We start from the raw sequence: 57,671 nt of genomic DNA on the forward strand, positions 1-57,671 counted from the left end.
GCGAAGCGTCAACCCCCGCGCGCCGCTTAACCGCGACACGACGGGAGAATCTCGGCCTTCAGGCCGGAGAGGAGTTCACGAGAGCAGCGAGGCGGCGTGCCGCCCGGCGGCGGCGGAGGTGAGGAAGTAGGCGAGGTCCTCCTCCAGGCCGCGGCCCATCGTCGACAGCCGCACGGGTGACGCCTTCAGCGCCTCGTGCAGGCCGTCCACCGGCACCGTGACGATCTCGTGCCGGCCGGCGAGGGCCTCGGCCTGCGCGCGTACGGTCGCCCCGAACGCGCCGGGCAGGTCGGGCACGACGACCTGGGCGGGGACCAGCGCCACCCGGCCGTACGCGGTGATCGAGTGGTGCGACACCCCGACGTGCCGCTCGCGCAGGTCGCCCTCGCTCACCCTGAGCGCGGCCACGGGCCGCCCGGACAGCACGGCGGCGGCGTTCACCGCCTCGCCCGCGGAGACGCCGGAGAACCCCCAGCGGGTGCCGGTGCCGAGGTTGCCCGGGCCCTGCGCCACCACCGCGACGTCGGCGCCGAGCACGTGGCGGGCCGCGAGGAGACCGGTGTGCAGCGTGACCGCCTCGACGTCACCGCCGAACGACTGGCCGGTCGTCACGACCCCGCACAGCCACTCCACCTCCCGCAGCTTCGCGCACGACATGGAGAACCAGGCCGGCAACGCCCCGCCGTCCTGCATCACGTACGCCACCCTGATCCCCGGTGAGCCCGCGTACAGGCCGCACAGGATCGCCGGCAGCGCGGAGTGCAGGTCGGCGACCACGACCGGCATGCCGTCGACGGAGTCGGCCTCGCGCAGCGCCTCGTGGTGGGGGGAGCCCTGCTCGTCCGCGCCGAGCACGGTGGCCTGCAGGGGGGTGTAGCGTGCCTTCACAAGGTGGCCGGGGCCGGACGGATCTTGCGGCAAACGGTCCGGGACGGCCACCACCATGGCGTACCCTCCCGTACCGAGGCCCATGGCGAGGGCGGTCGTGTTGAGCAGGACGGTGTCGCCCACCTCAGGGCGTCCGACGAGCGGGGGATAGGCGAGTGCCCGGCACTCGCCTTCGGCGACGGCGACGTCGAGTTCCACCGCCCCCGGCCACTCGCGCCGAACCCGCACCACCTCGCCCTTGCGCCATCTGATCACGCCGGAAAGGGTAGCGTTTCCGACGGAAGGGAGGCCGGATGTCGCGGCGGAAGACCGAGCGGCTGCTCAATCTGGTGATCTGCCTGCTCGCGACGCGGCGGCCGCTGAGCGCGGAGCAGATCCGGCAGGCCGTGCCCGGGTACGACCCGGACAACGACGAGGCCTTCCAGCGCATGTTCGAGCGCGACAAGAACGAACTGCGCGAGATCGGCATCCCGATCGAGGTCCACAAGGACCCGTGGGAGGACGACCCCGGCTACCGGATCAGCCGCGAGTCCTACGAGCTGCCCGAGATCACGCTGGAGCCGGACGAGGCGGCCGTCATCGGCCTGGCCGCCCAGGTGTGGCAGCGGGCCAGCCTGGCGGAGGCCGCCAGCGGCGCCCTGCTGAAGCTCACGGCCGGAGGCGTGCACGCCGACCTCCCGGAGAGCCCCCTGGAGCTGCGGGTGGACACCCGCGACCCGGCGTTCCCCGCCCTGTGGGAGGCCGTGCGGGACCGGCGGGCCGTGACGTTCGACTACCGCTCGGCCGGCAGCGAGTCGGTGCTCCGGCGCACGGTCGAGCCGTGGGGCGTCGTCAGCCGGCGCGGCAGGTGGTATCTCGTCGGCCACGACCGCGACCGCGGCGCGCCCCGGGTCTTCCGCCTCAGCCGGATCACCGGGGCCGTCTCCACTCTCGGGCGGCCGGGCGCCTTCACCGTCCCCGAGGAGCTCGACCTGCGGTCGATGGTGGGCTACCAGGACCTGCCCACGGAGCGGGTCGCGCTGGTGCGCGTGCGCAAGGGGACCTGTCTCGGGCTGCGCCACGCCGCCCAGGCCGTACGGACCGGGCCGGAGGAGTGGGACGAGGCCGAGGTGACCTTCGCCGACCCCGAGCGCCTGGCGGGCTGGCTCGCGAGCCTCGGCCGCAACGCCGTCGTGGTCGAGCCGCCGGACGCCCGCGAGGCCGTGATCCGCCGTCTGAAGGGGGCCCTGCAGTGAGCTCGGACCGGCTGCCGCGGCTGCTCGCGCTCGTGCCGTACCTGATGTCGCACCCGGGCGCGCAGGTGCCCGAGGTGGCGCGCCTGTTCGGCCTGTCGGAGAAGCAGCTCGTCGACGACCTCCAGCTCGTCTGGATGTGCGGGCTGCCCGGCCACACCCCCGGCGATCTGATCGACGTCTCGTGGGACGGCGGCGAGATCCTCATCGACAACGCCGACGCGATCGCCCGCCCGCTGAAGCTCGGCGTGGACGAGGCGAGCGCCCTGCTCGTCGCGCTGCGCATGCTCGACGAGCTGCCCGAGTTCCAGGACCGCGACGTGCTCGGACGGGTCATCGCGAAGCTGGAGCAGGCGGCCGGCGAGGGCGCCGCCACGGTGAGCAGCCAGGTCCAGGTGGAGATCGGCGCGGCCCCGGACGCCCACGCGGTCATCACCGACGCCGCCCGGCGGGGCCGGAGGCTCTCGCTGCGCTACTACGTGCCGGGCCGCGACGAGATCACCCCCAGGGAGGTCGACCCGCTGCGGGTGGTGCTCGTGGACGGGCAGCACTACCTGGAGGGCTGGTGCTACCGCGCGGAGGCGATGCGGATGTTCCGCGTCGACCGGATCATGGACGTCGAGGTGCTCGACGTGGCCGCCGACCCACCCGCCGAGGCGGAGCCGATGGACGTCACCCGGGGCGTCTTCCGGCCGTCGGACGGCGACGAGGTGGTGGAGCTGGAGCTCACCCCCGCCGGGCGCTGGGTCGCCGAGTACTACCCGTGCGAGGAGGTCGCCGAGCTGGGGGAGGGCCGCCTGCGCGTATCGTTGCGGGGTCGTGACCAGTCCTGGCTCGTACGGCTCGCGCTCCGGCTGGGCGACAGCGGCCGGGTGGTGTCCCCGGCGTCCCTGGCCGATCGGGTGTCGGCCGCCGCCACGGAGGCGCTGGCCGCCTACGAGACGGCCGTCTGACCCCGGCACCCCGTCTGACCTGCGAGAGGACCGGCATGACCTGGATCTTCGCCCTCACCGGGGCGGCCGTGGCCGGGCTCGCCGTCCTCGCCTGGCCGGCCGCCCGGGTGTTCGCCGCGGCGCGGGCGCTGCGGGCCGAGGTCGACCTGGCCAGAAGCCGCGTCCGGGCCCGGGAGGAGTTGTTTTCCAAGATCAGCCCAACAGCCGATTCGGACAGCAGGTGAACTTCAGGCCGTTCTGCGCGTACGATCGGTGGAGTAGGTACGGCCCTCGCGGTAAGGACACGACATGCCCAACCTCGGACCCATGGAATGGATCCTGATCCTCCTGGTTCTGATCCTTCTTTTCGGCGCCAAGAAGCTCCCCGACACCGCGAAGGCTCTGGGGCAGTCGCTGCGCCTGTTCAAGAAGGAGACCAGCAAGCTGAGCGACGAGGAGGAGGCGAAGCAGGCCACGGTGCGGGCCGAGGCCCAGACCGTCGCCCCGCCGCCGGCGCAGATCCCGCCGGCCACCCCGTCGGTCGAGGAGCGGCTGCGCGCGCTGGAGGAGGAGAACCGGAAGCTGCGCGAGACGCAGCAGCCGGTGAGCTCGCAGAACGAGCCGCGCTCCAACTAGCCACCGCCGCACACCCCATCGATCCCAGGACGAGCTAGATGGCGCTGCTGAAACGGTCGACCCCCGTCACGTCCACGTCGGAGGACGGGCGGATGACGCTCATGGAGCATCTCCGCGAGCTGCGCAACCGGCTGGTCAAGGCCATCCTGGCGGTGGTCGTCGGAACCGCCGTCGGGTTCATCTACTTCGACCCGATCTGGAACTTCCTCAAGCAGCCGTACTGCCGCCTGCCGCAGGCCCACCAGTTCAACAAGGACCAGTGCATCCTTGTGGTGAACGGAGTCTTCGACTCGTTCTTCGTGAACCTCAAGGTCGCGGTGATGTTCGGCCTGGTGGTGTCGGCGGTGTTCTGGATCTACCAGCTCTGGGCCTTCGTGACCCCGGGCCTGTACCAGAACGAGCGCCGGTACACCGTGGCGTTCCTCGGCCTCTCCGTGCCGCTGTTCACGGCCGGAGCGGCCCTGGCCTACGTCACCATGGACAAGGGCCTGGCGCTGCTGCTCGGCTTCGCCCCCGACGGCACGCTGACCCTGGTGAGTATCAACGAGTACCTCAGCTTCGCGCTGGCGATGCTCATCATCTTCGGTATCTCCTTCCTGATGCCGCTGCTGCTGGTGTTCCTCAACGTCATCGGCGTCGTGCGCTATCGGATGGTGTCGAAGCACACCCGCATGGTCGTGTTCCTGATGTTCGTCTTCGCGGCCGTCGCGACGCCGAGCCAGGACCCCATCACCATGCTTGCCCTGGCACTCCCGATGATCGCGTTGTTCTTCGTCGCGATGGCGTTCATGTACTTCCACGACAAGAGGCGCGACGCCGCCGACGCGGCGCACGCACGTGCCATCGAAGAGGAGCTCGACGGGCCGTCCGCCACCGCGGACTCGGCCTCGGTCGACGCCCGGGACTGACCGAGGATTCCTCTGGTGCCGCCGCGTGGGCGGCGGTAGGTTCCGCCTGTGCGCGATGAGCTCGTCGTCCTGGTGAACCCCGCTGCCCGGGGCGGCCGTACGCTGCGCCTGCTCGCCCCGGTGCTGCGCCGGCTGCGCGCGGGAGGCCGGCCGGTCTCGGTGGTCGTCGGGACCTCGGCGGCCGACGCGCTCGACCGGGCCCGCGCCGCCGTCGCGGCCGGCCCCGCCGCACTCGTCGCCTTCGGCGGCGACGGCCTTGTCCACCTCGCCGTACAGGCCGTGGCCGGGACGTCCGTTCCGCTCGGCATCGTGCCCGCGGGCACCGGCAACGACATCGCCGCCGCCCTCGGCGTCCCCCGCCGGGACCTCCTCGCCGCGGCGGACGTCGTGACCCGCGGCGCGGCCAGGGGCGTGGACGCGGGAAGGACCGGTACGGGGGAGTGGTTCGCCGGGGTCCTCGCCTGCGGGTTCGACTCCCGCGTCAACGAACGGGCCAACGCCATGACGTGGCCGCCCGGAATGGCCAGGTATCTCGTCGCGCTCGCGCGGGAACTGCGCTCGTTCACGCCGATCCCGTTCCGGATCACCCTCGACGGCGAGACCGTCGAACGCGAGGCGATGCTCGTGGCGGTGGCCAACACCCGCTCGTACGGCGCCGGGATGCGGGTGTGCCCAGACGCCCGGCCCGACGACGGCCTGCTCGACGTGCTCGTGCTCGGAGCGATCCCCAAGGGGGAGTTCCTCCGCACGTTCCCCCGGGTCTACCGGGGCACCCACGCCGGCCACCCCGCGGTGACCCTGCGGCGGGCCCGCCGGGTGGAGATCGAGGCCCCGGACACCGTCGCGTACGCCGACGGCGAGCGGATCGGCCCGGCTCCCCTCACCTGCGCGGTCGAGCCCGCCGCCCTCCACGTCCTGACCCCCGAATCTACAACGTAAAGGCCAGCGGCCCTTGACGATGAAGCGGGAAGCGCAGCCCGGAATCCCGTTATCGGTAGGGTTGACGTATGAGTACGCCAGCGGAACGCTACGCCGCTTTCCGTGAGGGGCAGTCCGGTGCCGGGCCGGCTCTCGCCTCGTTCCGCGAACTTTACGACTTCGAGCTCGACGAGTTCCAGATCGACGCCTGCCAGGCGCTGGAGGCGGGGGACGGCGTGCTGGTGGCCGCGCCCACCGGGTCGGGCAAGACGGTGGTGGGGGAGTTCGCCGTCCATCTGGCCCTGGAGCAGGGCCGCAAGTGCTTCTACACCACGCCGATCAAGGCGTTGTCCAACCAGAAGTACAACGACCTGGTCCGGCGGTACGGCGCGCGCAAGGTCGGCCTCCTCACCGGTGACAACAGCGTCAACGGCGAGGCCCCGATCGTCGTGATGACCACCGAGGTCCTGCGCAACATGCTGTACGCGGGGTCGAACACGCTGACCGGTCTCGCGTACGTCGTGATGGACGAGGTGCACTACCTCGCCGACCGGTTCCGCGGCGCGGTCTGGGAGGAGGTCATCATCCACCTGCCGGAGTCGGTGCGGGTGGTGGCCCTGTCGGCGACGGTCAGCAACGCCGAGGAGTTCGGCGAGTGGCTGGGCGAGGTGCGCGGCGACACGACGGTCATCGTCGACGAGCACCGGCCGGTGCCGCTGTGGCAGCACATGCTGGTCGGCAACCGGATGTACGACCTGTTCGTCAACGAGGGCGACGGCGTCCTGCGGGTGAACCCGTCCCTGATGCGGATCTCCCGTGACGAGATGCGGCTGGCGCAGGCCCGGGGCAGGCGGGGCTATTCGCGGCCCGGCCGGGGCACGACCCCGAGCCGCTCCGACGTGATCGAGAAGCTCGACGCCGAGGGCCTGCTTCCGGCGATCACCTTCATCTTCTCCCGCAACGGCTGCGACGCCGCGGTCATGCAGTGTCTCTACTCCGGGCTGCGCCTCACCACCCAGACCGAGAGCCACGAGATCCGCCAGATCGTGGACGAGCGGACGGCCCACCTGCCCGACGAGGACCTCGCGGTGCTCGGCTACCTCGAATGGCGCGACTGCCTGGAGCGCGGCCTCGCGGCCCACCACGCGGGCATGCTCCCCGCGTTCAAGGAGGTCGTCGAGGAGCTGTTCACGAAGGGCCTGGTGAAGGCGGTTTTCGCGACCGAGACGCTGGCGCTCGGCATCAACATGCCGGCCAGGTCGGTGGTGATCGAGAAGCTGGACAAGTGGAACGGCGAGACCCACGCCGACCTCACTCCGGGGGAGTACACCCAGCTCACCGGCCGGGCCGGGCGGCGCGGCATCGACATCGAGGGCCACGCGGTGGTGGTCTGGCAGCCCGGGATGGACCCCCTCGCGGTCGCCGGTCTCGCGGGCACCCGCACCTATCCGCTGCGCTCCAGCTTCAAGCCGTCGTACAACATGGCGGTCAACCTCGTCGGGCAGGTCGGCCGGGAGCGGGCGCGGACGCTGCTCGAGGACTCCTTCGCCCAGTTCCAGGCCGACCGGGCCGTGGTCGGGCTGGCCCGGCAGCTCCGCAAGGCGGAGCACGCCCTGGAGGGCTACTCCGAGGCGATGACCTGCCATCTCGGCGACTTCCAGGAGTACGCGGCGATGCGCAGGCGGCTCTCGGACCGCGAGGCGGAGCTGTCGCGCCAGCGGGGCGCGGCCCGGCGGGCCCAGGCCGTGCAGTCCCTTGAGGAGCTCAAGCCCGGTGACGTCATCCGGGTGCCGGGCGGGCGGCGCGCGGGCATCGCGGTCGTGCTCGACCCGGGCACCAACGCCCGGGGCCACGAGGGGCCGGCGCCACTCGTGCTGACGATCGGCAAGCAGGTGAAGCGGCTGTCGGCGGCCGACTTCCCGGTGCCGGTGGAGCCCGTCGACAAGATCAGGATTCCCAAGGGCTTCAACCCCCGCTCGCCCAAGGAGCGGGCCAACCTCGTCTCGACCGTGCACGCGAAGCTGGGCGACCGCGACCTCGGCAAGCCGCCCCGGGCCCGCGACCACGCGGCGGAGGACGAGGAGATCCTCCAGCTGCGCCGCGAGCTGCGCCAGCACCCCTGTCACGGCTGCGACCAGCGGGAGGACCACGCCCGCTGGGCCGAGCGCTACTACAAGCTGCTCCGCGAGACCGAAGGGCTGCGCCGCCGGGTCGAGGGGCGCTCCCACGTCATCGCGCGGACCTTCGACCGGGTCTGCGGAGTGCTCGACCAGCTCGGCTACCTGGAGGGCGAGACCGTCACCCAGGAGGGCCGCAGGCTCGCCTCCCTCTACACCGAGCTCGACCTGCTCACCTCCGAGTGCCTGCGGTCGGGAGCGTGGGACCGGCTCGACCCCGCCGAGCTGGCCGCCTGCGTGTCGGCGCTGGTCTACGAGTCGCGGCAGTCCGACGACATGCGCAGCCCCAAGATCCCGGCCGGCGCGGCCCGGGACGCGCTCGCGGAGATGGTGCGCCTGTTCGGCGAACTGGAGGGCATCGAGCAGGACCACGGCCTGTCGTTCGTCCGCGAGCCCGACGTCGGCTTCGCCTGGGCGGCCTTCCGGTGGGCCAAGGGCCACAGCCTCGACGCCGTGCTGACCGACTGCGACCTCGCGGCGGGCGACTTCGTCCGCTGGATCAAGCAGCTGCTCGACCTGCTCGGGCAGATCAGGGAGGCCGCGCCCCGGGGTGGCAAGGTCGCGGAGAACGCCGGCAAGGCCGTCGACGCCATGCGCCGCGGAGTCGTCGCCTACTCCTCCGTGAGCTGATCGCCGCGCCGGGCCCGGCGCCGCCGCGTCACGCCACGCTGACAGTCTGCGGTACGGCCCCCGTGGTGGTCTGTGGGGTGGTCTGTGTGGCGGTCGCGGGGACGCGGCCGTACCAGCGGATGGCCCGCCGGTTCAGCCGGGTGGGCTCGCCCGCGAGCGTGAGGTCCGGCAGCCGGCGCAGGACCGCCGGAAGGGCGATCTGCGCCTCCAGCCGGGCCAGCGGGGCCCCGAAGCAGAAGTGCGGGCCCGCGCTGAAGGAGAGCGAGTGGTTGCCGGGCCGGTCGGGCCGGAATTCCTGGGGCGAGTCGAAGCGCCGGGGGTCGCGGTTCACCGCGCCGAGGAGGATCAGGATCTCGGCGTCCGGCGGCAGCGTCGTGCCCGCGACCCGCATCGTGGAGGTCGCCCGGCGCACGGTGAACTGCGACGGCGCGTCCCAGCGCAGCAGCTCCTCGACGTACGGCTGCGCGAACCCGTCGTCCGCGCGCAGCCGGGTCGCGTGCTCCGGGTGCCGGAGCAGGTGCAGCAGACCGTTCGCCAGCAGGTACGCGGTCGAGTCGAGCGCGGCGGCCATCAGCAGGACCAGGTGGGACAGGATCTCCTGGGCGGTGAGGGCCGTCCGGTCGCGGTCGTGGGCGGCGACGAGCGCGCTCGGCAGGTCGTCCGCCGGCCTGCGGCGCCGGGCGGCGACGAGGTCGGTCATGTACGCCTCGATCTCCCGCGTCGTCCGGTTCCCCCGCTCCAGCTCCTCGGGCTGCGGGGACGCCTCCATCACGATCAGCAGGTCTCCGGCGCGCTCCTCGAACCAGCGGTGGTCGGACGGCGGCACGCCGAGGATGTGGCACATGATCCACACCGGCAGGGGCAGCGCGAAGTCCTTCACCAGGTCGGCGACGCCGTCCTTGGCGCATCGTCCGGCGACGCCGTCGGCCAGCCGATCCGACTGCTCGCGGACGAAGCCGCGCAGGTCCGCCACCCGTCGCGCGCTGAACCAGCCGGCGAGCAGGGGGCGGACGCGGCCGTGGTCCGGAGGGTCGGTCAGCAGCACCGTCTCGGTCAGCAGCGTCGCGGCCCGGTTCGTCCGCCAGGCCGGCCAGTCACGGTCCAGGCGCGCCTCGTTCACCACGGAGATGGAGGGGTCGCGCAGGATCTGGTTGGCCGCGTCGTAGCCGACCACGACGAACATGCTGTCGGTCACCTGCACGACCGGGCCGTGCTCGTGCAACGCCTGATACGCCGGGTAGGGATCCTCGATCCCCTCGGGGCCCATGAGCCATGCCAGGGCGGACTGCAGGTCCATCCTGGTCACCTCCTTGTCGTCGTCATCGGTCTCATGCGTCCGGTGCCGCCGCGACCGCGGCGTCCTGTGGCCGTACCGCGGTCAGCCGGTCGCCGGGTGTGAGGCGGGCCGCCCGCAGGACGATGTCGGCGGCCCGTGCGACGCCCCCGGCCTGCCGGAGCCGGTCGCCCCAGTGCCGGCTGCGCCGCCGGTGGGACTCGCCGGACAGCAGGCGGAGCAGCTTGGCGGAGACCTCGGCGGCGTCGAAGGCGGGCGGCCTGTCCAGGGCGAGCCCGACGCCGGAGTCCACGGCGCGGGCCGCCAGGTCGTAGCAGTCCAGCCAGAACGGCATGACCAGCATGGGCTGCCCGCAGTAGAGGGCCTCGTGGAAGATGTTGTTGCCGCCGTGGCAGACGACGGCGCGCACGTGCGGGTGGGTGAGCACCCCGAAGTGGTCCGGCACCCACTCGACCGTACGGACGTTGGCCGGCAGCTCGGCGGGCAGCAGCGCCCGCTGGTCGGCGGGCAGCTTCCACAGCACCTGGTTGCCGGGGCCGATCCGCCGCAGCGCCTCGGTGAACTCCCGCAGCTGGACGGCGGACAGCTTGATCAAGGTGCCCATGTTCACGTACACGACGGACTCGTGCCGGTCGAGCCAGCCGCTCAGCTCGTCGTCCCGGTCCGCCTGGGCCGGCGCCGGCGGGATCACGGCGCCCACCATGTGCAGGTGCGGGGGAGCGGGGAAGGGATGTTCCAGCCCGAAGACGGAGTAGCCGAGCACCGCGACGGCGTCGTCGCTGTGCCGTTCCGGGTCGGCGAAGACGTTGGCGATGCCGTGCGCCCGCCGCTCGCGGGCGGCCGTGAGGTCGGCGCAGCGCAGCATCGCCGCCTGCATCCGGATCCGGAACGCGATGTTGGCGATCCGCTGGGTGCCGCCCAGCCGGAGTGGCAGGCCGGACGTCGGGGTCGGGTAGCCCCACGGCAGCCGCCCGAGGTACACCCCGCTCGGGGGGAAGGCGATGCTCAGCACGTACGGCACCCCGCGCGCGCAGGCCGCGTCGATCGCGCCGACGTTCAGGTTGTCGATCACCATCAGACGGGGACGGATCCGGTCGATCTGCTCCAGGGTGTGCCGGAAGAACGTGCGCAGCACCGCCCTGTCACGCACCAGTCGCGCCAGTGCCACCGTGCCGGCGGTGGTCCGCGGGCCCCGGGTCATGGCGGCGTACATCGCGCCGTCGACTTTGATCATCTTTTCGCCGCAGGAATGGAACGAGATCGGGCTGCCCGCGCCCGCCGCGTCCACCGGCCGCCGGGCGTCCTCCTCGGAGGCGAAATGCAGATCCGGAGTATTCCGGCGGGACAGTTCTCCGGCGATGGAGACAAGTGGATTGAGCAACCCGGAGTGTGCCGCCGCGGCGAAGAGGATGGGGCGCCGATCTGGTGTGATGCGCATTCCCGAATTGGCCACATTTGGCACGTTAAGCGGGGCTGGAAGGATCGGCAACCCCTAGGCCTCCGGTCCGCGACAGTCGGGATTGAATCCATCTGACCTGGGCCGATCTGCTCGTCCGCCGTTTCAAAGGGGAAATGGGGAAGGCAACCCTTGAATCCGCCGGCGGGTGACAGGGGTGCCGCCGCCGCCCTTAGGAGTTTGATTCGCGGGGGCGGGTGGCGAATATGGGGACATCGGGACCTCGTGAGGTCTGCCGGCGGCGTCCGGCGTGTCACCCCGGACGCCGAAGCTGCCAGGGGAATGCCAATGTCGCAATCAGGTTCCGCACTTCCCGGTTTCTACTCACGGGAATTCGTGAGTGACCCGTACGCCGCGTACGACTATCTGCGCCGGACCGGGCCCGTCCGGCGGGTGTACCGGGCCGGCGTGCCCGTCTGGCTGGTCACCAGCTATGACGAGGTCCGGCTGGTCCTCACCGACGCGCGCTTCGTCAAGGAACCGGCGCGCTGGCCCGTGCCGATCGAGGAGGCCGACCCCGGGCTGGGGGGCCTCAACCGCTTCGTCGGCAAGCACCTGCTCTATTCGGATCCGCCGCGCCACACCCGGCTGCGCCGGCTGGTGTCGGCGACCTTCACGCCCCGCAGGGTGGCGGGATACGAGCCGATGATCAGGACCGTGGTGGACGAACTGCTCAAGCAGTTCGACGCGTGCGACGAGATCGACCTCGTCGGCCGGTTCGCGGTGCCCATCGGGACCACCGTGATCTGCGAGATGCTGGGCATCCCCGCGGCCGAGCGCAAGGACTTCCGGCGGTGGTCGCTCCCGCTGGTCTCCGACCACGGGCCCGCCCGGTCGACCGAGGAGCTCGCGGCCGGCCGGCGGGCCGCGCTGGACCAGCTGAGCGAGTATCTCGGCGCGCTGATCCGGCACAAGCGTGCCCGGCCCACGTCCGACCTGCTGAGCGCGTTGATCGAGGCCCGCGACGGCGACGGGCGTCTGAGCGAGCCGGAGCTCATCGCGATGGCGCTGCTGCTGCTGATCGCCGGGCACGAGACGACCGTCAACTTCATCGGGAACGCCACGCTGGCCCTGCTGGACCACCCGGACCAGGCCGAGCTGCTCCGCCGCCGGCCGGACCTGCTCCCCGGCGCGATCGAGGAGCTGGTCCGCTACGAGGGATCGGTCATGATCTGCAGCCTGCGGGTCACCGGCGAGCCCGTCGAGCTCGCCGGAGTGCTGATCCCGGAGGGGGAGCTGGTGATGGCCGTGGTGGCCGCGGCGGACCGCGACCCCGACCGGTTCGCCGATCCGCAGCGGCTCGACGTCACCCGGCCGTCCGTCCCGCATCTGGGGTTCGGCGCGGGGATCCACTACTGCGTCGGGGCGCCGCTGGCACGGCTGCAGAGCCGGATCGCCATCGGCGAGCTGCTGCGGCGCTACCCCCGTATGGAGCCGGCCGTGCCCCGGCACGAGCTGACCTGGCATCCCAGCATCACGCTGCGGGGCCTGAACTCCCTCCCGGTCGCGCCGCACGGCCTCGGACGGTCCGCGGCCACGGCCGGGCCGCTGGCGATGGGAGGTGCCCGCGGTGGCCGCTGAGACCTCGCCCGGACCGGTCGAGCTGCTGCGCCGGCACGTCCGCCGGATGCCCGGTGCCACCGTCTTCGAGCTCGCGGGCGAGCGCGCCGACCTGCCCCCCGAGCGCCTCACCTTCGCCGATCTCGACGCGCGGGCCACCGCGCTGGCCGCCGAGATCAGGCGGCACACCACGGCCGGGGACCGGGTGGCCATCCTGCAGGAGTCCGGGCTGGAGTTCCCGGTCGCCTTCTTCGCCTGCCTGTACGCCGGGGTCGTCGCCGTTCCCCTGTATCCGCCCGACGCCCAGCGGACGGCCGCCCGCCTGAACTCGGTGGTCCGCGACGCGGATCCGGCCCTCGTCCTGACCTCGGCCCGGCACCGCCGGGCGGTGCGCGACTGGCTGGACGGCGGCGTCCTCCGCACGCCGCGGCTGGCGCTCATCGACGAGGTTCGCACGCCGGGGCCGGCGGACGCGGAGCCCATGACGGCACGGGGTGACGAGCCCGCGCTGCTGCAGTACACCTCCGGCTCCACCGGCGACCCGGCGGGGGTCGTCGTCACCCACCGCAACCTGGTGGCCAACGTCGGCCAGATCCAGCGCGCCTACGCCGTGTCCTCCGACAGCGTCCTGGTCAACTGGCTCCCGCTGTTCCACGACATGGGCCTGCTGACCATGGTAGTGCTGCCGGCGCTGTCCGGGATCCGCTCGATCCACCTGACGCCCGGGACGTTCATCCGCCACCCCCGCCGCTGGCTCGAGCTGATCTCCCAGCAGGCCGACGCCAACGCCATGGCGCCCGACTTCGGCTACCGGCACTGCGTGCAGCGGATCGCCCCGCCGCAGCGGGCCGGCCTGGACCTGCGCGGCTGGCGGATCGCCGGGAACGGCAGCGAGCCGGTCCGGCCGCGGACCCTCGACCTGTTCGCCGATGCGTTCGCCGGTCAGGGGTTCGACCCGGCGGCCTTCCGCCCCAGTTACGGCCTGGCCGAGGCGACCGTGCTGGTGTCCGGGTTCCGGGCGTCGGGCCCGCCCCGGCGGTTGCCGGTCGACCGCGCGGCGCTCGGCCGCGGCGAGGTCCGGCCCGCCGGGCCGGGTTCGCCCGGGGACGCCGGGGCGGAGCGCACCACCGTCCTGGTCGGCTGCGGCGTCCCGGCCGACCAGGAGGTCCGGGTGGTCGACCCGGGCACCGGGAAGGTGTGCCCGCCGGGCCGGGTCGGCGAGCTGTGGGTGTCCGGGCCGAACGTCACCGCCGGCTACTTCCGGCGGCCGGAACGCACCGCCGACGCGTTCCTCACCCGCCACGAGGCAGGGCCCGGTCCCTGGCTGCGCACGGGAGACCTGGGATTCCTCGACCAGGGCGAGATCTTCGTCGTGGGACGGCTGAAGGATCTGATCATCGTCGACGGACGCAACCACCACGCGGCGGACGTCGAGGAGACCGCCGGACAGGCGCATCCGGCCGTCGTCGTGGGGGGTGTCGCGGCGATCCCCGTGGACACGGCCGAAGGGGAGGCCCTCGTGGTGCTCGCCGAGGTCGACCGGCGCGCCCCCGGCTTCACGCCGGCGGCGGTGCGCGCGGCGGTGCGCCGGGCGCTCGCCGACCGTCACGGCGTGTCGCCGTACGACGTCGTGCTGGTCCGCCGCGGCGCACTGCCACGCACGACCAGCGGGAAACTGCAGCGGCGCCAGAGCCGGCGGCTCTACGCGGACGGCGCGTTCGCCGCCGATCTGGTAGTCGCGGAGCCGGCGGCCGCGCCGGTTGGGAACTGATGACGAGCATTCAATCGATCGGCGGCCCGGAGAGGGCCGCCGCATCGGGGATGGGGATCTGATGGCGAACGGGGAATCGATCGGCGGCCCGGAGGCCGCGCCCGCCGGGCGGCTCAGTTCGGTGGCGTTGCAGGCGTGGTTCGCCGAGCAGATCGCGGCGGCCGCCGGGATCGCGCCGGACGAGGTGGACCCGGAGGCGAGTTTCCGGGACCTGGGGCTGTCGTCGCGGGCGCTGGTCTCGCTGCACGGAGCTCTGGAGGACAGGCTCGGCCGTACGGTGCCGGCGGAGGTCGTCTGGGAGCACGGCAGCCCGGCACGGCTGGCGCGCTTCCTCGGCGGGGACTCCGCCGCCGGCGCGCGGGGCGTGTCCACCGCCGGGCACGGCCCCGCAGTGGAGGACGGCGCCGGGCCGCACGGGCCGCATGCCGGGCCGGGCGCCGAGCCGATCGCGGTCGTCGGCATCGGGCTGCGGCTCCCCGGTGGCGTCGACTCCCCGGACGGCTTCTGGCGGCTGCTGTGCGACGGAGCCGACGCCGTGCGCGAGACGCCGCCGGAGCGCTGGCCGCTGGACGCCGAGGCCGTCCGGCGGGCGGGCGCGGATCCGGCCGCGTGCCGCTGGGGGGCGCTGCTGGAGCGGGTCGACGAGTTCGACGCCGGGTTCTTCGGCATCTCGCCACGCGAGGCCGTCGCGATGGATCCGCAGCAGCGGCTGCTGCTCGAGGTCGCCTGGGAGGCGATCGACCGGGCGGCCGTGCCGCTGGACCGTCTGCGGACCGGCCGGACCGGGGTCTTCGTCGGGATCGCCAACTACGACTACGGCCGGATGCAGGACGCGGAGGGCGCCGGGATCGGGGCCTACACCAGCACCGGCAGCGCGTTGAGCATCGCCGCGAACCGGCTGTCGTACGCCTTCGACCTGCGCGGACCGAGCCTCTCGGTCGACACCGCCTGCTCGTCGTCGCTGGTGGCCGTGCATCTGGCCGCGCAGAGCCTGCGCAACGGAGAGAGCGACGCCGTGCTCGTGGGCGGGGTGAGCCTCGCGCTGTCCCCGGTCATCGGGCTCAACTACGGCCTCCTCGGCGGGATCTCGCCGACCGGGCGATGCCGGGCCTTCGACGCCGACGCCGACGGCATCGTCAGGGGCGAGGGGGTGGCCGTCGTCCTGCTGGAACGGCTCTCCGACGCCGTACGGCACGGTGACCCGGTCATCGCGGTGCTGCGCGGCAGCGCGATCAACCAGGACGGGCGGACGAACGGCCTGACCGCGCCCAGCGCCGCCGCGCAGGCCGACGTCGTACGCAGCGCCTGGCGCGAGGCGGGCGTCACGCCCGCCGACGTCGGCCTGGTGGAGACCCACGGCCCCGGCACCCGGCTCGGCGATCCGATCGAGGTCGCCGCGCTCGCCGAGGTGTTCGGCGACGAGGGCGTCCGCTGCGCGCTCGGATCGGTGAAGACCAACATGGGGCATCTGGAGGCGGCCGCCGGGCTCGTCGGGCTGGTCAAGGCGGCACTGTGCGTGCAGCGCGGCAGGATCCCCGGCAACCTGCACTTCCGGCGGCCCAACCCGCGAATCCCGCTCGAGGGGACGCCGTTCTTCGTGCCCACCGCCGTGACCGACTGGCCCGCCGCCTTCCCCCGGAGGGTCGCCGGCGTCAGCAGCTTCGGCTTCGGCGGCACCAACGCGCACGTCGTGGTGGCGAACGCCGAGACGCCGCAGGTCCCCGCCGACCCGGACCCGGCGGACGGCAGGCCGCACGTCCTGGTGGCCTCGGCCCGCGACGCCGGTGCGCTGGCGCGGTCCGCCCGGCGGCTGGCCGAGACCGTCGAGCTCGAGGCGTCACTGGGCGACCTGTGCTTCACCGCGGCCCGGCGCCGGACCCACCTGGAGCACCGCCTCGCCGTGGCCGGGCACAGCCGGGAGGAACTGGCGGCCGGGCTGCGCGCCTTCGCCGACGGCGGGCATCCGGCCGGGGTGCGGGCCGGGCGGGCCCGCGGTGTCGCGCCGATGGTGGCGTGGTGCTTCGCCGGGTACGCCGGGGACCCGGGCGAGGCCGGCCGGGCCCTGTACGCCGTGCCCGGTCCGTTCAGGGACACCATCGACCAGGTCGCGCCGCTGATCGCCGAGGAGGCCGGTTTCGACGTCCGCGACATCCTGCGGGAACGCGCGACCGCGCCGGAAGACCGGCTGGACGTGCTGCTGCCCGCCGCCTTCGCCGTGCAGGTCGCGCTGGCGGCCTGGTGGCGGTCGGCCGGTGTCACGCCCGACGCCGTCGTGGGGCACAGCGCGGGCGAGGTCGCGGCGGCGTACGTCGCGGGCGCGCTGGACCTGCCCGACGCCACCCGGGTGATCTGCCGGCGGGCCCGCCTGCTGCAGACGCTCACCGGCCGCGGCGCCATGATGGCGGTGGACCTGCCGTACGAGCGGGCGCTCCGGGACTCGGGCGGCGGCCTCGCGATCGCCGTCGACGCGGCGCCCGGACAGGTCGTCGTGTCCGGACCGGACGAGGCGCTGGCCGCGCTGGGCGAGCGGTGCGAGGCCGAGGGCGTCCGCTTCCGCCGCCTCACCACCCGGGTGGCCGGCCACTCGGAGCTGGTCGAACCCATCCTGGCCGAGCTGGGGGAACAGCTGAGCGGCATCACGCCGCGGACGCCGGCCGTCCCGTTCGTGTCCACCGTGGACCCCGGGGTGTGGAACCCGGTCGCCGACACCGCCTACTGGCTGCGCAACCTGCGGCGGACCGTGCACTTCCGGCCCGCGGTCGAGGACCTGGCCGCGCGTGGGTTCGGCGTGTTCCTGGAGATCAGCACGCATCCGGTGCTGGTCCACTCGATCGACCGCACGCTGCCCGCAGGCGGGTCCACGCGGCCGGCCGTCCTGTCCTCCGTCCGGCGTGACGTGCCGTCGTGGGAGTCGCTGCTCGCGACGCTGGCCGAGCTGCACTGCCGGGGCGTCGCGGTGGACTGGTCGGCCCGCTACCCGCGAGGCGAGATCGTCCCGCTGCCGTCCTATCCGTGGCAGCACCGGCCCTACTGGTTCACCCCGCAGGAGCGCCGCCCCGCCGGTCCGGCTTCGGCCGCGACCGCCGCACCGGAGCCGGCGGGGTCGCCGGGCTCGTCCGCGGCGACCCGGCCTGCGGCCTCGCCGCCCGGGCAGTACACCGTGACGTGGCACCCGGCACCGCCGCCCGCGGCGCCCGCCGCCCGTGACGACGGCTGGCTGGTGCTGAGCGACGACGGCCCGTACGGCACGGCGGTCGTCGTCGAGCTGGCCCGGCGCGGACGGCGATGCCTCCTCGTCCGGCCGGACCGGCTCGACGAGCACGTGCTGCGGCGCCTGCGCGAGGGGGAGCAGCCCTGGCTCGTCGTCGACCTGCGCGCCCTCACCGACACCCGTGAGGACCACGAGACGATCCCGCCGGACCTCGCCGAACGGCGTCTGGCGCGGACCACCGAGCTGGTCGCCGGCCTGACGGCGGCGGGGCTCGGCGACCGGGCGCGCGCCTGGTGGGTCACCCGGGGCGCCCAGCCCGTGTCCGGGCGGGGCGAACCGGTCGACGTGGCGTCGGCGGCGCTCTGGAGCCTGGCCCGGACGGTGCGGCTGGAGCACCCCGGCCTGTGGGGCGGCCTGCTGGACGTCGGCGCCGACGACCCCGCGCTGGTGGCGCGCTGCCTGGCCGACGAACTGCTCGCCGCGGGGCCGGAGGACGAGGTGGCCTACCGGGAGGGCACGCGCTTCGTCGCCCGGCTCACCGCCGCCGAGACCGCCCGGCCCGGTGCCGCCCCGGACGCCGACCCCGAGGGCGCCTACCTGGTCTGTGGCGGCCTGGGCCGGCTCGGGACGGAGGTCGCGCGGTGGCTCGCCGGGCGCGGCGCCCGCCACCTGGTGCTGACCGGACGCTCCGGCCCCGGCCCCCGGCACCAGGCAGGGCTGCGTGCCCTGGCCGACCTCGGCGTCGAGGTTACGACCGTGCGGGCGGACGTCGCCGACGAGGCCGCGATGACGGCGCTGTTCGAGCGCTTCGGGCGGGACCTGCCGCCGCTGCGTGAGGCGTATCACCTGGCCACGAGCCGGGGGATCGGCCGCCTCGCCACCACCCGCGCCGAGGACGCGCACGCGAGGCTGGCGGCGAAGGTGCGCGGGGGCTGGCTGCTGCACCGGCTGTGCGCCGGCCGCGGCGTGTCCCGTCTCGTCTTCTTCTCCTCCGCCGTGGCGTGCCTGGGATGGCGATCGGGCGGTCACTACGCCGCGGCCAACGGCTTCCTGGACGCCCTGGCGCACGAGCGCACCCGCGCCGGGGAGCCGACGCTGAGCGTCGGCTGGGGCGCCTGGGACATGCCGGACTCGCCCGACGTCGACCTGGTCGGCGACGACGGGTTCCGTCTCATGCCGCCCGGCGACTGCCTGGCGATCCTCGGCTCGCTGCTGACCGGAGACGCGACCCACCGCGCGGTGGCGGCCGTCGAATGGCCGGTGCTCGCGGGCGCCTACCGGTCCGGCCGTGCGGTGCCCGTGCTCGACACGGTCGCGGGCGCGGCCCGGCCGGCCTCGGCCCAGTCTCCAGCGGCTCAGCCTCCGGCGGCCGAGCCGTCAGCGGCCGTGCCGGCGGAGGGGAGCCCGGCGCCGGTCCGCGACGACGGCGTTCGGGCCGCCGCACCGCAGGCCGCCACGACGCAGGCCGCCACGACGCAGGCCGCCGCACCGCGGGCGGCCGTCCCCGGCGGCGTGGACGGGGCCTCGGAAGCCCATGCCGCGCCCCGCCCGGACGCCGTGAACGCCGTGAACACCTTGAACGACGTGGACGACATGCGCGGGATGCTGCGCGCGGAGCTCGCCGCCGTCCTGCGGGTCGACGATCCGGAGGAGATCGACCCGCGGGTCGGCCTGTTCGAGCTCGGGCTCGACTCGGTGATGAGCGTCGAGCTGCGCGCCCGGATCGAGCGGCGCCTCGGCCGCGAGGTGCCGCCGACCCTCGTCTTCGAGTTCCCGACCATCGAGGAGCTGGCCGTCGCCCTGTCCGGAGGCACGGCCGGGGACACGGCGGTGGACGCGGCGGGGAACACGGTGGGAGGCATGGCGGGGGACATTGCGGGAGGCATGGCGGGGGATATGGCCGGGCAGCCGGCCTCCTTCTCCGCCCGTCCTGTCCCCGCCGCCCGTCCTGTCCCCGCCGGGGGCGACGACGGGCCGGCGGCCGCCGCGGGCGCGCCCCTGCGGGCGGACCTGCCCTCGCCGGTGGACCCGCCCCACGCCGCCGAGGCGGAAGCGGCGCCGTACGGGCACGACCCGCTGGAGGAACAGGACGAGCTGATCAGGCGGCTGGCCGAGAAGCTGGAGCTGCTCCGCTGACCGTCCGCGTCCGTGACCGCGCGATGAGGGAAGGGACCGTATGGACATCGATCCGGCGCACCGGGTCTTGCTCGGCCGCGCGCTGGCGACCATCGAGGATCTGGAGGCCCGCCTCCGGCGGGCGGAGCGGGACCGCGCCGCGCCGGTCGCCGTGCCGATCGCCGTGGTGGGGGTCGGCTGCCGCCTGCCCGGCCGGATCCGGGGCGCCGCCGAGTTCTGGCGTGCCCTGCGGGACGGCGCCGATCTGGTCGGCGCGCTCGACCGGCGGACGGCCGAGGCCGGCGCCTCGCCCGGCGGGTACGTGACCGGCCTGCCGGGCGCCTACCTCGACGACGTCGACCGGTTCGACGACGAGTTCTTCGGCATCCCGCCGGGCGAGGCGGCCGTCATGGACCCCCAGCAGCGGCTCCTGCTGGAGACGGCCTGGGACGCGCTCGAGCACGCGGGGATGCCGCGCGAGACGGTACGGGGCAGCGTGACCGGTGTCTTCCTGACCCTCGGCACCCACGACTACTGGCAGGTGGGCGTCTCCCGGCTCGGCGCCGCGCCGCGGCGCGACCACGCCGTGCTCAACAACTCCCACAGCACCGCCTGCGCCCGGATGTCGCACCTGCTGGGCGTCCGGGGCCCGAGCCTGACCGTCGACGCCGGCTGTTCGTCGGCCCTGCTCGCGACGCACCTGGCGGCCCGGAGCCTGCGGACGGGCGAGTGCGACGCGGCGCTGGTCGGGGCGGTGAACCTGATGATGGCCGAGTCCTCGGGCGCCGGCATCGCCGAGGCGGGCTCGCTGTCGCCGGACGGCCGCTGCCGCACGTTCGACGCCGGGGCGGACGGCTACGGGATCGGCGAGGGCTGCGGCGTGGTGGTGCTGAAACGCCTCGTGGACGCGGAAAGGGACGGCGACCGGGTGCTCGCCGTGCTGAGCGGCAGCGCGGTCAACCACAACGGCGGCGGGCCCGGGTACGGCGTCCCGGCCGTCTCCGCCCAGCGCGAGGTCATCCGCGCGGCCTACGAGGACGCCGGGGTCCCGGCGTGGAGCGCGACGTACGTGGAGAGCCACGGCACCGGCACCCCCATGGGCGACGCGGCCGAGTTGCGCGCGCTCGCCGCGGAGCTGCTCCCCGGCCGTCCGGCCGACCGGCCGCTCGTGGTGGGCGCCGTCAAGACCAACGTGTCACACCTGTTCGCCGCGTCGGGCGTCATCGGCCTCATCAAGACCGTGCTGTGCCTGCATCACGGGGAGATCCCGGCAAACCTGCACTTCACCCGGCCGCATCCCGACCTCGGCCCGCTTCCCCCGGCGATCGTCATCCCGGGCGCCGCGCGCCCGTGGCCGCGGGGCGGCGAGCGGCGGGTCGCCGGTGTCAGCGCGTTCGCCGCCGGTGGCAGCAACGCCCATCTGGTCGTGACCGACCCGCCCGCCGCGACCGGCGGTGAGCCCGCGGCGGACGACGGCCTGCGCCCGGTTCTGGTCCCGGTGTCGGCCCACGACGAGGCGGCCTCGCGGGCGCTGGCGTCCGGGCTCGCGGACCTGCTGGAACGCGGCGGTCCCGGGATCACCCCGGCCGACGTGGCGTACACGGCGGCACGGCGGCGTTCGCACCACGCGCACCGGGGGGCGGTGACCGGCCGCACGGCCGGAGACCTCGTCACGGCGCTGCGCCGGCTCGCGGAGGGCCGGAGCGGGCCCGCCGCGCGGGCGGGGCGGGCCTCCGTCGCCGTGCGCACCGCGTGGTGCCTGGGCGCCGGCGCCGACTGGCCGGTCATGGCGGCCCTCGCCGGCGGCGAACCGGTCCGCCGGCTCCTCGCCGAGGCGGCGCCCCTGGTGGCCGCCGAGACCGGTGCCGATCCGGCGGCCGCCGACTGGGCGGAGCTCGCCGCCGCCCACCGGTCCGGCCGTCCCGTCCTGGGGCCGGGCGCGGCGCCGTACGACCCGGCGGCGGCGCGGGCGCTCACCGTGCTGGCGCAGATCGCCCTGGGACGCTGGTGGCGGTCGCTGACCGGCGAGCCGGCCCTGGTGCTGTGCACGGGGCTGGGCGTGCCGGCCGCCCGTCACCTCGTCGGCGGGTGGTCGCTGGAAGACACGATCAAGTCGGTGCTGGCTGACGACGGCCCGGACGGCGGCCTCCCGGACGAGGGCGGCCCGTCCGCACTGCGCCGTTACGACGACCCGGCCGCGCTCGCCGCCGCGGCGTCCGAACTGGCGCGGGGCGGCCGGCACGGCGTCGTGGAGATCGGCCTGGTCCGCGTGCCGCCCGGCCCCGATCCCGGCGCGGACGACCCCGGCACGTCGGTGCTGGACGCGCTCGGACGGCTGTACTGCCGCGGTGTGGACGTGCGGTGGGACGTCCTCTATCCCACGGGACGCCATGTCGACCTGCCGCCCTATCCATGGGCGGACCGGCGGCACTGGTGGAGCCCGCCGCCCGGCGGGCGGGACGCGAAGGAGCCGCGGGAATGACCGCTACCGGCCAGTGGGGCCTCGTCGAGAGAGGGTGCTGAACTACCGTGCGCAGAGCCTTGATCACCGGAATCACCGGTCAGGACGGGTCCTATCTCGCGGAGCTGCTGCTTGCCAAGGGCTATGAGGTGTTCGGGCTGCTGCGCGGCCAGAACAACCCCAAGGCCGCCTGGCTGGAGCGCGAGCTGCCCGACGTGCGCGTCCTCACCGGCGACCTGCTCGACCTGCCGGGCCTCATCCGCGCCTTCGCCCGCGCCGATCCCGACGAGGTGTACAACCTGGGCGCCATCTCCTTCGTCGCCTACTCCTGGGAGAACGCCCGCATGGTCGCGGACGTCACCGGCGGCGGGGTGCTGAACATGCTGGAGGCGGTCCGCCTCCAGCAGGAGCGGAGCGGCCGGCAGGTGCGTTTCTACCAGGCGTCGAGTTCGGAGATGTTCGGCAAGGCGCAGGCCGTCCCGCAGAACGAGACCACCCTGCTGTGGCCGCGCTCGCCGTACGGGGTCGCGAAGGTCTTCGGCCACCACATGACCGTCAACTATCGCGAGACCTACGGCATGCACGCCAGCTCGGGCATCCTGTTCAACCACGAGTCGCCGCGTCGCGGCCCCGAGTTCGTCACGCGCAAGATCTCGCGCGCGGTGGCCCGGATCGCGCTGGGCACGCAGCACGAGCTGGTCCTCGGCAACCTGGACGCCAGGCGCGACTGGGGGTTCGCCGGCGACTACGTGAAGGCGATGCACCTCATGCTGCAACAGGATTCGCCGGACGATTACGTCATCGCGAGCGGAGAGGCCCACTCCGTGCGCGAGTTCCTCGACGCCGCCTTCGCGTACATCGGCGTGGACGACTGGTCCCCGTACGTGCGCACCTCCGCGCGTTTCGTCCGGCCCGCCGAGGTCGACCTGCTCGTCGGCGACTGGAGCAAGGCCAAGTACGTCCTGGGCTGGAAGCCGGAGGTGGGGTTCGAGGAGCTGGTCGCCATGATGGTCGAGGCCGACCTGGACGCGGAGGTACGCGCCGAGGGCGGCGCCGCCGAGGCGACCCCTCAGCGGCCCGACTTCCGGTCCCTGAGCCGGGCGAACGTGACGTGGACGAGCCCGGCGGCGCCCGGCAGGGCCGTGCCGAGCAGCAGGCCCATGGCGACGTGGTAGGCGACCTGGTGGGCGACGACGTCCGCCGCGAGCATCGAGCCGGTCACCCCCGTGAGCAGCGCGACCCCGAGCAGCGTGAGGGACAGCGTGAGGTACTGCCGCAGCGGGCGGGTGGCCCGCAGCTCCTGGCAGATGAACAGCACGGCCGGGGCGGTGGTCATCCTGAGGCCTTCGGCGACGTATCCGAGAGCCCGCAGCGGATTGGCGGCGAAGAACCGGACGACGGCGGGGATGCCCGCCGCCCACACGGCGTCCGGCGGCTCGCAGTTCTCCTTCAGCCACTGGGAGGCGCCCCACAGGACCGCGAGACCGGCGACCATGAGCGCGTACTCGCTCCAGGGGCGGGGGCCGCGGCCCGCTTCCGGCGCGCAGTCGTCCGTCGTCATGCATCCTCCGCCGATGGCCCGCATCGGCAGGATAACGACGGCTGCCCCAGGCAAGCGGCGATTCGCCGGAATACGCCTGCTTCCGGTCAGACGGCGGTGAAGCGGACCTCGCGGGTGGCGGGGTCGGCGCGGGTCAGCCGTACGGGGATGCGCTCGCCGAGCGGAAGCCGGTCGCCGTCGCAGCGGGCGATGACGGCGGGGTCGGCCACCTGGACCTGCCCGCCCGGTTTGCCGTCGGTGACGTCGATGACGACCGCTTCGAAGACCTGGCCGATCCGGGGCCGCAGCACGGCCGCCTCGACGAGGTCGACGCAGGCCCGCCCGACCCCGGCGGCCCGTCTGCTGCCCTCGGCCATCCGCCCGGGCAGGTCGGGCAGCGCCCGCGCGACGTCTTCGGGGACCGGCCGGCCCGCCGTCACCGCCAGGCAGACCTCCGTGCCGTACCGGTCGACCAGGCGCCGCAGCGGCGCGGTCACGTGCGCGTACGGCGCGCCTACAGCTGCGTGCAGCGACTGCCCGGGCGGGCCGCCGTCGAAGGCGGTGTAGGCCGCGCCGCGCAGCAGCACCGTCGACTCGTGCAGGAACGCCGCGTGCCCGGGGATCGCGGGATCGAGGCCGTGCACGACGTCGGCGTACGTCGCGCCGTCCGGCCAGGGCACCCCGAGGGCGGCGGCCACAAGGCGGACCTTCTCGACGTCCTCGGGGCCGGCCTGGGGGAGCACCCGCAGCACGCCGACGCCCGCCTCCAGCATGATCCGCGCGGCGGCGATCCCGGTGAGCAGGGAGATCTGCGCGTTCCACGCCTCGCAGGGCTGGTTGCCGCGGAACTCCAGGCGGTAGCCGCCCGCGCCGTCGGCCACCACCTCCTGGTCGGGCGTCGGCAGCGACAGCCCGCCCCGGGCCCGCTCCCGTTCCAGCCGGAGCGGTCCCACCTCGGCGAGCAGGGCGAGCGTGCCCTCCGCCCGGCCGGCGTCCACGGTGGCCTGGACCGTCTCGTAGTCGAGCCGGTCGCGGCTGCGGACCAGCGCCCTGCGCAGGTCGACGGCCTCGATCTCGCCTTCGGCGTCGAGGTCGAGCCGCCACAGCACGGCGGGACGGGTCTGCCCGGGGAGCAGGCTGGCCGCGCCCTCCGACAGGACCGGGGGATGCAGCGGCACCCGTCCGTCCGCCATGTAGACGGTCTCGCCACGGTTCCGCGCCTCGCCGTCGATCGCGCTCTCCGGCCGGACGAACGCTCCGACGTCGGCGATCGCGTACCAGACCCGGTAGCCCGGCCCGCGCCGCTCGATGCACAGCGCCTGGTCGAGGTCCATCGAGCCGGGCGGGTCGATCGTCACCAGCGGCAGGCCGGTGTGATCCTCGGCGGGTACGTCCGGAGCCTTCGCGGCCTGTTCGGCCTCCTCCTGCACCGGCTCGGGGAAGCCGTCCGGGAGGTCGAAGTCACCGCGGATGCGGGCGAACCCGTCGCGGAGGCCGTTCGCGGTGTCCCGGAGGCGGATCGTCATGTACGGCACGCGATCAACCTACCCGGGAGCGGACATAACAGGCCGTAAACGACCTGGAGAGGTCACGCCGCTTCCCCGTGGACCCGACCCGGTGGCCCGCGATCGTCAGATCCTGTGCCGGACCTCCCAGGCCGGCCGTTGGAGCTGGTCGTTGTACACGATGACGTCGGCGTGGTCGGTCGGGCGGACCGTGGCGAAGTAGAGCTGCTGGGAGGGGATGTAGCGGTCGCGCCAGGACCGTTCGATTTCGGCGGTGTCGGCGGTGGGCCCGGCCGGCGCTGCGTTTCGGTCCCGGGCGCGAGCCACCGTCTTCTCGAAGGGGACGGACACGAAGATGCGCAGGTCCCACCGGTCGATGAGTTCTGGGCGCAGGAGGAAGACGCCGTCGAAGAGCAGTACGGCGTCCGCTGGGGCGGTCCTGGCCGGCGGGGACGACGGGGTCTCGGTGTCTCTGTCGTAGACCGCGTGCCGGAACCTCCGGTCTCCGCCGGGGCCCAGCGGATCGAGCAGGACCCGGCACAGCGCGGCGTGGTCGTGGGCGTCGAAGTAGCAGCCTTCGGCCGAGTACCGGCCGCGCCGGTAGCGCTGTGAACGCGGGACGAGGAAGTCGTCGATGGTCGCGCGGATGACGTCGCGGTCCTGCGCGCGCAGGACGACGGCGAGCTCGTCGGCCAGCGTGGTCTTGCCGGAGGCGGGCGGCCCGTCGACGGCGACCCGCAGCGGGTGCGCGGTCGTGACGGACCCGACCGCCTCGGCCAGCCGGCTGACGAGCTCGCCGCGGGTGCCTCGGTCCATTGCCGCTCCTCTCCCCGTGTTCCTGTTCAGCACCGCACGTCAGGCTGTGGCCGCCGGCTCGCGAGAGAGCGCCATGCCTATCACGGTAACCGGGCGTACGCCGGCGGCGCAGCCGGTCAGGTGGCCGTGCGAACGCGACGAGCAGGTCCTCGGCTGGCGCTGGAATTGGTCCTCAATCCGACGTCGGAATCGGATCTTATTGGGGGTACCGATTGCCGTCAGGCTGAGTGGCATGACAACGACAGCGACCCGCTTCGACGGCCGGCTCCTCACGCCTGGCGACGCCGGCTACGACACCGCCCGCACCGTCTGGAACGCCATGGTCGACCGGCGTCCGCGCATGATCGTCCGCCCGGTGAGCGTCCCCGAGGTGGTCGCCGCCGTCCGGATGGCCCGGGAACTGGACCTGGAGATCGGCGTGCGCTGCGGCGGTCACAACGTCGCCGGCTTCGCCGTGCCCGACGGTGGTCTCATGATCGACCTGACGCTCATGGGGGGCGTGCGGATCGACCCGGCCCGTCGCCGGGCCTGGGTGCAGGGCGGCGCGCTGCTCGGCGCGCTGGACCGGGCGTCCCAGGCGTACGGCCTGGCGACCACCGCGGGCAACGTCTCGCACACCGGCGTCGGCGGGCTCACGCTCGGCGGCGGCATGGGCTGGCTGGCCCGCCAGTACGGCCTGGCCTGCGACAACGTCGTCTCCTACACGATGGTCACCGCCGAGGGGGAGGTGGTGACCGCGAGCCGCGCCGAAAACCCCGACCTGTTCTGGGGCCTGCGCGGCGGGGGTGGGAACTTCGGCATCGTCACCGAGTTCGAGTTCCAGTTGCATCGCGCCGGCACGCGGACGCTGGTCGCCGAGTTCGACTTCCGCGCCGAGGACGCCGTCCCGGTGATCGAGGGCTGGCGCGACCTGAACGCCGTCGCGCCCCGGCAGGCGACGTTCACCGCCGACGTCGCCAGCGGTCCCGCCGGCCCGATCGCCACACTGGGGTTCGTGTGGGTCGGCGACCCGGCCGAGGGCCGCCGGCTGCTCCCCGCGATGCGGGCGCTCGGGCGTCCCGTCGCCTCCCGCGTCACCACACCGTCGTACCTCGAACTTCAGCGGCGTGACGACTCCACCGGCGGTCACGCCTACCGCCGCTATTCCAAGGGACACTACCTGCGGAGCTTTCCCACCGCGGCGATCGAGGCGTTCCTGCTGCGCGGCGCCGCCGACCTGAGCGCGAGCCCGGACCTGCCGGGCGTCGGCCTGCAGGCGCACGGCGGCGCGATCGCCGACGTCCCGGAAGCGGACGCGGCGTTCGGCCACCGTGACACGATGTTCGAGTTCGGCGCCGGCTCACGCTGGAGCGACCCGGCCGAGGACGACGCCAGGATGGACGCCGCCCGCGCCGCCGGTGCGGCGCTCGAGCCGTACGCGAGCGGGGTGTACGTCAACATGTTGACGGCCGACGAGCTGGCCGACGGGCAGCGCGGCGTACGGCGGGCGTATCCGGCCGGGAAGCTGGCCCGGCTGACCGCGCTGAAGACCGCGTACGACCCGGGCAACGTGTTCCATCTGAACCAGAACATCCGCCCGGCGTGCTGACGCGCGTGTCCCGGCTGAGCCGCCGGGCGGAGCGCCTGCGCGGGATCAGGGTCCCCGTACGTCCCGGATGGCCGCCGCCAGCAGCGCGACCCCCTCGGCGATGGCGGCCTCTCCGAGCGTGGCGTAGCCGAAGATGAGCCCGCCCGGTCCGGTGCCGGTGATGCGGTAGGGGCCGACGCCGCGGACGGCGAGCCCGTGCCGGGCGGCGGCCGTCACCACCGCGTCCTCGTCGAGATCGGGCGGGAGCCAGGCGACCACATGCTGCCCGGCGGCGATTCCGGCCGGTTCCAGATCCGGCAGATGGGCGCGCAGCGCGCCCAGCAGCGCGTCGCGGCGGCGGCGGTACACCGGACGCATCCGGCGCAGATGGCGGTCGAACTCACCGCGCGCGAGGAAGTCGGCGAACGCCAACTGGTCGATCACCGGCGAACCGCGGTCGGCGAGCACCTTCGCCGCGGCGACGTCGGCGACCAGATGGGGAGGCACCACCAGCCAGCCGAGCCGCAACCCCGGCGCGAGCGTCTTGCTGGCCGTACCGCAGTAGACGACATGATCGGGCGCCAGGCCCTGCATGGCGCCCACCGGCGACCGGTCGTAGCGGTACTCCGCGTCGTAGTCGTCCTCGACCACGATCGCGCCGCGGCGTTCCGCCCAGCGGATCACCTCGGCCCGCGCCGCGGCCGACAGCACTCCCCCCGTGGGCCACTGGTGCGACGGCGTGAGCACGACCGCATCGGCGTCGGCCCGATGGAGCGCGTCGACCTGAACGCCGTCCGGCCCCACCGGGATGCCGACCACGTCCAGACCGGCGGCGCCGGCCAGCACCCGGGCGTCGTCGTTGGACGACGGGTCTTCCAGGGCGATCCGCCTGGCACCGCGCCGGACGAGCACCTGGATCAGCAGGGAGATGCCCTGCCCGTAGCCGTTGCAGATCACCATGTCGCCGGGGACGGCCGAGGTGCCGCGCACCCGGTTGAGGTAGTCGCACAGGGCCTCGTGCAGTTCCGGCACGCCACGCCCGTCGAGGTAGCCGAACCGCTCGTTGGGCGTGGTGGTGAGCACGGTCCGGACCGAGCGCAGCCATGCGGCCCGCGGGAACTGTGAGACGTCGGTGCGCCCGTACCCGAAGTCGACCCGGAAACCGGCCCCGGAGCCGGCCCTGGAATCGGCACCGCGTGTGGCCTGCCGCGCCGTCGAAGCCGCGGCGGCCGGCGGCATCGACGCGGCGACCTGGGTGTAACCGCCCGACCGGCTGACGAGGTAGCCCTCGGCGACGAGCTGCTGATAGGCCTCCACCACGACCCCGCGGGAGACCCCGAGCCCCGTCGCGAGAGTGCGGGTGGGTGGCAGCGACGCGCCCGCCCGCATCAGGCCGGCCCGGATGCGGGCGCGGATGGACGTCTCGATCTGCCGGTGCAGCGGCACCCCGGCGTCGCGGTCCAGCGTGATGAACAGCTCCTCGGCCGGCCCGGAATTGGTCCCCAAGCGCCCCACGGGATCGGACCTTACCGGCGTGTACCAATTCCTGCCAGGCTGAGTGGCCTGCCGGGTACGAACCGGCAAGCAGATCGCAGGAGGCGACGAATGAACGACACCGAGCCGCAGGCCTGGAGAAGACCGATTCTCGTACTCACCCACCACCGCGCGGACGCCACGCCCGCCGACGACGTGACGTTCCCGGACCGCGAGGTGTGCCCGTGCTGAGGCAGGTCGCAGAGGGTGTGCTGATCCACCAGAGCGAGTTCGTGCAGAGCAACGCCGTCGTCGTGCAGGGCAGGGCCGGTGTGCTGCTCATCGACCCCGGGGTGACCGGCTCCGAGCTCGACTGCCTCGCGAACGACCTTCACGAGTCGGGCCGGCCCGTTGTGGCGGGGTTCTCCACGCATCCGCACTGGGATCACCTGCTCTGGCACGCCCGGCTCGGCGAGGCGCCCCGTTACGGCACGGCGCGCTGCGCGGCCACCGTCCGAGATCGGTTGTCGGACGCGGGTGCGAAGGCCCGCATCGCCGCGCACCTGCTGGAGACGGAAATCGCCGGGCAGGTGCCGCTGGACCTGCTCGGCCTCATCACCGGCCTGCCCGCCGAGACCGCGCGGATCCCCTGGGACGGCCCTCACGTCCGGATCATCGAGCACCAGGCGCATGCCCCGGGCCACGCGGCGCTGCTGATCGAAGGACGCGGGGTTCTCGTCGCGGGCGACATGCTCTCCGATGTCCTGATTCCGATGCTCGGCGACGTGAACGGCACCGATGACGTGATCGAGGACTACCTCGCGGCGCTGCGACTGATCGAGGAGGTGGCGGACGGCGTCGACGTCATCATTCCGGGCCACGGGTCCGTCGGCGGAGCCGATCAGGTACGCGCACGGATCGACCAGGATCGGGCGTACGTGCACGCCCTGCGTGACCGCCGGGATCTCAGCGACCCGCGGATCGGCCCGTCCGCCAAGCCGGGCTGGGAATGGGTGAGCGACGTGCACGCAGGGCAACTCCAGCGCCTCGCCCGGAGAAGCGAGCGCGACAGGACCCCCGGCTAGCGATCGGTACGCGACACAGCCGGTACGCGCACGTCGCCCGCCGGACCGGCCGCCGGGGGCTGCCCTCGGCGGTGGCGAGCTGAGCCGGCGGTCAGTCGCGCTGCTCGATCTCGTCCCGCATCGTCACGAAATGCGCCGCCGCCTGGTCGCCGGACTCGAAGTACATGGCGATCATGCCCCTGGTGTTGCTGTCGGCCCAGAAGCAGATGCTGCTCACCACGTTCTCGACGAACGTGGCGTCACCACATTTCGCGACGCCACCGAGAGGTCCCGGCTGGACCTGCTTCATGTGGCCGGCTTTCACTCCCATGAAAGCGACGAATCGGTCGATTGTGGTGTTCGGGTTGGGAACAGGAGCCGACACGGCGAAAGCCATGACCATATTCTTGTCCCCTGGATTGCCGTAAAAAGCTACTACTGTGCCAGTCGCCTGCGGAACCGCCTTCTTCACCGTGGCGAGTCTCCGGTCGATCACCCTGCGAAGGCCGGCAGTCACGTGCTTCGCACGCCCGCCAAGTGTCTCCGGCTCGACGACATGCGTCCGGAAAGGGCTCTGACTCTCATCCGTCTTCTCGGCGCCGTCTCTGAGAGAGTAGAAGACCACTGCGACGGCGGCGGCCACCACTCCGGCAAGGACAACGAGGACGAGTTTGCTGACGGTGCCCCTCGCCGCCGGAGGTTCCGAAGGCGACGGGTAGCCGGGATCGAGCGGCCGGCTGGCGTTCAGGTGCCCGGGCCGGTCGTCCGGCTGTGCGTATGGCGAGGGGAATCGGACATCCTGGTTCGGGTGGTCCGGCGGGCCGAATGGGGATTGCGACACGGACTCTCCACGAGCAGCCAGGTACAGGGGCGCGGCAACCTTATCTTCGATTCACATGCCACAAAGCAGGAAATTATGGCTCTGTAATCGATGAAGAGGCAATTGGTCGGACAGAAACCTCATCCGGGCGCCGACGGAAAGGCCCGGAGGACTACTGATCACCGACGAAATGAACACCAGTGACCGTGCGCTCCGCCTGGCCGGGCCGGCCGTCCTGCCGGTCGGTGCCTTCATGGCGTGACCGGACAACACCATGCGTCGCCATTCCGACGATCCGCACGGGGCTTGTGGCATCCGAGGCCGCGCCGTACCAGGTGCGGCGCTTATCCCAGGGTGGCGAGCAGGCGGTTGAGGGGGCTGTCCAGGCCGTACTTCCGCGACAGTGCGACCAGTCGCTCGGGGTCGCGGGGCGCGGCGGGGAGGCTGACGTCGACGTCCGGCAGCGGCACGTCGTGGGCCACCCGGACCACGGCGGGGGCGACCTCCAGGTAGTCGCGGGCGGCGGCGAGCCTGTTCCGGGCGCCCGCCGGGAAGCCGTCGGTGCCGCCCTCGTCCAGCGCGGCGAGCAGGGCCGGGAGGGAGCCGAAGCGGGTGATGAGCGCGGCGGCCGTCTTCTCCCCGATGCCGGGGACGCCGGGCAGGCCGTCGCTCGGGTCGCCGCGCAGCGTCGCGAAGTCGGCGTACGCCCGGCCGGGGATGCCGTACTTCTCCCGGACGAAGGATTCGTCGATGACCTGCAGGTTCCGGATTCCCCTTACTGTGTAAAGGGCCCGGCACGGCTTGTCGTCGTCCACGAGTTGGAACAGGTCCCGGTCGCCGGTGACGATGTCCACAGCCGTGGTCGCGGCGATCGCGAACGTGCCGATGACGTCGTCGGCCTCGTAGCCGCCGACTCCGACGCGGGCGATGCCGAGCGCGTCCAGGACCTCCTCGATGACCGGCACCTGCGGTGCCAGCGTGTCGGGAACCTCCTCCTGATCGCCGCTCGCGACCCGGTGGGCCTTGTACGACGGGATCGCCGCCACCCGGAACGCGGGACGCCAGTCGGCGTCCATGCACGCGACGATCTCCCGGGGCGAGTGCTGCCGGACCAGGGTGGCGATCATGTCGAGGAGCCCGCGCACCGCGTTCACCGGCATGCCGTCCGGCGAGGTCACCGAGTCCGGAACCCCGTAGAAGGCACGGAAGTACAGCGACGGGGTGTCGAGAAGCATCAGCACCCGACCATTGTCACGCCTGTCAGGCCGTGCGCGGGCCGTCTCCGGTCACCGCCACCGCCAGGAGGCAGGTGTCGTCCTCGGGGTTGGGGCCGCCGATCGCCTCCAGCAGGCGGTCGAGGCTCGCGTCGAGGTCGGCGCCGGTCGCGCCGGTCGAGGCGGCCGCCCGCATGACGAGCGACACTCCGGCCTCGATGTCGCGTGACCGGCGCTCCACCAGCCCGTCGGTGAACATCAGCAGCAGGTCGCCGGGCTCGAGGCGGACGTCGGCCACTCCGTACGGCTGGCTCGACGTCGCCCCGAGCACGACTCCCCGGGGCGCTCCGAGCTGGCGCACGCCCCCGCGGCGCACCAGGATCGGCGCGGGATGCCCCGCCTGTGCCCACGTGAAAAGGCGGGACGCCGGGTCGAAGTGGCCGCACACCGCCGTGGCGGTGGTGTCGTCCAGGCGCGTGAGCACCAGGGCGTTCAGCCACGACAGCAGCATGCCGGGGGAGGCCCCGGTCATGCTCAGGCCGAGCAGGGCGTGCCGCAGTTGCGCCATCTCCGCGATCGCGGGCAGGCCGTGCCCCGACACGTCGCCGACGGCGAGGAACATGCGCCCGTCGGGGAGCGGGGCCGCGTCGTACCAGTCGCCCCCGAGGCTCGACTCCCGGCCGGCCGGGACGTACCGGACCGCGATCCGGGCGTACGGAAGCTCGATCGAGGCGCCGGGCTCGGGCAGGATCGCCTCCCGCAGCGCCAGCGTGACGCGTCGTTCCTCGCGCCGTTCCTCGGCGGCGCGCTCACGCGCCTCCTGTGCCTGCCGCCTGGACTCGCTCACCACCATCTCCGCCCACCGCCGTCCACCGGCGTCCGCGACCGTCTCCGGCACCCGCTCGGGGACGGACGCCGGCAACGCCGGCGGGGACGTGTACTCGGCGGGTTCCGGCTCGGGCGGGGCGGCGCCCGGGGGCGCCCCGGCGGGAAGGACGCCGACGGGGGCGGCGACGGGAGCCACGTCCGGGCCGTCCGCGGGGGGAAGGGCGGGCATCGCACCGCCCACTACGCCGACCATTTGTCTCGCTCTCGATGCCGCTCTTGCACTGTCGTACGGACGGTTCGTGATCGTCCTGACGCGGAGCGTAGCAGTAGTTCTTGTCCCGGGGGTTAGTTTTCTTCTACCGCGTGGAATAAGCCAATGCCTCTCGCGGCACGCCCGCGCGGCGTCTGTGCTATGAGTTCTGCGGACGCCGCCTGTGTGCGCCAGCGGGGCCGGATCTCGTTAGATTGGGCACCGTGACAACGACGTCCCCGGATGCCTCCGACCTGTATCCCACGACCCGTCCCGCCGCCGTGCGCGAGGCCGCCGGCCGCGCCGGTCTCGACGCGCTGCTGCTGACGCCCGGCCCGGATCTCCGCTACGTCACCGGGTACGACGCGATGCCGCTCGAACGGCTGACCTGTCTCGTCGTGCCGGTGTCCGGCGAGCCGTTCCTGATGGTGCCGCGCCTCGAACTGCCGGCAGCGGAGCACTCGCCCGCCTCCCGGCTCGGCGTCGAGTTCGTCGCCTGGGACGAGACCGACGACCCGTTCGCCGAGGTGGCCCGCCGCCTGGGCCCGGTCGCCCGGGTCGGGCTGGCCGACCGCATGTGGGCGCTGCAGTCGCTGCGGTTCCGCGCCGCGATGCCCGGCGCGGAGCAGACGCTGGCCGGTGACGTGCTGCGCGAGCTGCGGATGCGCAAGTCGCCCGCCGAGAAGGCGGCGCTCGCGGAGGCGGGGGCGGCCATCGACGCCGTGCACGCCCTCGTCCCCGGGCTGCTCAAGGCCGGCCGCACCGAGCGCAAGGTCGGCAGGGACATCGCGGAGGCGATCGTCGAGGCGGGGCACGCCCGGGTCGACTTCGTGATCGTGGGCTCCGGCCCGAACGGCGCGAGCCCGCACGCCGAGCTGACCGACCGGGTGATCCGGCCGGGCGAGCCGATCGTGGTGGACATCGGCGGCACGATGCCGAGCGGTTACTGCTCCGACTCCACCCGGGTGTACTGCGTCGGTGAGCCGCCGGCCGACTTCGCGGCGTACTACGAGGTGCTCAGGGCCGCCCAGGAGGCCGCCTGCGCCCACGTGCGGCCCGGGGTGACCTGCGAGTCCGTGGACGCCGCCGCCCGCGAGGTGATCGCCGAGGCGGGGTACGGCGAGTACTTCGTCCACCGCACCGGCCACGGCATCGGCCTGGAGACCCACGAGGAGCCGTACATCGTGGCGGGCAACACCGAGGAGATGCGGCCGGGGTACGCGTTCTCCGTCGAGCCCGGCATCTACCTGCCGGGGCGTCACGGCGCCCGGATCGAGGACATCGTCGTCTGCGGTGAGACGGCGGGCGAGCGGCTGAACGGCACCACCAGGGAGCTCGTCGTCGTGTGATCGCCGTCCGGCGAGCGGTCCCGAACCCCCGCCGATGCCCAGGTGGGATGCGGGTGGGATGAACGCGGCCGTACCCCCGCATTTCAGGAGATGCGGACGGCGCGCGGGGGGTGCGAGGGTCGGGCGGTGTACGGGTCAGCGGGATCCGGAGGTGCCCGGCATGCGATTACGGCCGCGTGATGACGTCGATGTGCAGGACCGCCTCGCCCGGTCGGCGGCCGAGACGGCGGGCGTGTGGATGTCGACGCCGGAGGTGGCGGGCTGGCTCGTCCGGCGGGCCGGGGCGCACCGGTTCCGGGTCGAGCGGATTCCCTTCGCCCGGCTGGACGGGTGGTCGTTCGGGCCGGGAGGCAACCTGGCGCACCGCAGCGGCCGCTTCTTCAGCGTCGAAGGGCTGCACATCGTCGCCGGCGAGGACCCGGTGCCCGAGTGGCGGCAGCCCATCATCGTGCAGCCGGAGATCGGCATCCTCGGCATCCTGGCCAGGGAGTTCAACGGCGTGCTGCACTTCCTCATGCAGGCCAAGATGGAGCCGGGCAACCCGAGGCTGGTGCAGCTTTCGCCGACGGTGCAGGCGACCCGCAGCAACTACACGCGGGTGCACGGCGGCGCACCGGTCAGATACCTCGGCTACTTCACCGGCCAGGAGCGCTGCCAGGAGCGCGCCCAGGAACGCGGCCGGGTGCTCGTCGACGTGCTGCAGTCGGAGCACGGCTCCTGGTTCTTCCGCAAGTCAAACCGGAACATGATCGTCGAGACCCGCGACAACGTCGAGGTGGGCGACGACTTCTGCTGGCTGACCCTCGGGCAGATCGGCCGCCTGCTGCGCCGCGACAACGTCGTGAACATGGACGCGCGCACGGTTCTGGCCTGCGCGCCCGCCGCGCCGCCCGAGGCGGGGGCGGCGCTGTCGGACACCGAACTGGTGTCGTGGTTCACCGCGGAGCGCAGCCGGCACGAGGTGCGCACCCGGCTCGTCCCGCTCGACGAGGTGTCGGGCTGGACGACGGGGGAGTGGTCCATCGACCACGAGCGCGACCGGTACTTCCGGGTGATCGCCGTGTCGGCCGAGGCGGGCAGCCGGGAGGTCCACCGGTGGACCCAGCCGCTGTTCGAGCCGCTGGGGGCGGGCGTCGCCGCGTTCCTGGTGCGCAGGTTCGACGGGGTGCCGCACCTGCTGGTGCGCGCCCGGGTCGAGGGCGGGTTCCTCGGCACCGTCGAACTGGGCCCGACCGTGCAGTGCACCCCCGAGTCCTACGTCCATCTTCCCGTGTCGCGCAGGCCCCGCTTCCTCGCGACCGTCCTCGGCGCCGATCCGGGCCGGATCCGCTACGAGGCCGTGCACGCGGAGGAGGGCGGCCGCTTCTACCGGGCGCAGAGCCGTTATCTGCTGGTGGACGCCGACGAGCGGACCGCGGCGGTGGACCCTCCACCGGGGTTCATGTGGGTCACTCCCGGGCAGTTGAACTCACTGGCGCGGCACAGCCACTACGTGAACGTGCAGGCCCGCACCCTGCTCGCGGTGCTGAACAGCTGGGCCGCCGAGCTGTGACCCCCCCGCCGGCCGCGCAACACTTAAGAAGTTGCTTTACTTTCCCGCCTCTGCGTCGTACGGTTAAGAACATGCTTAACGAAGCTGCTTCGCTTGACCGGGTATTCCAGGCGCTGGCCGACCCCACCAGGCGGAGCATGGTCGAGCGGCTGAGCCGCGGGCCCGCGTCGGTGAGCGAGCTCGCGCGGCCCTTCGCCATGTCGCTGGCCGCGATCGTCCAGCATCTGAAGGTGCTGGAGGCCTGCGGGCTGGTCCGGTCGGAGAAGATCGGCCGGGTGCGCGCCTGCCGTCTGGAGCCGCAGGCGCTCACGGCGGTGGAACAGTGGGCCGGCGAGCGCCGCAGGACCTGGGAGCACCGCCTCGACCGGCTCGGCGACTACCTCGCCGAGCAGCCCGACGAGTGGGATACGGAGGACGAGAAATGACCGATCGTCGCGTGGAACACGCCAACTTCACCATCGAGCGCGCCTACGCCGCCTCGCCCGAGCGGGTGTTCACCGCCTGGGCGGAGGAGAAGGCCAAGGCCGACTGGTTCGCCCGCGGCGGGGACGACTACCGCCTCGACTTCCGGGTCGGCGGCAGGGAGGTCAACCGCGGCAGCCAGGGCGGCGGCCCCGTCATCACCTTCGACGCCCGCTATCACGAGATCGTCCCGCCGGAGCGCATCGTCTACGCCTACGACCTGTACGTCGGCTCGACGCTCGCGTCGGTGTCGGTGACCACCGTCCAGTTCGCCCCCGCCGACGGCGGCACCCGTCTGGAGCTGACCGAGCAGGTCGCCTTCCTCGACGGGCACGACCGTCCGGAATGGCGCGAGCAGGGCACCCGCGACTGGCTGGAGACGCTCGCGGCGCACCTGGAGCGGGAGACCTCCCGCGCCTGACCCGACGCGCCTGACTCGACGCGCCTGACCCGAACCGAGAACGGACAGGAGGGGGCCCGATGGAGACGAGGACCGCGGCGCCGCCCCGCGCCGGACGCAGAGAGTGGATCGGGCTGGCGGTGCTGGCCCTGCCCACCCTGCTGCTCGCACTAGATCTCAGCGTGCTGTACCTGGCTCTGCCGCACATCAGCGACGATCTCGGAGCCGACTCGGTCCAGCAGCTGTGGATCACCGACATCTACGGGTTCATGGTCGCCGGGTTCCTGGTCACCATGGGCACCCTCGGCGACCGCATCGGGCGGCGCAGGCTGCTGATGACGGGCGCGGCGGCGTTCGGCGTCGCCTCCCTGCTGGCCGCGTACGCGCCGACCGGCGAGACCCTCATCGCCGCCCGGGCGCTGCTGGGCGTCGCGGGCGCCACCCTGGCGCCGTCGACGCTGGCGCTGATCCGCAACATGTTCGCCGACGAGAGGCAGCGCACCACGGCGGTCGCCGTCTGGGTGAGCTGTTTCATGGGCGGCGCCGCGATCGGCCCGGTGGTCGGCGGGCTGCTGCTGGAGGCGTTCTGGTGGGGCTCGGTGTTCCTGCTGGCCGTGCCGGTGATGGTCCTGCTTCTGGCCGTCGGCCCCTGGCTGCTCCCCGAGTATCGCGACGACTCCGCCGGCCGCCTCGACCTGCCGAGCACCCTGCTGTTCCTCGCCACCGCGCTGCCCGTCGTGTACGGACTGAAGGAGCTGACGAGGAACGGCCCCGGAGTCGTCGCCATCCTGGCGGTCGTCGCCGGGCTGGCCTTCGGCGCGGCGTTCGTCCGCAGGCAGGGCGGCCTGGACACCCCGCTGCTGGACCTGCGGCTGTTCCGCCGCCGGGCCTTCACCGCCGCGCTGGTCGTCCTGATGTTCGCCGTGGCCACCCAGGGCGGGATCATGCTGGTGGTCACCCAGCAGATGCAGATCGTCGAGGGGCTGTCGCCGGTGGCGACGGGGCTGTGGCTGATGCCGGGCTCGCTGGCCATGGTCGCGGGCTCCCTGCTGGCTCCGCACGCCGCCCGGCTCCTGCGCCCGGCGCCCACGGTCGCGGCCGGCATGGCCGTCACCGCGATCGGCTACCTGCTGCTCACCCGCGCGGTTCCCGGCGGGCTGCCCGTTCTGGTGGCCGGCGCCGTCGTCGTCTTCTTCGGCATCGGCCCGGTGGCATCGCTGACCCAGAACCTCATCGTGAGCTCCGCGCCGCCGGCCAAGGCGGGCTCCGCGGCGTCGGTCTCCCAGACCGGCGGCGACTTCGGCATCGCGCTGGGCGTGGCCGTGTTCGGCAGCATCGCCGCCCTGGTCTATCGGCACACTCTCGCCGACACCTATCGCGGCCCGGCGGGACCGGCCGCCGACAGCATCGCGGGCGCGGCCCCGGCCGCGCGGGACCTGCCCGCCCAGCGCTCGGACGAGCTGTTGTCGGCCGCGCACGCGGCCTTCACCTCCGGGCTGCACGTGGTCGCCGCGTTCGCCGCGCTGCTGTGCCTGGCGCTCGCCGTGCTCGCGGCCTACGCCCTGCGGCAGGCCCCAGAGGAGGCCCCGGAGGCGGCGGCTTCTGAGGCGGCCCCTGACACGGCCCAGAAGCAGGGCCAGGACGGGCCTCCTGAGCGCACCATCGAAGATGCGCGGCCGGTCGGCCGGGTGCCATCGTCGGACTGAGCGGATTTCCGGAGGACGGGCCCCGCGCCACGCGCCGGGGCCGTCGCCGGCGGGCGTGACCGGCCGGACGGGTTCTCCGCGGTCCGGAACCCACGCGCCTCACGCCTAGGAGGATCCATGACGATCCGCCCTGTCGTCCTCGACCCGGCCGGACACGACATCCACGCCGAGGGAGCCCGCATCCGCGCCGGCGGACCGGTCTCCCGGGTGGTGCTCCCCGGCGGGGTCATGGCCTGGTCGGTCACCGGCCACGACGTGGCCAGGCAGGTGCTCGGCGACCACCGGTTCTCGAAGGACCCCCGCAAGCACTGGACCGACTTCGTGGAAGGCCGCATCGGCGACGACTTCCCGATGATCGGCTGGGTCCTCATGGAGAACCTCACCACCGCGTACGGGCACGACCACACGCGGCTGCGGCGGCCGTGCGCCCAGGCGTTCACGCCGCGCCGGGTGGAGGCCCTGCGCGGGAGCGTGCAGAAGGTCACCGACGAGCTTCTCGGACGCCTCGACGAGGTGGCCCCGGGCGAGGCCGTCGACCTCAAGGCGGAGTTCGCCAAGCCCCTGCCCGCCGCGGTGATCTGCGACCTGTTCGGCGTGCCGGCGGCCGACCGCCAGGCCATGCTGCACGGCGGCGAGGTCAACGTCGACACCGGCATCACGCCCGAGGAGGCCGCCGCGAACGTCGCGGCGTGGCAGCGGCTGATGCTCGACTTCGTCCGGTCCAAGCGCGACCACCCCGGCGACGACCTGACCACCGACCTGGTCGCCGCCCGCGACGAGGACGGCTCGCCGCTGAGCGACTCCGAGATGGTGGGCACCCTGCACATCATGCTCGCCACCGGGACCGAGCCGGTGAAGAACCTCATCGCCAACACGGTGCTCCTGCTGCTCACCCATCCGGACCACCTCGCGCGGGTCGCGCGGGGAGAGCTGAGCTGGCCGGACGTGATCCAGGAGGCCGTCCGCGTGGAGGCGCCGGTCGCGCACCTGCCGTTCAGGTTCGCGACCGAGGACGTCGAGATCGGCGGCGTCACCATCGCCAAGGGCGATCCGGTTCTGATGAACTTCGCGGCGGCGGGCCGCGACCCCGACCGGTACGGCCCGGACGCCGACGTCTTCGACCCCGGGCGGGCCGACAGGGAACACCTGTCCTTCGGAGCCGGCATCTACCGGTGCATCGGCAAGCCGCTCGCCCTGATGGAGGCCGAGATCGCGCTGCCGGCGCTGTTCGAGCGGTTCCCCGGGATGAGACTGGCCGTGCCCGCCGACCGGATCGAGCCGCAGGGCACCTTCATCATGAACGGCCTGCGGAACCTGCCGGTCCTGCTGAAGGGCGGGGGCGCGTCGTGAGCACGATGAAGGCGGCGGTCGTCCCCGCGCCCGGCGCCCGGTGGGAGCTCGGGGAGGTCCCGGTGCCGCGGCCCGGTCCGGGCCAGGTGCTGATCCGCGTGCGGGCCTGCGGCGTCTGCCACAACGACGTGTGGCTGACCAACGGCGTGTACGACTTCCCGCCGCTCGACCCGGTGATCGTCGGGCACGAGGCGGCCGGGGAGGTCGTCGAGGTGGGCCCGGGGGTGACCACCCGCGAGGTGGGCGACCGGGTCGGCGCCACCTGGGTGCAGCGGGGGTGCGGCCGGTGCGACTACTGCGCGCGTGGTCTGCCGCCCACCGGCCAGACGGCCATGTGCTGCGCGGCGCCGGTGCTGACCGGCATGACCGCCCCCGGCGGCCACGCCGAGTACATGGCGGTGGAGGCGAGCAGCACGGTCCTGCTCCCCGGCGGTGTGTCGTACGAGGCCGCCGCGCCCGTGCTCTGCGCCGGCTACACCGCGTGGAGCGCCCTGCGGGCGGCGGAGCCGGCCCCGGGCGACCGGGTCGCCGTGCTGGGCGTCGGCGGGCTGGGGCACCTCGCCCTGCAGTTCGCGCGGGCCTGCGGGTTCGAGACCGTCGCCGTCACCCGGTCGCCCGACAAGCGCGAACTCGCGACGTCACTCGGCGCCGGGGCCGTCGTGTCCGGCGGTGCGGGCCTGCGGGACGCCGGCGGCGCGGACGTCCTCCTCGTCACGAACACGTCGTACGCCGCCGCCACGGAGGCCCTGCAGGGCATGCGGCCCGGCGGGCGGGTCGCACTGGCCACGATCGACCCGGTGGGCGCGCTGGAGCTCGGGCCGTCCAGCCTGGTCTGGGCGAAGCGCCTGCGGGTCACCGGCGTCACCCACGACGGCCCGGACCGGCTCGCCGAGGCGTTCCGGCTCGTGGCGGAGGGCAAGGTGACGCCGATGGTGGAGGAGTTCCCGAAGGAGGACGTCGCCGACGCCGTCGAGGCCGTCGACAAGGGCGCCGTGCGCTTCCGCGCCGTCGTCCGGTACTGACGTCCCGTACCGGCGCCGTCCCGTACCGGCGCCGTCCCGTACTGACGCCGTCCTGTACTGACACGGGCCACCGGCCGGCCCGCGCGGAGCGCCGCGCGGGCCGCACCCGTGCGCGGGTCATCCGGGCAGTTCGACTCCGGGCAGTTCGACGGAGGCGTGGTCGCCGACCATCAGGCGATGGTGGACGCGCCGGGCGCCTCCGGTGACCGTGGCGGACCGGCCGACGATGCAGCCGCGCAGGTCCGGGACCGCCGCTATGGTGGCGCCGTCCAGGAGGACGGAGTCGGCGACGCCGGCGGCGTTCAGCAGGCAGTCGCGCCCGACGGAGGTGTGCGGGCCGACGTGGCTGTCCTTCACCACCGCCCCCGCGCCGATGATCGCCGGGCCGTCGATCCGCGACCGCACCACCCGGGCGCCCGGCTCGACCAGGACGGGACCGGACAGCGTGCTGGCGGCGTCCACGTCGCCGCGGACCTCCCGGCACAGGTCGCCGAGCAGGCGGCGGTTGCACGCCAGGACGTCCTCCGGACGCCCGGTGTCCTTCCAGTAGCCGGCGTACTCGCTGGCCGTGACCCGCGCGCCCTGGTCGAGCAGCCACTGGAGCGCGTCGGTGATCTCCAGCTCCCCGCGGGCGCTGGGCCGGATCGCGGCCACGGCGGCGTGCACCGCGGCGGTGAAGAAGTACACGCCGATCACGGCGAGGTCGCCGCAGGGCGGCTCGGGCTTCTCCACGAGGCGGACCACCGAGCCGTCCGAGGCGAGCTCGGCGATGCCGAATGCGCGCGGGTCCTCGACCTTCTGCACGGCGATGTGGGCGGCGGGGCGCCGGGCCCGGAACTCCGCCGCGAGCCCGTCGATGCCGTCGGGCAGCACGTTGTCGCCGAGATACACGACGAAGTCGTCGTCGCCCAGGAACGGCCGGGCCAGGGCCACGCAACTGGCGAGGCCGTCGGGGCGCTCCTGCCGGAGATAGGTGACGCGGACCCCGAAGCGGGAGCCGTCGCCGATCGCCTCGGCTATCTCGCGCTCCCACCCGCCGATGACGACGCCGACGTCGGTCACCCCGAGGCGGGCGACGGCGCCGAGCGCGTGCGCGAGCACCGGCTCGCCGGCCACCGGGATCAGTTGCTTGGGCATGGAATGGCTGAAAGGACGCAGGCGGGTGCCCGACCCGCCCGACAACACCAATGCCTTCATTCCGCTTTCCCCTCGACTGGTGATACCGCCGATTTCGCTCATCGCAATGTCTCATCACCGGATCGCCGCCGCATCTTTCGGCGTGCCGCCCGTGCCGGGAAAACGTGCCGACCGGCGGCCGCTGTTTCGCCGCACCCGACGTGAGGCGGCCGGACAGGGGTCCGCAATTCGTTCAGGGCAATTTGGGAGATGCGGCCCGGGAATGGCCGGTAGTTACGATGACCGTGGCCGGAAAACGGATGGAAGGCGAATTGCCGGCACTCTCGCGCGGGCCGGGAAAACCGGTTCGCGGACGGACCGCAACGGAGAACGGGAGCGGGCTATGTCTGCAGACGGTGCGCAAGCCGGCGCGCAGGACGGCGCGCATTCGCAGCGGGCGGCGGACCTGGGCGCCCCGGTCACGCCGCAGGGCCGGGTCCTCGCCGATCTGCTGGCCGAGTACGTCGAGCGGGTCCGGGACGAGGCCGGCGCGAACGACCGCGCGGGCGCGTTCCCGTACGAGACGTTCGACGGCTTCGCGAAGGACGGCGTGCTGGGCGGCACGGTCCCCGCCGAACTCGGCGGCCTCGGGGTGGGCCGGTTGTACGACGTGGCGGTGGCGCTCCGGACGCTGGCGGAGGCGGACGCCTCGGCCGCGCTGGCGCTGCACGTGCAGTTCAGCCGTGGCCTGACGCTGACCTACGAGTGGCGGCACGGCTCGCCCTCGGCGCGGGCGCTGGCCGAGCGGTTGCTGCGCTCGATGGCCACCGGCGAGGCCGTGGTCTGCGGGGCGCTCAAGGACTCTCCCGGCGTCGTCACCGAACTCGTCCCCGACGGGTCGGGCGGCTGGCTGCTGTCCGGCCGCAAGACCCTGGTGAGCCTGGCCCCGATCGGGACGCACTTCTTCGTGCACGCCCAGCGGCGGGCCGACGGGCGGCCGGCCGGCCTGGTCGTCCCGCTCGTGCGGCGGGACAGCCCGGGGCTGCGCGTGCTGGACACCTGGGACGGCCTCGGCATGCGCGCCTCGGGCACCGCCGACATCGCCTTCGACGCCTGCCCCGTCGCGGCCGGCGACGTCCTGGAACGCAGCCAGGTCAACGCCCGCGACGACGCGGTCCTGGCCGGGCAGACGGTCAGCTCGATCACGATGCTCGGGATCTACGCGGGGGTGGCCCAGGCGGCCAGGGACATCGCGACCGGCGTGGCCGCCCGCCGCCCCGGCCCGCCCCCGGCGGCGGTGCGCACCCTGGTCGCGGAGACCGACGCCCGCCTCTACGCCCTCCGGGCGACGGCCGGCGCCGCCCTGGTCAACGCCGACGCCTGGTCCGCCGACCGCAGCGGCGACCCCGCCGAGCGCGGGAGGGCGATGATGACCCCCTTCCAGTGCGCGAAGATGACCGTCAACACGCTCGCGCTCGGCATCGTCAACGACTGCCTCACGCTGGCCGGCGGCGCCGCCTACTCGGCGGACCACCCGCTGGCCCGCCTCTCCCGGGACGTGCGGGCCGGGTGGTTCATGCAGCCCTACACGTACGTGGACGGCGTCGACTACCTCAGCGGGCAGGCCCTGGGCCTCGAACGGGACAACGACTACATGAGCTTCCGGGCGCTCGGCCCCCGAGCCCGGCAGTGACGTGCGGAGCGAGCATCGGAGAAGGCGCGCATGGCTATTCGCGTATGGGACTACCTGCCGGAGTACGAGAAGGAGAGGACGGACGTCCTCGACGCGGTCGAGAAGGTCTTCGAATCCGGGCAGCTCATCCTCGGGGAGAGCGTCCGGAGCTTCGAGGAGGAGTTCGCCGCCTACCACCGGACGAGACACTGCACGGGCGTGGACAACGGGACCAACGCCATCAAACTCGGCCTGCAGGCGCTGGGGGTCGGCCCGGGGGACGAGGTCGTCACCGTCTCCAACACCGCCGCCCCGACCGTCGTGGCGATCGACTCGGTCGGCGCGACGCCGGTCTTCGCCGACGTGCGCGAGGACGACCACCTCATAGACCCCGCGCAGGTGGCCGCCGCGATCACTCCGCGCACCCGCGCGCTGGTGCCGGTCCACCTGTACGGCCAGTGCGCCGACATGGCGCCGTTGACCCGGCTCGCCGCCCGGCACGGCCTGGCCGTCCTGGAGGACTGCGCCCAGGCGCACGGCGCCCGGCACCACGGCCGCCTGGCCGGCACGATGGGGCACGCCGCCGCCTTCTCGTTCTACCCCACCAAGGTCCTCGGGGCGTACGGCGACGGCGGGGCGGTGCTGACCGGCGACGACACGGTCGACGGCAACCTGCGGCGGCTGCGGTACTACGGCATGGAGGAGCGGTACTACGTCGTCCGCACCCCCGGGCACAACTGCCGTCTCGACGAGGTGCAGGCGGAGATCCTGCGCCGCAAGCTCGGCCGCCTGGACGACTACATCGCGCGGCGCCGCGAGGTGGCCGATCGTTACGCCGAAGGGCTGGCCGACGTCTCGGGGCCGTCCGGGCTGCGGCTGCCGTCCGTGACGGAGGGCAACGACCACGTCTACTACGTCTACGTGGTCCGCCACCCGCGCCGCGACGAGATCATCGAGCGGCTCAGGGCGTACGACATCCACCTGAACATCAGCTATCCCTGGCCGGTGCACACGATGACCGGCTTCGAGCGGCTGGGCTACGCGGAGGGGTCGCTGCCGGTCACCGAGCGGCTGGCCCGCCAGATCTTCTCGCTGCCGATGTACCCGTCGCTGCCGCCTGACACGCAGGACCGGGTGATCGAGGCGCTCCGCGAGGTCCTGACGACGCTGTGAGCGCGCGCCTCGCGCCTCGCGCCCCGCCCTCCCACCCCGACACGTACGACCCGGAGGAGAAGATCGATGACGACCCCAGTCGGCGAGACGACGTGCCGGGTGTGCCGCGGGCCGCTCGGCGAGTTCCTGGACCTCGGGCGGCAGCCGCTGTCCGACCGTTTCCTGACCGAGAGGGAGATCCCCGGCGAGTTCTTCTACCGGCTCGCCGTCGGCGCCTGCGCGTCGTGCGGGATGGTGCAGCTGATGGAGGAGGTCCCGCGTGAGCTGATGTTCCGCGAGGACTATCCGTACCACTCGTCGGGCTCGTCGGTGATGCGGGAGCACTTCGCACGGACCGCGCACGGCTTCCTGGAGTCGGCGTACGCCGGGCCGGACCCGTTCGTGGTGGAGATCGGCAGCAACGACGGGGTGATGCTCGGCGCGGTGCGCGACGCCGGCGTGCGGCATCTCGGGTTCGAGCCCTCGGGGAAGGTGGCCGAGGTGGCGCGGCGGCGCGGTGTGCGGGTGCGCACCGACTTCTTCGAGGAGCCGACGGCGGCCGAGGTGCGCGCGGCCGAGGGGCCCGCGGACGTGATCTACGCGGCCAACACGATCTGTCACATCCCCTACCTTGAGTCGATCTTCCGCGGCGTCGACGCGCTGCTCGCCCCCGGTGGCCGGTTCGTCTTCGAGGATCCCTACTGGGGGGACATCGTGGAGAAGACGTCGTTCGACCAGATCTACGACGAGCACTTCTACTTCTTCACGGCGACTTCGGTCCGGGCGGCCGCCGAGCGGTCCGGCTTCGAACTGGTCGACGTGGAACGCCTGTCTGTCCACGGCGGCGAACTGCGCTACACGATCGCCCGCCGCGGCGCCGCCACGCCTGCGGCGGCCGTCGCGGAGACCGTCGAGCGGGAACGGGCCCGCGGCCTGACCGCTCCGGACACGCTGCGCCGCTTCGCCGCCGACGTGGAACGCGTACGGGACGACCTGACGGCGCTGCTGCGCCGGCTGCGTGAGGAGGGGCGGCGGGTCGTCGCGTACGGCGCGACCGCCAAGAGCGCGACCGTGACCAACTTCTGCGGTCTCGACTCCGGGCTGGTCGAGTGGGTGTGCGACACCACTCCTCAGAAACAGGGGCTGCTGACCCCCGGAGCCCATCTGCCGGTCGTGCCGCCGGAACGGTTCTCCACGTCCCACCCCGACCACGCGCTGTTGTTCGCCTGGAACCACGCCGAGGAGATCATGGCGAAGGAGCAGGAGTTCCGCGACGCAGGCGGCCGGTGGATCCTCTACGTGCCGGACGTCCGGGTGGTGTGAGCCATGCGAGTGAACGGCCTGGCGGTCGAGGGCGCGTACGTCTTCACGCCCGAGGAGTTCCCCGACGACCGGGGGCGGTTCCTGTCGCACTACCAGGAATCGGTGTTCGGCGACGCCGTGGGACGCCCGCTCTTCCCCGTGGCGCAGGCGAGCAGCAGCGTCTCGCGCAGGGGAGTGGTGCGGGGGCTGCACTACACGGCGACGCCGCCGGGCACGGCGAAGTACGTCCACTGCCCGCGCGGCCGGGCCCTCGACGTCGTCCTCGACGTCCGCGTCGGCTCTCCCTCGTTCGGCGTCTGGGACAGCGTCGTGCTCGACTCCCTCGACTTCCGCGCCGTGTACTTCCCGCTGGGGGTCGCGCACCTGTTCGTGGCTCTGGAGGACGACACCGTGATGTCGTACCTGCTGTCGCGGGAGTACGTGGCCGCCGACGAGCTGGCGATCTCCCCGCTGGACCCGGGGCTGGGCCTGCCCGTCCCGGGGGACCTCACGCCGATCCTGTCGGAGCGGGACCGTGCGGCCCCCCGCCTTGAGGAGGCGAGAGAGGCCGGCCTGCTGCCCGACTATCGGGTGTGCGCCGAAATCGAGGCGGGCAGCCGCGTCTGAACGGCCCGGCCACGGGCGAAGTGGCGGGGTGGGGGGAGGGAGTCACGACTCCCGGGGGCGCGTGCCGCGGGAGTCGAGACCGTGGGTGTCGAGACCGTGAGTGTGGAGAGCGGGGGTGTCGAGAGCGGCGACGGTCCGGCGCAGAGCCTCGTCGAGCGGAACCCGCGGGCGCCATCCGGTGGCCGCCCGGAACGCTGAGGAGTCGATCACCACGCTGTCGAAGTCGCCCGGCCGGGCGCTCGCGGGCGGGGGGACCGGCACGACCGGCACCGGAGGCCGTCCGGTCCGTTCGGCGACGAGCAGCGCGATCCTCCGGAAGACGTCGCCGAGCGGCTCGCCGCGGCCGTGGCCCAGCGGCCAGTGCCGGCCCGCCAGCGCCTCCGGCCGGTCGAGGGCCGCCAGGAAGGCGTCCGCGACGTCGCCGACGTACAGCAGTTCACGCGCGACCGTGCCGTCGTGCCACATGGTGAGCGGCTCTCCGGCGAGCGCTCTGCGGGCCATCGCGCTCACCACCCCCCGGTCGGCGGCGCCGTCCGGGGCCGGCCCGAAGACCGTCGGCAGGCGCAGGGAGACTCCGCGCAGGACCCCTTCCGAGGTGGCCCGCTTGAGCAGGTCTTCGGCCGCCTGCTTCTGCAGGTCGTACGCCGTCACCGGATGGTCGGGCACGGTGCCGTCGATCGGCGTGCCGGAGCCCGGGCCGGCCTGGGAGGCCGAGCCGGCGAACACCACCAGCGGCGCGGGACCACGCCGGGAGCGTGACCGCAGCAGGCCGACGAGGTCGCGCATGACGCCCACGTTCACCCGTTCGCTGGCCGCCGGGTCCTCGTCGGCTCCCCGCCAGCCGCCGGAGTGCAGGACCAGGTGGATCACCGCACTCGCCCCGGCCACCGCACGCTCCAGGTTCGCGGGCACGGTGAGATCGGCGGCCAGCACCTCCACCCCGCCCGCGCCGCCCGGGCCTGCCTCAACCGTGCTCGCTTCAACCGTGCCCGCCTCAGCCGTACCTGTCGCGGCGGGGCGGCGGGAGACCGCGCGTACGGCGACCGGCAGGCGCGCGAGCCGGGCGGTGACGGCCGAGCCCACCAGACCGGACGCGCCGAGCACGGCGACCAGCGGAGGGCCGCCGCCCGGCGTGGTGCCCGGCGTGGTGGCCAGCGTGGTGCCCGGCCGGTTCACGATCGGGCGTCCGTCTGCTCGCGGCCGCCCTTCTCAGGGGCGTTCTTCTCGTAGAGGGCCTGCCAGTAGAAGGTCCACGGCACGGCCCGGGCGTCGGCGACGCGGGTCCAGTCGTCGGCGGGCCGGTAGGCGGCGAGGAACCTGCGCGACTGCGCCTCCACCGCGCGGTTGTCATGGATGTCGATGACGTCCAGCAGGGGCCCGGTGCGCAGGGCCAGCGCCACGACCTCCGCGCCCTGGGCATGGCCGTCCAAGGACGGGTCCAGATATTTGCCCACCGGGTTGTTCACGTACAGGTAGCGGCAGCGTCCGGCCACGAGGTCCAGGTAGGCCCGCACCGTCTCGGCGTTCATCTCCGCGAACGAGTCGACGTTCACGCACAGGTCGAACCGCTGGTCCGCGGGCAGCGCGTCCACCTCGTCCACCGAGTGGAACCGGATCTTCGCGAACTGGTCGCGGTCGAGGACGGCGCCGAGGTAGGCGCGGGAGAGGCGCAGGGCGTTGTCCAGATCGACGATGTCGTAGGAGACGAGGTCGTGGTTGGACATCAGGGCGTGGCAGGTGCGGCCGTACCCGGCGCCGATCTCCAGCACCCGGAAGCCGTCCAGGGGGACGGCCCCGCTCATGAAGTCGAGCTCCAGAACGGCCTGGAGGTAGTCCATGCAGACGTCCTCGCCGTCGTACCTGACCGTGATGGGGTCGCCCACGTCGCGGTTGCGGATGCGGCGGAGCCGCGCCCGGTTGGCCTCGCTCAGCCCGGCGGCGAGGTTGAAGATCAGCGTCTTGAGGTAGCGCATGCCGTTGGTGCGGGGGTCCCACAGCGCCAGCTTGAAGTTGACCGTGCCGGACTTGAAGCCCCGGAGATCGGCGACGGCGCTCTCGGTCACCTGGATCCTGTTGTTGCTCTCCCAGAGCGGGCTCTGGCCGTACCTGCGGGTGGTCGTCATCGTCGTCTCCGCCCCGTCACTTGGACCGGCCGTGCTGGGCCGCGGTGAGCCTTTCCAGGATCGGCACGACGTCGTTGGGCGTGGGCATCCCCAGCGTCTCCCGCCGCAGCCGTTCCGCGTTGCCGGCGAACGACGGGTCCTCCAGCACGTGGACCAGCCGGTCGCGCAGCGTGTCGGCGGTCAGGTGGTCGGCGTCGGCGACGTACACGCCCGCCCCCTGGTCCTCCAGCCCGTTGGCCATGAGCACCGGTCCCCACCACTTCTCCGCCCAGTAGATGTTGGGCACGATGAGCTGCGGCACCCCGTGCTCCAGCGCGGAGGCGAAGGTGCCGGCGCCGCCGCTGTGCACGATGGCCGAGCAGGTGGGCAGCAGCACGTTCAGGGGCACGAAGTCGTGCACGCGCACGTTGTCGGGCACGTGGGTGACCGACCGCAGTTGCGTGGCGTCGAGTGCGGCGATCACCTCGACGTCGAGGCCGTCGACCGCCGCGAACAGGTCCGCGGCCGAGGCGACGACGCCGAAGTTGCGCTCGCGGTGGGAGAGGCCGAGCGTCACGCAGACGCGTGGGCGCGCGGGCGGCCGGTGCAGCCACTTCGGCACCGACGACGGGCCGTTGAAGGCCATGTGCCGCATCGGGAGGTAGTGGATGCCCGGGGGCCGCCAGACCCAGGTCGGCATGGGGAAGATCGTCCACTGGCCGAGGGCGGTCTCCTCGTCGAAGGCGCAGCCGTACCGCGCCAGGACCGGCTCCAGCCACTCGCGCAGGGGGTCGGTGCGGGCCTGCGGCGGCTGCCCGTCCCAGATCGGACGGCAGGCGGTGCGCAACTGCCCCAGGCCGTCCGCGCCGAACAGCATCCGGGCGTGGGCCGCGCCGCACGCCCGCGCGGCGACGACGCCGGCGAAGGCGAAGGTGTCCCAGACGACGAGGTCGGGCTCCCAGTCGCGGGCGAACTCGACGAGCTCCTCGATCACCGCTTCGGGGTTGAACAGCGCCCGGCATCCCCCCACGTGGGCGCCGAGTTCCGCCAGCGGGTCGTCGCGGGCGTAGTCGGTCTGCACCGGCAGCCCGGGGCCCGGATTCCTCGGGTCCGCCGGGTTCTCCTGCGGCTCGGCGGCCGACATCTGCGTGTTCAGGTCCACGCCCCGGCCGACCGGTACGGCCGTCAGCCCGCAGCGCATGATGTCGTCGGCCATGTCCGGCTGGGCGGCGACTCGCACGTCGTGTCCCGCCGTACGCAGGGCCCAGGCCAGCGGCGCCTGCACGAACAGATGCGACCGGAAGGGGGCGGTGGCGAAGAGAACGCGCATGTCGGTCCTTCCTGGAGACGAGCGGGCCTGGAGACGGGCGGGTGGCCCTCGGCCGGAAACCGGGCACGTTGTTCCACGATTTTCCGGCGGTGTCCGGCCGCGCATCTTCCAGAATGCGCACCGCCCGCGCGGGGGACCTTTTCAGGGCGGGGTCCGGGCCGGAACGGCACGGCAGAAGTAGCCGCACCGGGCCGGCGCTGCGAATAGTGGGTAACGTGCCGGCCGTTCCCGGAAACGGCGGAGACGGCCGGCTGGAAATGCCGGCGAACCAGTTCGGGAGGCGACGAGATGCACCCCGTAGTTCACGAGCCCGTGATTTACGACTACGACGCGGCGCGCTTCGATTTCGGGGACATCCTCCGGAAGATCTACGACGTGGACGACCTCGCCCGTCTCCGCCCGGAGGGCGAGCTCGAGGTCATGACCTGGAAGACCGACCAGTCGACCGACTTCCACGCGAAGTTCTACGAGGCGTTCGAGGCGGAGCTGAAGCCCCTCTACCGGGAGTTCGTCGCGGCGTTCGTCCCCGGCGTCCTCGGCACCGAGGAGTTCTGCTTCCAGCAGGTCCCGACGTTCCGGGTGCACTTTCCCGGCAACGTGGCGGTGGGCGACTTCCACCGGGACCGCGACTACAACCACGGAGACGGCGAGGTGAACTTCTGGGTTCCGTTCACCCCGGCCTACGACACGAACTCCGTCTGGATCGAGCGGGAGCTGGGATCGGGGGACTACCGCCCGATGACGGTGGACCCCGGTCAGGTGCTGGTGTTCGACTCGGTCGACTGGAGCCACGGAAACAAGATCAACGAGACGGGGTCGACCCGGGTGAGCTTCGACTTCCGGTGCATCCGGCTGTCGGACTACAACCCCTCGACTCTCCGTACGGTGGACGCCAAGCGGGGGCTGTGGATCGGCGACTACTTCGACGTGCTGTGACCCCACGTCGACGGCACAGACGAGGGCGGCGCCCGGCCGACCGGCCGGGCGCCGCCCTCACGTCTCCCCGGTCATCCGGCCGGGGTCACCAGCGGGGTGTTGGGGGCGTCCACGAGCCTTGGCCGAGTCGGTCACTGCGCCGGAAGGAACCTCCGGTCCTCGCGAAGCCCGCTTCGCTGGGCCTTCGCTGCGGTCCTCGCTCCCTTCCGCTCCGCTCCCTCCACCCCGGTGAACGCGGGCGGACAGCGCACTGGGGCCGGGGTCACTTGGGGAGCCGGACCGACAGGGCGTGCCGGAAGACGTCGCGGGGGTCGTAGCGCTTCTTGATCTTCTGCAGCCGGGGGTAGTTGCCCTTGTAGTAGAGGGTCTCCCAGGAGACGCCCGACGTGTTCCACTTCGGGTCCGCCAGGTCGGCGTCCGCGTAGTTGATGTAGCTTCCGGCGTTCACCGGTCCGTCCACGGGCACGCCGCCCGAGCCGGCGTACACGTCCCGGTAGAACTCCCGCATCCAGCCGATGTGCCGGGCGTCGTCGTCCGGTGAGGCCCAGCCACCGGTGGTGAAGTAGGCGCGGAGGATCGCGTCGCGGGTGGCGGTCGCCGTCGCGTCGGAGGCCACCGCGTTGATCCGCCCGCCGTAGCCGGTGAGGCTCAGGTTGGCGCCCGGGTTGGTGTAGTCCTCGCGGCTGAGATGCCGGTAGACGGCGGCGATCTGGCGGTCGGTGAAGCCCTTGCGCAGGTCGGCGGCCTTGTTCTTGGACCGGCCCGCGGGTTCGTTCACCCAGTTCGCCTCGTCCAGGTAGGGGAGCAGCTCCAGCGTGTCGGACGCCGGCTCGATGCCGATGCCCGCCGTCATCGCCTTGGCGTGCGCGGCCATCAGGCTCTCCACGCCCGCGACGCCGGCGTCGCCGCCCACGATGAAGCCGAGCTGCCCGGCGGAGCGGTGGCTCGCCAGGAGAACCCCCCAGAGAGCGGCGTACGGCGAGCTCGGCGCGCTGTTCGCCTCGTACCAGTCGCAGTAGTTGCGCAGGAGCCGGGAGAAGGTCTTCTCGTCCATCGACTCCCACGGCCACATGACGATCCTCCTGCGCATGGCGGCCGGGGCCTTCGGCAGCAGGCGCGCCGGATCCGTGCCGTCCGCGCCGGGGGAGCCGTCTGGGGAGCCGTCTGGGGAGCCGTCCGGGGAGCCGTCTGGGGAGCGCAGCCAGAATCGCGTCACGACGCCGAAGTTGCCGCCGCCTCCGCCGGTGTGCGCCCACCACAGGTCCCGCTCGGGGTCTCCGGCGTCGCGCGTCGCCACGACCACCCGGGCCCGGCCGGAGGCGTCGACGACCACGACCTCCACCGCGTACAGGTGATCGGCGGCCAGGCCGTACCTGCGGGAGAGGAAGCCGTAGCCGCCGCCCGTGATGTGGCCGCCGACCCCGACCGAGGGGCAGGAGCCCGCGGGGATCGTCACGCCCCAGCCCGTGAAGAGCGCCTTGTAGACCTGTCCCAGCGTGGCGCCCGCTCCGACGGCGAAGGCCCTGCGCCGCTCGTCGTAGGTGACGCCGGACATGGGCGACAGGTCGATCAGCGTCTCGACCTCCGGCGACGCGGTGAAGTTCTCCAGGCAGTGCCCGCCGCTCCGTACGGCGATCCGCCGGCCCGCCGCCACCGCCCGGCCGACCGCCTCGGCGACCTGCTCGGCCGAGCCCACCACCTGCACGGACTGGGGCCGGCCCCGGAAACGCCGGTTGTGGCTGAGCAGCAGACTGTCGTAGCGGGGATCGCCGGGGCCGATGACGACCGGCCCGAAGGGCCGTTCACATCCGTCCGCGGACGGGGCGGCCCTTGCCGGGCGTGCCACGGCGGGCACGCCCGCCGCCGACGTGAGCGCGGCGGCTCCGCCGACGGTGGCGCCGGTCAGGAAAGCACGACGTCCCAAACCCTCCACAGCCTGTCTCCTCTCCGCGGCGCCTCCCGGCAGCGCGTCCAGACGGGCGCCTCCTGGAGCCGCCTCACTCGCACGGGACGGCACGAACGCGGCGTGCCGTCGCGGCACCATCATGATCATTTACGTCATGGGGGCGCATCTCCTGAATTGCGGTCTTGCACAGCCGAAACCGCCCGCGTGAAAGCGAGTGCCACGCGCTCGCTCCGGTGGGCCATGTCGCTTCGCGCCGGAGTGACCGTGCCGGACGACACCGTTCGCCAAGGCCGTCGCCGTTCGCCAGGCCGTCGCTTCGGCCGCATCGGCGCTCCGGCCAGAGCCCGGCCGGGCCGTGCGGTGGCCGTCGGACGGGGGCCGGTCCCCGGGCGGGCGATGTGGGCGGGGAGGGCCGCACTTCAGAAGAGGCCCGGGGCAGGCACGGACGGTCATCCTGAGGACGTGGGTGGTCGCGACGCCGATCCCACCAGGTCGGCGGCTACGTCCTTCCACGCAGTGTCCGGATCTGTGCCCGCAGTGCCCGGACCTCTGCCCGGCCCGCGTCCGCAGGGACCGGCCCGAGGTCCCGGCACTGTGACCGGCACTGTGTTCTGGGCCTCTGCCCGGAGCCGTGCCGGGCCCGCCCGAGGCGGTGCGGATGGCGTTCGCCGGTCCGGGAGTGCCCTGATCACCGCGAGACCGTGACAAGGAGACGACGATGGCGCGTAGTGGCATCACGCATGATTCGTTCCGGGCCGCCGCACCGGCGGCGACCCCCGCACCGGCCGGAGGCCGGTTCCCGCCCTCGCGGGCACTGGTCGCCGTGCTGAGCGGCCTGGCCGGCTTCCTGCTGACCGTGGTCTGGTCGGCGGAGTTCGTCGACCGGACCATCGGCGGCAGCGTGGCCGGCTCGCTGCTGGGCCATCCGGCGCTGGAGACGCCGATCACGGGGGTGGTGGCCGGGACGGTCTTCGCCTTCGTCTCCGGCCTGGCCGGCACGTTCACCGCCTGCAATGTGGCCGTCTTCGGCGCGCTGGCGCCGATGCTGGGCGGGGCCGGCGGCCGGAGGCGCCGCCTGCTGCTCGCGCTCAGGCCGCTGGGGTGGCTGGCGGCGGGCATGCTGACCGTCTCGGCCTGCTACGGCGCGGTCGTCGGGTTCGTGGGCACTCGGATGCCGCAGTTCTCGACCACGCAGAACGCGGCGGGCGGGCTGTCGGCCCGGACCATCCAGTCGATGGTCATCTTCGGTCTGATCGGCCTGTCGATGACCTACCTCGGGCTCGCCGCGCTCGGCATCGTGCCCGACCCCTTCGACCGGATCTCCCGGCGCTTCCCCCAGGCGCGGGTGGTCTTCATGGGAGCGCTCGTCGGCGGTTTCCTGATCGGGCGGCCGTTCCCGCTGTTCCGGCACCTGTTCAGGGACGCGGCGGAGAGCGGCAACCCGCTGTACGGCGCGCTGGCCTTCGCCCTGCAGTCGATCGGCAACATCGCCGTCATGGCCCTGCTGTTCCTGATCCTGGTCTACTTCGCCGGAGGCCGGCTGCACCGGTGGCTGACCGCCACGCCGTACCGGCTCGCGGTCGTGACGGCGGCGCTGCTGATCGTCGCCGGTGTCTTCACCTTCCTGTACTGGGACGTCAGGCTTCTCGCCGGGCGCGGGGTCATCCCGTGGTACCCCACCGCTCCCTGGGCCTGACGGTGATCCGGCAACAGGGCAATCCGGGAGATGCGCCCCAAATCAGCACGGACAAGGATGAGAACGTCACTTTCCGTCAAGGACCGAGCATGAGGGAGGACCGATGCCGACCGCCTTCGGCTCGCTGCGCAGGCTTCTGCTGACGCCGTCGCTTCGGGACGTCACCTTCGAACGGCGTGGGTTCCCGGTCACGGCCACGGACGCGACCCGGCGGCTCGAGGCCGTCCCGCAGTCGGTCGTCTGCGGCTTCGAGTGGGGGATCGACGCGCAGGATCAGTGGGAGGTCGAGCGCCGGCTCGACCTGGTGGAGCCGGAGATGCGCGGCTTCGCGTACGAAGGCGCCACGATGGCCTTCACGATCCTCGACGCGATGGGCCCGCGACGCGGCGACCGTACGCGCCGCCTGCTTCTCGGGCCGGGCCGGCCGCACATCTTCCTCGCCTACATCGGCATCGGGTTCGCCATGGCGCGCCTGCCGAGGCAGCTGTGGAAGAAGGTGGTCCCGCACCTGACCGGGTCTCCGTACCACCCCACGATGAGCTGGCTCGCGGTGGACGGTTACGGGTTCGACCGCGCCTACTTCGACACCCGGCGCTGGGTCGACCGCCAGGAGAGACCGGCCCCCTATGCGTGGGAGGGCTCGCCCGGCTACTTCCTGCGGGCGGTGGACCAGGGCATCGGCCGGGCGCTGTGGTTCATCCACGGCGCCGTCGCCACGGAGGTGGCCGCGGCCGTGGGCCGCTTCGCCTCCGGCAGGCGGGCCGATCTGTGGAGCGGAGTCGGGCTCGCCGCGGCGTTCGCCGGCGGATGCGACCCGGCCGGCCTGGCGCAGGTGCGGCGGCTGTCCGGCGAACACCACGCCGACCTGGCCCAGGGAGCGGTCTTCGCCCTCAAGGCCCGCCACTACTCGGGGTGCGTCCCCGCGCACACGGCGGCGGCCGCCGAGGCCTTCGCCGGGCTCTCGGTCGCGGGGGCCGTCGCCCTCGCCGACGACTGCGCCGTCGATCCCGGCACCAGGGGCGAGGTGCCCTCGTACGAGCTGTGGCGGCGCGGGGTGCGCCACCACTTCGCCGCCTCCGCCGGCGTCGCCCGGTCCGCGTCCTGAGGTCTCCCCAGGTCTCGTGGCGTCTCCTGGCGTCTCCTGATGTCCGCTGACGTCTCCTGACGGGAGTCTCCGGACCGGCGCCCGGGCACCGGCTGCGAGATGTCGGCGCCACGCCCAGGTGTGGGCAACGCGGCTCGACGTGACCGGCGTCCCGGGTCCACCCCGGGACGCCGGTCGCATCGCCGGGTCCGCCGGCGGACGAACGACCCCGTCGCGGTCCGCGCGGGTCCTTTCCCGGCGCATCCCTCGGCGAAGGCCCACCGGTGAGTCCCAGGGCGAAACCCACGGCGTGCCCTTCGAACGGCGTACGCCCTGATGGCGCGGGCGGGATCGATGCTTCCCGATCGCCGTCTCCGCATCGCCGTGCCCCCATCGCCGTGCCCGGGTCTCCGGTGCCGCTCTGTCACGCCCGGAAACCGCCCGGAAAAGGGTCATCCGGATTACCGGTCGCGTCTGAATACATTCTTCCGGCGTGCTCGACAGCCATCTCACGTTTATTATGCCGCCCCGGCCCTCCGCACATTCGGAGATGACAGCGGTTCGGCCGCTCTGGTTACGCTGACGTGGATTACGAGAATCTGCACGCCGGAAATCAGAGGATGGCGGGAGGACGAGTTGACCAAGGCAGCACGGGCCCTGAGGCGTCGCATGCTGACGCCGAACGTATCGGCCACAAGACTCGACATACGCGGTTTTCACGAGAAAAACCCAGCCGCCCGCGATCTTCTGGAGACGATCGGCCGGGTGTTTCTCACAGGTTTCGCGGACGCCGCCGAGGCACGTTATCCGGCGGACGCGGAAATTCGACTGGAAGAGATTCCGGACCGGTTCCGGGGATTCGCCTACGAAGGCGCCGCGATGGGGTTCGCCGTCGTCGACGCGCTGTCCCCCCTGGGCGGCCGGCGGATCGCCCGCTTCCTGGAAGGACGGGGGCGCGACCACGACTACATGGTCTACGTCGGCGTCGGATGGGCGATGGCGCGGGTCCCGAGGTTCCGCTGGCCGCGCGCGGAGGAGATGGACCCTCTGCTGAAGTGGCTCGCGCTCGACGGCTACGGCTTCCACCAGGCCTACTTCCACACTCGCAGGTACGTCCACGAGCAGTACCAGGACCCGCGGTTCCCCTGGCCCGGGGGCGACGGGCGGGGGTACGCCCCGCACGCGATCGACCAGGGCATCGGACGGGCGCTGTGGTTCGTCGGCGGCACCGACGTCGACCAGGTCGCCACGCTCATCGAGAGGTTCCCCGAGCACCGGCGGGCCGACCTGTACAGCGGCACCGGGCTCGCGGCCACGTACGCGGGCGGCGCCGACGAGGCGGAACTGCGCTCGCTGGCGTGGCGCGCCGGGGAGTACCGGCCCCAGGTCGCCCAGGGTTCCGCGTTCGCGGCCGAGGCCCGGATCCGCGCCGGTCTGATCGTGCCCCACACGGGCGTCGCCACGGCGGTGTTCTGCGACACGACGCCGGAGGAGGCGGCCCGCGTCTCCCGTGTGGCGCGCCCCGGTGACGACGAGGCCAGGCGGGATCCCGCGGCCTACGAGATGTGGCGCCGGCGGGTCGCGGACAGCTTCGCCGAGTCCGGAAGGGTTTCACGATGACAGGGACACTCAGCCGGCTGC

The 57,671-nt window shown here is 73.1% G+C and carries 45 protein-coding genes (1 of these 45 running past the window's edge); 30 read left to right on the plus strand and 15 right to left on the minus strand.

The annotated features are described in order from the left end of the window. Positions 1-75 precede the first annotated feature (75 nt). Entirely contained in the window at positions 76-1,143 is a 1,068-nt protein-coding gene (locus tag Mam01_RS29445; RefSeq protein WP_204288469.1) for a DUF3866 family protein, read from the minus strand. A 38-nt stretch (positions 1,144-1,181) separates the two neighbouring features. Between Mam01_RS29445 and Mam01_RS29450 the strand changes: the two genes are divergently transcribed. The 7 genes from Mam01_RS29450 to Mam01_RS29480 all read left to right on the plus strand — a co-directional run bounded on the left by Mam01_RS29450 (position 1,182) and on the right by Mam01_RS29480 (position 8,321). Further along, entirely contained in the window at positions 1,182-2,123 is a 942-nt protein-coding gene (locus Mam01_RS29450; protein WP_150934762.1) for a helix-turn-helix transcriptional regulator, read from the plus strand. After that, positions 2,120-3,073, plus strand: a complete 954-nt coding sequence (locus Mam01_RS29455; protein ID WP_225311608.1) for a helix-turn-helix transcriptional regulator — start codon at positions 2,120-2,122, stop codon at positions 3,071-3,073. Before Mam01_RS29450 ends, Mam01_RS29455 begins: the two co-directional genes overlap by 4 nt. Before the next feature lie 35 nt (positions 3,074-3,108). Further along, on the plus strand, positions 3,109-3,297 hold the full coding sequence (locus Mam01_RS29460; protein ID WP_204288470.1) for a hypothetical protein: 189 nt from the start codon (positions 3,109-3,111) through the stop codon (positions 3,295-3,297). 64 nt (positions 3,298-3,361) lie between these two features. After that, a complete protein-coding gene (gene tatA / locus Mam01_RS29465) occupies positions 3,362-3,688 on the plus strand; it encodes a Sec-independent protein translocase subunit TatA (protein ID WP_204288471.1) in 327 nt (108 codons plus the stop codon). 38 nt (positions 3,689-3,726) lie between these two features. Then, entirely contained in the window at positions 3,727-4,596 is an 870-nt protein-coding gene (gene tatC, locus Mam01_RS29470) for a twin-arginine translocase subunit TatC (protein ID WP_204288472.1), read from the plus strand. Between the two features lie 48 nt (positions 4,597-4,644). After that, positions 4,645-5,535, plus strand: coding sequence for a diacylglycerol/lipid kinase family protein (locus tag Mam01_RS29475; protein ID WP_204288473.1), 891 nt, complete (start codon positions 4,645-4,647; stop codon positions 5,533-5,535). Positions 5,536-5,603: 68 nt separating this feature from the next. Continuing rightward, entirely contained in the window at positions 5,604-8,321 is a 2,718-nt protein-coding gene (locus Mam01_RS29480; RefSeq protein ID WP_204288474.1) for a DEAD/DEAH box helicase, read from the plus strand. 28 nt (positions 8,322-8,349) lie between these two features. Here Mam01_RS29480 and Mam01_RS29485 read toward each other — a convergent pair whose 3' ends face one another. Together Mam01_RS29485 and Mam01_RS29490 are read right to left on the minus strand one after the other, a co-directional pair. Next, complete coding sequence (locus tag Mam01_RS29485; RefSeq protein ID WP_204288475.1) at positions 8,350-9,618, minus strand: cytochrome P450; 1,269 nt, start codon at positions 9,616-9,618, stop codon at positions 8,350-8,352. 31 nt (positions 9,619-9,649) lie between these two features. After that, positions 9,650-10,849, minus strand: coding sequence for a glycosyltransferase (locus tag Mam01_RS29490; RefSeq protein ID WP_204288476.1), 1,200 nt, complete (start codon positions 10,847-10,849; stop codon positions 9,650-9,652). 558 nt (positions 10,850-11,407) lie between these two features. Here Mam01_RS29490 and Mam01_RS29495 point away from each other — a divergent pair. From Mam01_RS29495 to Mam01_RS29515, 5 genes are all read left to right on the plus strand, one after another. Continuing rightward, positions 11,408-12,652, plus strand: a complete 1,245-nt coding sequence (locus Mam01_RS29495) for a cytochrome P450 family protein (RefSeq protein ID WP_204288477.1) — start codon at positions 11,408-11,410, stop codon at positions 12,650-12,652. Then, complete coding sequence (locus Mam01_RS29500) at positions 12,642-14,402, plus strand: fatty acyl-AMP ligase (protein ID WP_204288478.1); 1,761 nt, start codon at positions 12,642-12,644, stop codon at positions 14,400-14,402. Before Mam01_RS29495 ends, Mam01_RS29500 begins: the two co-directional genes overlap by 11 nt. Positions 14,403-14,463: 61 nt before the next feature. Beyond that, on the plus strand, positions 14,464-19,749 hold the full coding sequence (locus Mam01_RS29505; RefSeq protein WP_204288479.1) for a type I polyketide synthase: 5,286 nt from the start codon (positions 14,464-14,466) through the stop codon (positions 19,747-19,749). A gap of 40 nt (positions 19,750-19,789) precedes the next feature. Then, positions 19,790-22,210 carry a beta-ketoacyl synthase N-terminal-like domain-containing protein gene (locus Mam01_RS37440; protein WP_204288480.1) on the plus strand — a complete coding sequence of 807 codons (2,421 nt, stop codon included), beginning with the start codon at positions 19,790-19,792 and terminating at the stop codon, positions 22,208-22,210. A gap of 47 nt (positions 22,211-22,257) precedes the next feature. Then, on the plus strand, positions 22,258-23,364 hold the full coding sequence (locus Mam01_RS29515) for a GDP-mannose 4,6-dehydratase (RefSeq protein ID WP_204288481.1): 1,107 nt from the start codon (positions 22,258-22,260) through the stop codon (positions 23,362-23,364). Here the strand turns inward: Mam01_RS29515 and Mam01_RS29520 are convergent. From Mam01_RS29520 to Mam01_RS29530, 3 genes are all read right to left on the minus strand, one after another. Continuing rightward, complete coding sequence (locus Mam01_RS29520; protein WP_204288482.1) at positions 23,259-23,750, minus strand: hypothetical protein; 492 nt, start codon at positions 23,748-23,750, stop codon at positions 23,259-23,261. The genes Mam01_RS29515 and Mam01_RS29520 overlap by 106 nt on opposite strands. 86 nt (positions 23,751-23,836) lie before the next feature. Then, positions 23,837-25,255: an RNB domain-containing ribonuclease gene (locus tag Mam01_RS29525; protein WP_204288483.1), complete on the minus strand. Its 1,419-nt coding sequence runs from the start codon at positions 25,253-25,255 to the stop codon at positions 23,837-23,839. A 105-nt stretch (positions 25,256-25,360) separates the two neighbouring features. Beyond that, positions 25,361-26,050, minus strand: coding sequence for a cytidylate kinase family protein (locus Mam01_RS29530; RefSeq protein ID WP_204288484.1), 690 nt, complete (start codon positions 26,048-26,050; stop codon positions 25,361-25,363). A gap of 232 nt (positions 26,051-26,282) precedes the next feature. On the opposite strand from Mam01_RS29530, the gene Mam01_RS29535 reads away from it, so the two are divergent. Then, the gene (locus tag Mam01_RS29535) at positions 26,283-27,638 is read left to right on the plus strand and encodes an FAD-binding oxidoreductase (RefSeq protein ID WP_204288485.1); all 1,356 of its coding nucleotides are present in this window, start codon (positions 26,283-26,285) and stop codon (positions 27,636-27,638) included. 45 nt (positions 27,639-27,683) lie between these two features. Here Mam01_RS29535 and pdxR read toward each other — a convergent pair whose 3' ends face one another. After that, complete coding sequence (pdxR, locus tag Mam01_RS29540; protein WP_204288486.1) at positions 27,684-29,123, minus strand: MocR-like pyridoxine biosynthesis transcription factor PdxR; 1,440 nt, start codon at positions 29,121-29,123, stop codon at positions 27,684-27,686. A gap of 212 nt (positions 29,124-29,335) precedes the next feature. Here pdxR and Mam01_RS29545 point away from each other — a divergent pair, with 212 nt between their 5' ends. After that, positions 29,336-30,175 (plus strand): MBL fold metallo-hydrolase, encoded by an 840-nt coding sequence (locus Mam01_RS29545; RefSeq protein WP_204288487.1) that lies wholly within the window; start codon positions 29,336-29,338, stop codon positions 30,173-30,175. A 91-nt stretch (positions 30,176-30,266) separates the two neighbouring features. Here Mam01_RS29545 and Mam01_RS29550 read toward each other — a convergent pair whose 3' ends face one another. The 3 genes from Mam01_RS29550 to Mam01_RS29560 form a co-directional block, all read right to left on the minus strand. After that, a complete protein-coding gene (locus Mam01_RS29550; protein ID WP_204288488.1) occupies positions 30,267-30,995 on the minus strand; it encodes a hypothetical protein in 729 nt (242 codons plus the stop codon). Between the two features lie 323 nt (positions 30,996-31,318). Further along, positions 31,319-32,209: a 5'-3' exonuclease gene (locus Mam01_RS29555; protein ID WP_204288536.1), complete on the minus strand. Its 891-nt coding sequence runs from the start codon at positions 32,207-32,209 to the stop codon at positions 31,319-31,321. A gap of 25 nt (positions 32,210-32,234) precedes the next feature. Then, positions 32,235-33,245, minus strand: a complete 1,011-nt coding sequence (locus tag Mam01_RS29560; RefSeq protein ID WP_239101720.1) for a PP2C family protein-serine/threonine phosphatase — start codon at positions 33,243-33,245, stop codon at positions 32,235-32,237. Positions 33,246-33,490: 245 nt separating this feature from the next. On the opposite strand from Mam01_RS29560, the gene Mam01_RS29565 reads away from it, so the two are divergent. The 7 genes from Mam01_RS29565 (at position 33,491) to Mam01_RS29595 (ending at position 41,107) form a co-directional block, all read left to right on the plus strand. Next, the gene (locus tag Mam01_RS29565; protein WP_239101721.1) at positions 33,491-34,615 is read left to right on the plus strand and encodes a M24 family metallopeptidase; all 1,125 of its coding nucleotides are present in this window, start codon (positions 33,491-33,493) and stop codon (positions 34,613-34,615) included. Positions 34,616-34,775: 160 nt separating this feature from the next. After that, entirely contained in the window at positions 34,776-36,167 is a 1,392-nt protein-coding gene (locus Mam01_RS29570; RefSeq protein WP_204288490.1) for an NDP-hexose 2,3-dehydratase family protein, read from the plus strand. 71 nt (positions 36,168-36,238) lie between these two features. Beyond that, positions 36,239-36,592 carry an ArsR/SmtB family transcription factor gene (locus tag Mam01_RS29575; protein ID WP_204288491.1) on the plus strand — a complete coding sequence of 118 codons (354 nt, stop codon included), beginning with the start codon at positions 36,239-36,241 and terminating at the stop codon, positions 36,590-36,592. Then, positions 36,589-37,050, plus strand: a complete 462-nt coding sequence (locus Mam01_RS29580) for an SRPBCC family protein (RefSeq protein ID WP_204288492.1) — start codon at positions 36,589-36,591, stop codon at positions 37,048-37,050. The genes Mam01_RS29575 and Mam01_RS29580 overlap by 4 nt, the downstream gene beginning before the upstream one ends. A 59-nt stretch (positions 37,051-37,109) precedes the next feature. Next, positions 37,110-38,735 (plus strand): MFS transporter, encoded by a 1,626-nt coding sequence (locus Mam01_RS29585; RefSeq protein WP_204288493.1) that lies wholly within the window; start codon positions 37,110-37,112, stop codon positions 38,733-38,735. 117 nt (positions 38,736-38,852) lie between these two features. After that, positions 38,853-40,085 carry a cytochrome P450 family protein gene (locus Mam01_RS29590; RefSeq protein WP_204288494.1) on the plus strand — a complete coding sequence of 411 codons (1,233 nt, stop codon included), beginning with the start codon at positions 38,853-38,855 and terminating at the stop codon, positions 40,083-40,085. Positions 40,086-40,090: 5 nt separating this feature from the next. Beyond that, entirely contained in the window at positions 40,091-41,107 is a 1,017-nt protein-coding gene (locus Mam01_RS29595) for an alcohol dehydrogenase catalytic domain-containing protein (RefSeq protein ID WP_204288538.1), read from the plus strand. Positions 41,108-41,224: 117 nt separating this feature from the next. Here Mam01_RS29595 and Mam01_RS29600 read toward each other — a convergent pair whose 3' ends face one another. After that, positions 41,225-42,304: a glucose-1-phosphate thymidylyltransferase gene (locus tag Mam01_RS29600; RefSeq protein WP_204288495.1), complete on the minus strand. Its 1,080-nt coding sequence runs from the start codon at positions 42,302-42,304 to the stop codon at positions 41,225-41,227. 322 nt (positions 42,305-42,626) lie between these two features. Between Mam01_RS29600 and evdC the strand changes: the two genes are divergently transcribed. The 4 genes from evdC (at position 42,627) to Mam01_RS29620 (ending at position 46,976) form a co-directional block, all read left to right on the plus strand. Next, positions 42,627-43,916, plus strand: a complete 1,290-nt coding sequence (evdC, locus tag Mam01_RS29605; protein WP_204288496.1) for an L-evernosamine nitrososynthase — start codon at positions 42,627-42,629, stop codon at positions 43,914-43,916. Between the two features lie 30 nt (positions 43,917-43,946). Continuing rightward, positions 43,947-45,068, plus strand: coding sequence for a DegT/DnrJ/EryC1/StrS family aminotransferase (locus Mam01_RS29610; protein ID WP_204288497.1), 1,122 nt, complete (start codon positions 43,947-43,949; stop codon positions 45,066-45,068). A gap of 66 nt (positions 45,069-45,134) precedes the next feature. Continuing rightward, positions 45,135-46,370 carry a class I SAM-dependent methyltransferase gene (locus Mam01_RS29615; protein WP_204288498.1) on the plus strand — a complete coding sequence of 412 codons (1,236 nt, stop codon included), beginning with the start codon at positions 45,135-45,137 and terminating at the stop codon, positions 46,368-46,370. Between the two features lie 3 nt (positions 46,371-46,373). Beyond that, positions 46,374-46,976, plus strand: a complete 603-nt coding sequence (locus Mam01_RS29620) for a dTDP-4-dehydrorhamnose 3,5-epimerase family protein (protein WP_204288499.1) — start codon at positions 46,374-46,376, stop codon at positions 46,974-46,976. 42 nt (positions 46,977-47,018) lie between these two features. On the opposite strand, the gene Mam01_RS29625 is transcribed toward Mam01_RS29620, so the two are convergent. Genes Mam01_RS29625 through Mam01_RS29635 form a run of 3 tightly spaced genes read right to left on the minus strand, consistent with a single transcriptional unit; the run spans position 47,019 to position 50,408 of the window. Continuing rightward, positions 47,019-48,152: an NAD-dependent epimerase/dehydratase family protein gene (locus tag Mam01_RS29625; RefSeq protein WP_239101722.1), complete on the minus strand. Its 1,134-nt coding sequence runs from the start codon at positions 48,150-48,152 to the stop codon at positions 47,019-47,021. Continuing rightward, a complete protein-coding gene (locus tag Mam01_RS29630; protein WP_204288500.1) occupies positions 48,149-49,099 on the minus strand; it encodes a putative sugar O-methyltransferase in 951 nt (316 codons plus the stop codon). The genes Mam01_RS29625 and Mam01_RS29630 overlap by 4 nt, the downstream gene beginning before the upstream one ends. A 16-nt stretch (positions 49,100-49,115) precedes the next feature. Further along, positions 49,116-50,408: an activator-dependent family glycosyltransferase gene (locus tag Mam01_RS29635; RefSeq protein ID WP_204288501.1), complete on the minus strand. Its 1,293-nt coding sequence runs from the start codon at positions 50,406-50,408 to the stop codon at positions 49,116-49,118. Positions 50,409-50,696: 288 nt separating this feature from the next. Between Mam01_RS29635 and Mam01_RS29640 the strand changes: the two genes are divergently transcribed. Beyond that, positions 50,697-51,344, plus strand: a complete 648-nt coding sequence (locus Mam01_RS29640; RefSeq protein WP_204288502.1) for a hypothetical protein — start codon at positions 50,697-50,699, stop codon at positions 51,342-51,344. Positions 51,345-51,606: 262 nt separating this feature from the next. On the opposite strand, the gene Mam01_RS29645 is transcribed toward Mam01_RS29640, so the two are convergent. Next, positions 51,607-53,277, minus strand: a complete 1,671-nt coding sequence (locus tag Mam01_RS29645; RefSeq protein WP_204288503.1) for an FAD-binding oxidoreductase — start codon at positions 53,275-53,277, stop codon at positions 51,607-51,609. A 691-nt stretch (positions 53,278-53,968) separates the two neighbouring features. On the opposite strand from Mam01_RS29645, the gene Mam01_RS29650 reads away from it, so the two are divergent. From Mam01_RS29650 to Mam01_RS29665, 4 genes are all read left to right on the plus strand, one after another. After that, entirely contained in the window at positions 53,969-54,946 is a 978-nt protein-coding gene (locus tag Mam01_RS29650; RefSeq protein ID WP_204288504.1) for a hypothetical protein, read from the plus strand. A 103-nt stretch (positions 54,947-55,049) separates the two neighbouring features. Next, complete coding sequence (locus Mam01_RS29655; protein ID WP_204288505.1) at positions 55,050-56,051, plus strand: DUF1702 family protein; 1,002 nt, start codon at positions 55,050-55,052, stop codon at positions 56,049-56,051. A gap of 615 nt (positions 56,052-56,666) precedes the next feature. Then, entirely contained in the window at positions 56,667-57,650 is a 984-nt protein-coding gene (locus Mam01_RS29660; protein ID WP_275409104.1) for a DUF1702 family protein, read from the plus strand. After that, positions 57,647-57,671, plus strand: partial view of a CRTAC1 family protein gene (locus Mam01_RS29665; protein ID WP_204288507.1) — the beginning only. The gene runs 2,012 nt beyond the window's last position; 25 of the gene's 2,037 nt are visible here — the first part of the coding sequence; its start codon is at positions 57,647-57,649; its stop codon lies off the right edge, out of view. The genes Mam01_RS29660 and Mam01_RS29665 overlap by 4 nt, the downstream gene beginning before the upstream one ends.

This window comes from Microbispora amethystogenes (genome assembly GCF_016863015.1).
Taxonomy (GTDB): domain Bacteria; phylum Actinomycetota; class Actinomycetes; order Streptosporangiales; family Streptosporangiaceae; genus Microbispora; species Microbispora amethystogenes.

What these genes read in the sequence shown, in the direction of transcription:
- Mam01_RS29450 (WP_150934762.1), top strand. Translation starts at nt 1,182, where the DNA reads ATGTCGCGGCGGAAGACCGAGCGGCTGCTCAATCTGGTGATCTGCCTG.
- Mam01_RS29460 (WP_204288470.1), top strand. Translation starts at nt 3,109, where the DNA reads ATGACCTGGATCTTCGCCCTCACCGGGGCGGCCGTGGCCGGGCTCGCC.
- tatA (WP_204288471.1), top strand. Translation starts at nt 3,362, where the DNA reads ATGCCCAACCTCGGACCCATGGAATGGATCCTGATCCTCCTGGTTCTG.
- tatC (WP_204288472.1), top strand. Translation starts at nt 3,727, where the DNA reads ATGGCGCTGCTGAAACGGTCGACCCCCGTCACGTCCACGTCGGAGGAC.
- Mam01_RS29480 (WP_204288474.1), top strand. Translation starts at nt 5,604, where the DNA reads ATGAGTACGCCAGCGGAACGCTACGCCGCTTTCCGTGAGGGGCAGTCC.
- Mam01_RS29485 (WP_204288475.1), bottom strand. Translation starts at nt 9,618, where the DNA reads ATGGACCTGCAGTCCGCCCTGGCATGGCTCATGGGCCCCGAGGGGATC.
- Mam01_RS29490 (WP_204288476.1), bottom strand. Translation starts at nt 10,849, where the DNA reads ATGATCAAAGTCGACGGCGCGATGTACGCCGCCATGACCCGGGGCCCG.
- Mam01_RS29505 (WP_204288479.1), top strand. Translation starts at nt 14,464, where the DNA reads ATGGCGAACGGGGAATCGATCGGCGGCCCGGAGGCCGCGCCCGCCGGG.
- Mam01_RS37440 (WP_204288480.1), top strand. Translation starts at nt 19,790, where the DNA reads ATGGACATCGATCCGGCGCACCGGGTCTTGCTCGGCCGCGCGCTGGCG.
- Mam01_RS29520 (WP_204288482.1), bottom strand. Translation starts at nt 23,750, where the DNA reads ATGACGACGGACGACTGCGCGCCGGAAGCGGGCCGCGGCCCCCGCCCC.
- Mam01_RS29525 (WP_204288483.1), bottom strand. Translation starts at nt 25,255, where the DNA reads ATGACGATCCGCCTCCGGGACACCGCGAACGGCCTCCGCGACGGGTTC.
- Mam01_RS29530 (WP_204288484.1), bottom strand. Translation starts at nt 26,050, where the DNA reads ATGGACCGAGGCACCCGCGGCGAGCTCGTCAGCCGGCTGGCCGAGGCG.
- Mam01_RS29535 (WP_204288485.1), top strand. Translation starts at nt 26,283, where the DNA reads ATGACAACGACAGCGACCCGCTTCGACGGCCGGCTCCTCACGCCTGGC.
- Mam01_RS29555 (WP_204288536.1), bottom strand. Translation starts at nt 32,209, where the DNA reads ATGCTTCTCGACACCCCGTCGCTGTACTTCCGTGCCTTCTACGGGGTT.
- Mam01_RS29560 (WP_239101720.1), bottom strand. Translation starts at nt 33,245, where the DNA reads ATGCCCGCCCTTCCCCCCGCGGACGGCCCGGACGTGGCTCCCGTCGCC.
- Mam01_RS29570 (WP_204288490.1), top strand. Translation starts at nt 34,776, where the DNA reads ATGCGATTACGGCCGCGTGATGACGTCGATGTGCAGGACCGCCTCGCC.
- Mam01_RS29575 (WP_204288491.1), top strand. Translation starts at nt 36,239, where the DNA reads ATGCTTAACGAAGCTGCTTCGCTTGACCGGGTATTCCAGGCGCTGGCC.
- Mam01_RS29580 (WP_204288492.1), top strand. Translation starts at nt 36,589, where the DNA reads ATGACCGATCGTCGCGTGGAACACGCCAACTTCACCATCGAGCGCGCC.
- Mam01_RS29585 (WP_204288493.1), top strand. Translation starts at nt 37,110, where the DNA reads ATGGAGACGAGGACCGCGGCGCCGCCCCGCGCCGGACGCAGAGAGTGG.
- Mam01_RS29590 (WP_204288494.1), top strand. Translation starts at nt 38,853, where the DNA reads ATGACGATCCGCCCTGTCGTCCTCGACCCGGCCGGACACGACATCCAC.
- Mam01_RS29595 (WP_204288538.1), top strand. Translation starts at nt 40,091, where the DNA reads ATGAAGGCGGCGGTCGTCCCCGCGCCCGGCGCCCGGTGGGAGCTCGGG.
- Mam01_RS29600 (WP_204288495.1), bottom strand. Translation starts at nt 42,304, where the DNA reads ATGAAGGCATTGGTGTTGTCGGGCGGGTCGGGCACCCGCCTGCGTCCT.
- evdC (WP_204288496.1), top strand. Translation starts at nt 42,627, where the DNA reads ATGTCTGCAGACGGTGCGCAAGCCGGCGCGCAGGACGGCGCGCATTCG.
- Mam01_RS29610 (WP_204288497.1), top strand. Translation starts at nt 43,947, where the DNA reads ATGGCTATTCGCGTATGGGACTACCTGCCGGAGTACGAGAAGGAGAGG.
- Mam01_RS29615 (WP_204288498.1), top strand. Translation starts at nt 45,135, where the DNA reads ATGACGACCCCAGTCGGCGAGACGACGTGCCGGGTGTGCCGCGGGCCG.
- Mam01_RS29620 (WP_204288499.1), top strand. Translation starts at nt 46,374, where the DNA reads ATGCGAGTGAACGGCCTGGCGGTCGAGGGCGCGTACGTCTTCACGCCC.
- Mam01_RS29630 (WP_204288500.1), bottom strand. Translation starts at nt 49,099, where the DNA reads ATGACGACCACCCGCAGGTACGGCCAGAGCCCGCTCTGGGAGAGCAAC.
- Mam01_RS29635 (WP_204288501.1), bottom strand. Translation starts at nt 50,408, where the DNA reads ATGCGCGTTCTCTTCGCCACCGCCCCCTTCCGGTCGCATCTGTTCGTG.
- Mam01_RS29640 (WP_204288502.1), top strand. Translation starts at nt 50,697, where the DNA reads ATGCACCCCGTAGTTCACGAGCCCGTGATTTACGACTACGACGCGGCG.
- Mam01_RS29650 (WP_204288504.1), top strand. Translation starts at nt 53,969, where the DNA reads ATGGCGCGTAGTGGCATCACGCATGATTCGTTCCGGGCCGCCGCACCG.
- Mam01_RS29655 (WP_204288505.1), top strand. Translation starts at nt 55,050, where the DNA reads ATGCCGACCGCCTTCGGCTCGCTGCGCAGGCTTCTGCTGACGCCGTCG.